A 57,671-nucleotide genomic window follows, 5' to 3' on the forward strand; every position below is an offset into this window, starting at 1 on the left:
GTATAAGAATAGCAATTCTAGTATTAATAGGATAATAAAATTCAAATTCTATAACCTTTCCACTCTCATCTTTATCATTAAACTTTAAGTTCATTAGTGGTTGATCAGAAGTTATAAAATTAAGATCTGTTTTGTTTTCATAAAAAACATATCTCACATCTTTATTGTCTGCAAGAGAAACCGCGAGTGAATTTGCAAAAACTAAAGAAATTATGTTTATAAATTTGGGGATTATTAATTCATTTTTTTCACACATTAACTCCAATTTTTTCTTCATTTTTTTTGTTCTTAAAAATTGAGAACATAAAAAAATCATTAAAAAAAACAGGTTATCTTCATCATCAAACATCCTAATCTCTTCAAACTTTTTAATTTTAATTATTCTACTACCATAGTTTTCAATTATAGTATGAAATTCTTCAAATAGATTTGACTTAATTAATTTTGTTATTTTATCAAGTTTTTCTTGCTTAGTTTCTGAATCAATTACAAATGCATTCTCTTTTTTAAACCTAAGAATTTTAGAGTAAATAATAAAGGATTCATATAATTCTAAATTAAGTTCAACTACAGTTTCATTGCTACAAGATTTTACTACTTCCTTTAAATTTATTTCTTCTTCAAGAGTAAATTCATCAAGGGCATAAAAATATTTTTCCATTGCAACTCCCATTAAATTAGAAGTAAATATTTTATTTTGATTTTTTGAATATGTAAAAACATATTCACCTGAACTCCAAGAACGTAAATAATCACGCCAAACGTAATGATGTTTTTTTTTCTCCATTATATTGTTTGCATTATATAACATTAAGATGTTTACTTTTATCAAAGATATTTATTATTTCATAAATTTCATTTCTCAAAAACTGTGCTTGCGTGAGGGATAGAGGCGGTATCCTTTTATGCAGCGGAGCGGAATAAAAGATATAGCCGAAAGCCCGACCCGGAGGGGCACGCCCATATTAAGATTCTGAGATTTCTCAATATTGTCATTTCGACGGAGGAGAAATCGCACTCGGGAATCTATAAAGAGAATCGCCAATCTTTGTCGAGTTTCTAGTGCGATTTCTCGTTCCTCGAAATGACAAGACTTTGCGTTTATCAATCTTTGTCGAGTTACTTGTAGAGATTTTTCGTTCCCCGAAATGACAAGACTTTGTGTTTATCAATCTTTGTCGAGCTACTTGCGGAGATCTCTCCTTCGTCGAGATGACAAGATTGTGTAAAACTTTGCGCTAATCCTTCGACTTCGCTCAGGAAGACAAAAAAGTCATAAATTTTGCGCCTTTGCGACTTTCGAGATTATTTCATTACAGTTTGAAGAAAAAACTTTGTGCCTTAGCGCCTTCGTGGCAAACCCAAAAAACAAATAAGAAAACTTTAATAAACCAATTATACGCCACTTATTCAAAAATCACTAATTTTGAAATTCGAAGTTCAAAAACTAAGTTATTATGAAATATCATCAAATAAACAGCGCTCTTTTTGTAAAAAACCGCAAAAAATTCACGGCAGAAATGAAACCTAATTCGGTTGCCGTTTTCAACTCAAATGACATTTACCCAATTAGTGCCGACAGTACTTTGCCGTTTGCGCAGCACAGAGATATTTTTTATCTAAGTGGTGTAGATCAGGAAGAAAGTGTTTTGCTTTTGTTTCCGGATGCACCTTATGAAAACCAAAGAGAAATTCTTTTTTTAAGAGAAACTAATGATCATATAGCAGTTTGGGAAGGTGAAAAACTGACTAAAGAACGTGCTTTTCAGGTTTCGGGAATTAGAACGGTTTATTGGTTACAGGATTTTCATAAAGTTTTGAACGAAATGATGACGTATGCTGATACGATGTACATCAATACAAATGAACATTATCGCGCAACTGTTGAAGTAGAAACTCGCGAAGCGCGTTTTGTAAAATGGTGGAAAGAACGTTACCCTGCACATAATGTGGCGAAAAGTAACCCAATTTTACAGCGTATTCGTTCTGTAAAAGAAAGCGAAGAAATTGATTTGATTCAGCAGGCTTGTGATATTACGGAGAAAGGTTTCCGCAGATTACTTTCGTTTGTGAAACCAAATGTTACAGAATATGAAATCGAAGCTGAACTAGCTCATGAATTTATCCGTAACCGCTCTAAAGGTTTTGCTTATACGCCAATTATTGCTTCTGGAAACAATGCCAATGTTTTACATTATATCGAAAACAATCAGCAATGTAAAGCCGGAGATTTAATTTTATTAGATGTTGCGGCAGAATATGCAAATTATTCTAGCGATATGACAAGAACGATTCCGGTTTCGGGACGTTTTACTGATCGTCAAAAAGCGGTTTACAATGCTGTTTTAAGAGTTAAAAATGAAGCTACAAAAATGCTTACGCCAGGAACGCTTTGGAAACAATATCATGTTGAAGTGGGTAAAATTATGACTTCGGAATTAATTGGTTTAGGTTTAATTTCTAAAGCCGATGTTCAAAACGAAAATCCAGAATGGCCGGCTTACAAAAAATATTTCATGCACGGAACTTCTCATCATTTAGGACTTGACACGCATGATTATGGTTTGCTTCACGAACCAATGAAAGCGAATATGGTTTTTACGGTTGAACCTGGAATTTATATTCCGGATGAGAAATTCGGAATTCGTCTTGAAGATAATGTTGTGGTTCAGGAAAAAGGAGAACCTTTTAACTTAATGCGTAATATTCCTGTTGAAGTTGATGAAATTGAAACGTTGATGAATTCTTAATTCACGATGAAAAAGATTTTTCTAGTTGGATTTTTATTGTTTTTGGGAAACATTTTTGCCCAGACAGAAGGCTATGCAGTTAACGCTGACGGAAGTAAAACCTATTACAAAACTTTTGGAAAAGGCGAACCGCTTTTAATTATAAACGGCGGTCCGGGAATGAACAGCAATGGTTTTGAAGATATGGCGAAAACGCTGGGCGAAAGTCAGCAAACGATTATTTACGATCAAAGAGGAACCGGAAAATCGAAACTTTCAAAATTAGATGCTAAGACCATTTCGATGAAAATAATGGCCGATGATATTGAATCGTTACGAAAACATCTTAAAATTAAAAAATGGAATATTCTGGGGCATTCTTTTGGCGGGATGTTAGGTTCGTATTATGCAACGGTTTACCCAAATAGTATCGATAAATTGATTTTATCATCATCTGGAGGCGTAGATTTGACTTTATTAAAAAGTCCGAATTTGGTTGAAGCTGGTTTAAGCAAAGCTGAAAAAGATTCGTTGGATTACTGGAATGATAAAATCGAAAAAGGCGACACGTCTCACAAAGCAAGACTAGGGCGCGGAAGAGCAATGGCTCCGGCTTATGTTTATGATCGGAAATTTGTTCCAATAATTGCCGAAAGGTTAACGCAGGGAAATTCGACAATAAATGGTTTGTTATGGTCTGATATGCAGAAAATGAATTTTGACTGCAAAGACAAGCTAAAAAACTTCAAAAATCCGGTTTTAATTATTCAGGGAAAAGAAGATATTATCAGTAATGAAATTGGAGAATTGGCACATCAAACTTTTCCAAATTCTAAACTGATTTTATTAGAAAATTCTAAACATTACGGATGGCTTGATGCGAGAGAAAAATACTTCTCGGATATTAATTCATTTTTAAAATCATAAAAATCAAAAAGCCCTTAATGTTATTAAGGGCTTTTTGATTTTATAAACGTTTATTATCCGATTTTTGAAATCTGAAGATCTAATTGAAATTTACCGTCAGCTTCGTTTCCGTTGATTAATTCAAAAAGCTCTAAAGCTCTTCTTGCATTTTTCTCTTCTTCTCTTTGCTCAGCCACATACCACATCATAAAATCTTCTGTAGCATAATCATTTTCGGCTCTACATTTTGCAATTACTCTATTGATTGCCTGAGTAACTGCAATTTCGTTTTGCAAAGCAATTTCAAACACTTCTCTAAAAGAAGCAAATTCTTGCTGTACTTCTGGAACAGATGGCGTAACTGCAATCCCTCCCATGTCTGTAATGAATTTAAAAATTTTTAGAAAATGTTCTCTCTCTTCTTCAGCCTGCTTATACAAATACGATGCTGTATGTGCATAACCGTTTCTATCCAGCCATGCAGCCATAGCTAAATATTTATTAGAAGCGTCGCTTTCAATTTTTGCCTGTAAGTTCAATATATTTTCTATTCCTTCAACTAATGAAGTACTGGTTCTTAGTAAATCTTTCATAACCTTTAATTTTTTATATATGTAAAATTACAAAAATTAAAGAAGACAGCTCTAAACGCCTGAAAATTTGGATTTAATCTAAGTAAGAATCTAAATAAGCTCGACGTTGACCGTATTACAAAGCAAAGAATGTAAGTTGAGGGTAAATTTTGTTCCGTTTAATAAATCTCTTAACTGCACTATTTCACAGATAGTAAGATTTCTGGAAAAATTTCTTTTGGTAGTTTCAATCAGCTGTGCGTCTGACTGATCAGATAAGTCATAAAGCATATTAAGAATGTCAACGCTATTAACCTTTCTTTGAAAAATCAAAAAATCATGAATTTTATAACTTGACACTGTATCAACAAAATTTATGATTACACTATTCGTCAAATCACATTGATAACTGTATCCTTTTTCGGTTTCAAATAATATTTTGGTGGTCAAATCACTAACTAATGCCATTCTGATAAAATATAATAACGGTGCAAAAATATAGAATTTAAAGTAATTAAACACATAATTAAGACTAATTTAAAATAACAAAATTACTTAATGTTCTTAAAAACAGCTCAAATACACTCAAAGACCGTAGTATTCTACAGTATTATTATTATTTAATTTTAAAAATAAAAAATTTAGAAATTATGCAGGCAGATGAAATAGGTTATCAAATTTTAGAGAAGAAATATCGCTCTGTTATAAATAAATCTATAATTATTCTAAAGATTTCCCAATTAAATCAAGACATCACAATATTTTACTTCAGCTTTCTTAACTTTGCGTATCACAACAAAAAATATCGTTTTGAAAAACATTTTATATAAAAACACCAAAATATCTTTTACTGACTCTGGAGAAGGAAACGCAATTGTACTGCTTCATGGCTTTTTGGAAAACAAAAAAATGTGGGCAGAATATGTTGAATTATTTTCAGAAAAATATCGTGTCATTACAATCGATTTATTAGGTCACGGAGAATCTGATTCTTTAGGTTACGTTCATGAAATGGAAGACAATGCAGATGTTGTTTACGAAGTTTTACAATCTTTAAAAATTGAAAAAGCAACTATTTTAGGTCATTCTATGGGCGGCTATGTTGCTTTGGCTTTCGCCGAATTATTCCCGGAAAACATTAAAAAATTAGTTTTACTAAATTCGACTTCTAAAGAAGATAGTGCCGAAAAAAAATTAAACAGAACGCGCGCTATTAAAGCAGTAAAACAAAACTATGTAAACTTTGTAAGTTTAGCAATTGCGAATTTATTCAGCGAAAATAACAGAACTCGTTTAGCAGACGAAATTGAAAAAGTTAGAGAACAAGCTCTTAAAACACCTTTGCAGGGAATTGTGGCTTCGCTTGAAGGCATGAAAATACGAAAAGACCGCGAATGGCTTTTACACGAAAACAGATTTCCGGTTTTATTGATTTTAGGTAAAAAAGATCCTGTTTTAAACTACGAGGAAAGTCTTGCTCAAATTGAAGACACAACTGTAGAATTGGTTTCTTTTGAAGATGGCCATATGAGCCACATCGAAAATAAAGAAGAACTAAAACCAATCTTGTTAGATTTCTTCAACTAAAATAATTGAGATATTAAAAGCAAAAAAGGCCATTCGAAATTCGAAATGGCCTTTTTTTATTAGAAGCAAAACTTATAGTTTTGAAATGATGTCTTTTTTGAATTTCCCCAAAGTCGCTCTTGTTAATCCAAGATTCGCTTTTTTTGCATCAACAGCTAAGTAAATAAAATACTGTCCGTCTTCAGAAACGTCTATAATATGTATTTGATCTGTTAGTGTAATTAAAATATCGTTTATTTTTTGATCTAATCCTAGAGCTTTAATGGCGTTTAATTTTGCTTTTACAACTTCTAGATTATAAGCAGAGGCTAATTCCGGATCGAAATCTGGATTTATAGAAAGTGAGCAATAAGACATTCCTGTCTCAACCTCAGTTACTGAAACTGCAATAAATCCGCTAACATTCTCTCTTAAATCATTTTGAAAATTCTGTAAAAAATCTGACATGTTTTATATATATTGGTTTAAATTAATTATTGAAAACGGTATCCATTTTTCTAAGCAGCAGACCCATTTTACTGATATCTTTAGACAGCAAGGCAACACAATTATCATCCTGATCTTTATTTGCAACCACGATACCGTCATTGTTTTTAATCATAACTTGTTTTAAGTCACCATTGTTAACATCTTCAGACATTTCTAAACACATTTTTAAAATCATTCCAATCATTGCGGCAACATTTCCGTCATATTCAAGGTTAACAGATTCTAATAAAATTCCGTCTATATTAAAGGTAATTCCAGACTCTGCGCCTGTTTCTTCAACCAATGTATTTAAATCAATCATAATGTTAAAATGTTTAAGAATGTCAAAGTTATTTTTAATAAATAAAATTGTTTGATGAACACTTGTTAAAAAAAACAGAACACCCAACTATCTGACTCACTTTTATTTATAGTATAACTTAACTCTATCTTTAAAAGAAAATCTTCAAAAATATTTAACAGAAAAAAGAGATTTACTCAAAATTGAAACATTTTAGTTCAAAAAATTCAAAACATAGGTTTGATAAGTACAGATAATCAGTTTAATAGAAGTTTTTCTTAAATTTGCTAAAAATTATTCCAATGAAAACAGTTGACGAATTACGCTTTGATTTAAATGTAAAACTGATGAAGTTTAGAAGATTTCGCTTTGAAAACGGACCAGTAAATACTCCAAATTCAAAAGAATCTGAAAAGAAAGGTTTCTTCAAAAAAATATTTAGTTAAAAACTACTTACAAAAAGCCGCAATTATTATTAAATAATAATTGCGGCTTTTTCCTTTATGCTGTGAAGCTTACATTTGTTTGCAAAAAACAATCCTTTTTGATCAGGATTACATTTTCAAAATTGTCCTAAACAAGACTTATTCTTTTCTTTTTAATTTTTGGATTCTTAAATTTAATCTTTAAACTTCAAACAATTTACTTGAGAAATCCTTTTAAAAAGTAAATTTAAAATGATCTAAAAACTCATTTTAAATTTGAGATAAAGGTTTTTTATTCTGAAATCTTATTTTCGCTTTTGATTTCAAATTATCCCAACAAACCGGCAAATGTTAAAAACAGGGTAATTTTGTTTAGCGATGGATAATTTGAAATTTTCTGAATGATCAAGTAATTGAGAATAAATTAATTTTGACGCTAAAAACGTTGTAAGTAACTAGTTACACTTTTTCTTCAAAAGGAATATTGCTGTCAAATATTTCATTTAGCAATACAACTATTTCTTCTATATAACTATTCAAAATTACTTTGCTTACTGTAATATCCAGATCTTTTTCTTCTTTAAATCCAAAAGGTAAAAATCCTGACTTTAAATTTTTAAATGAAATAATTCCAACTTCAATTGGAGTATCTCCTGCATTTTCTTCAAACATAAACGCATAAGCTAAAACCTGAATAATTTTATCATTTTTAAGCTCTTGTGTTAATCCGTTCCACGATTTAAGTATAACGTTTGTTTTTTCGACTTTTCCGGTCTTATAATCAATGATTCTTATTTTTCCGTTACGAAGTTCAATTCTATCGACTTCACCGCCAATTAAAACAGGAAATGGTAAACTTGGATGATGCAGATATCTTTCATATCTAGTTTCCAGAGCAATAATTTTAATTGCATCTCCATTTTTAACTGATTCTAATTCCATTTTCAAAAAATTAGAGACATTTCGCTTTGCAACTTCAAAAGCTAAAAGATTTCGCCCTTTTTTAATTTCACCCTCTTTATACACCAATTTAAATTGTTTTAATACTTCATCATCTAACAGTTTAAAACAGTTTAATAAATCAGATTCTGAAATAAATTTTCCAATAAAAGGTTCGTACAGCGCTTTTAATGTTTCGTGAATAATTGTTCCGAGTGTATTTAAGGCGATGTTCTCCTCTACTTCTTCGACTTCCCGAATTCGCAGGATTTTTTGAAAATAAAATTCAATTGGATTACGGATATAACTCGTCAATGCCGAAGGAGAAAAACCAGCAGTTGCAATTTCTCTTAAACGCTCCATAACCGCTTCTGATTTCGGAATAACCATTGGCTGATATGCCGTAGCTGGTAATACCGGATTATAGATATCAAAAGTCAAATTATGCTTTGATTTTTTTTCGACTTCAAGCTGGGTTATAAAACGGCTGCGTTCTCCGGCATCTAATCCGTCGTTTTCGGTATTATAAATTAGATAGATATTTTTTGCGCGCTGTAATAAATGATAAAAATGATAGGTATAAATAGCATCTTTTTCTTTAAAAGTGGGTAGACCTAATTCTTTTTTCACATCATAAGGAATAAATGAATTCTGAGATTTTCCCGCCGGAAATTTACCTTCATTCATCGAAGTGACAATTACGGTTTCAAAATCAAGAACACGGCTTTCCAGAACTCCCATGATCTGCAATCCACGCAAAGGTTCCCCTTCAAAAGAAACTTCAGCTACATCAATAATCTGCTTATAAATAGCATGAAGTGTATCAATATTATCAATGTGTTTATGCTGCGAATAATAATTTATGAGTTTATTAATCACTTTAAAAACAGCATACACAAAAGTTTTAGCAATTTTCTCTTCTTCATTATCATTGCTAAAATTCTGTTTTATCAAAAGTAATATTGCCGAAATATTTTCAAGAACCGCTACAGATCCGTTTTCCCATTTCTGAAACAATAAAGAAAACAATTCAGATGGATTTTGATTAAGCTCTAAAATCTTATTCAGCGTAATAAAAGTATAATTATTCTCTTTGATTATTCTAACAATATGATTTGTCTTGGCATACGGTTCAACTAAAGGATGCGTCAAAACATCCAGAACATCTTTATAATAAAAAACATAACTGCCGCCAGCACGTGAAAGCGCATTGGTATGCATTTTGAAAAATTTAGCTACCAATATCTGCGAAGGGTTATTCTTCCCTGAATATCCCATTGTAATATTTAAAGCCCCAACCGATGAAGGCAGCGAATACAGAACCGGAATTAAAAGATTTTCTTCTCCCAGCACTATTGCAACCTTATCTAGAGAAGCAGCTGGATTTTCATTAATTAAATTCTCAATAATACTTCCGGCCAGTTTAGCCTGTCCAATTGTTTTTGGTGTACCAATAACCTGAATGTTTTTGGTTTGAGAAAAATCGTCTACAATCCATTCAAAAGGATGAAATTTATAATGTTTCCAACTTTCTTTAAAACGACGAACAAAAAGTCCTGCATCATGAAAAGGATCATTTAAAAAAGCCTGATCTACATCCCAGTAAATTTTGGCCTGATCAAGCGCTAAAAGATGCTGCACAATTTTTTCTTCTGCTGCATTTAAGGCATTGAATCCGGCAAAAATAAAATTACGATTGGAAATAGTATTTGAAAAATGATTCAGATTATTTACGGCTTCTCTATAAATCAAACCTTGATAACCAATTGATTTATTTAAAAGATGATTGTATAATGAATCATAATAAAGAGGTAGCAATTTCCAAAAGTCAATATAGTTTTCTAAAAGCTTAGTTTTATTTTCGACTTCTATTCCCCATTTCTTAATGTCTTCAATATCTTTTAAATAAGACAGAACATGATTCGGTTCAAGAAGATAACGATCAATTTCATTAAAGTCCTGCAAAAGTGTTTTTGCCCAATTCGCAAACAACTCAAAAGATTGCTGATGCTGCTTTTCAGTAACTAATAAATAAACTTCATAAAACTCAAATAACAGTTCAATTGAATCTACAGACCGAATTGAAGCAACATCCTGCACAAAATCTTCAATGCTTATAATTTCAGGAGAAAGTATTGTTTTAGAAGTTTCTTTTTTAAGCGCTTCAATTAAAAAAACCTTAGCCCTTTTGTTAGGTAAAACAATAGTAGTTTCTGCAAGTTTATCTGAATAATCCTGAATTACGACAGCTGCAATTTTCTCTAAGAAAGATGTATTTATCATTGTATAAAAATAAAAAAAGCCATTCAATTAAGAATGGCTTTTAGTATTTATTTACAAAAGTAAATTATAGTTTACCTTGGTATTTAGAACCTATGTGTTTAATTTCAGTTCTTCTGTTTTGTGCTTTACCTGCAGCAGTTTTGTTACTTGCAACTGGTTGAGAAGATCCAAATCCTTTAGACTCTAAGTTTTCAGCGTTAACACCTCTTTCGATTAATGCATTTTTCACAGCATCAGCTCTGTCTTGAGATAATTTGTCGTTGATTTTAGCAGAACCTGTACTATCTGTGTGTCCTTCAATAGAGAATTTCGCGTTTGGATAGTTTTTAAGGATTTCTTTAATAGCGTCTAATCTAGCTGGAGTTTCTTTGTCACCAGTTTTGAAAGTAGCTTTTCCTGAGTTAAAGTAGATTGCTCTAGCTTGAACTTTAAGATCTTCTAAAGCTTGAGAAGATACTTCAGGACATCCTCTGTTACTAGCTGGACCAGCAACTGTAGGACAATCGTCATCTTTGTCTAAAACACCATCTTTATCAGCGTCTAAGAAAGGACAACCACCATTTTCTTTAGGACCTGCAACTGTAGGACATTTATCGTCTTTATCAGCGATTCCGTCTCCGTCAGTATCAGGACAACCTTTTAATGCAGCTAAACCAGCAGTATCTGGACAAGCGTCATCTTTGTCAGCAACACCGTCTCCGTCTCTATCAGGACATCCGTTTAATGCAGCTAAACCAAATTCGTTTGGACAAGCATCAGAAGCATCAACGATTCCGTCTCCGTCAGTATCAGGACATCCGTTGAATTGTTTTAAACCAGCAACATCTGGACAAGCATCATCTTTATCGTAGATACCGTCACCGTCTGTGTCTTTACCACCAAATTTGAATACAAGACCAGCAGTGTGTTGGAAGTGAGATGGAGCATCTGGAGTAACACCATCCGCTTCTTCTCTATTTCCGCTTACAGACCATTTGTATTTTGTAGCTAACTCAAGACCAATAGCATCAGTAAACCAGAAAGTAATTCCAGCACCTGGATTTACAGTTCCGTAGCTGCTATCTCCGAAGAAAGTGTAACCACCACCAACAGATAACGAAGGATCAATCACTTTAGATTTGATTAATTCTTGGAAGCTGTATTTAATAGTAGCATCAATTCCGTAGTACATTAAGTCTCCAGGATTGTAAACGATCATACCTCTTGAATCATGTCCAGCAGCAGTTGGAGCATAAAGAACATATTTATCAATTTTGTTTACAGATCCTTGTAAACCAACTGAGAAACCGCTACCTACATATCTAGACACACCAATGTAAGATAAAGAAGGAAGAATATTCCAATTGTCTTTTACTGCGAATGGCTGAGAAAAGTGCGCAGGGAAAAAGTCAACATGATCTGGACTTGCACTAGTCCTTGTATCCACAGCATTAACCCCGAAAGAGATAGCCCATGGATTGTTACTGTCTTGTGCGTGAGAACTTAAACCCATCACCATCATTACAGCAACTAAAAGTTTGTTAAGATGTTTCATACTTAATTTTTTTAATTACAATTTAGTTAATTACAAGCAAAAGTAACACCAAATTTTTTAAATACAAAATCAAATGTTAAAAAAAACCTACAAAAATTACACTAATGTGGTAATTATATAACTTTTAACATTTTACCTGTTAATTTAAATGCTTCTATCGCCTTGTCCAGGTGCTCTTTAGTATGAGCGGCTGAAAGCTGGACTCTTATTCTTGCTTTGTCTTTGGGAACAACAGGAAAGAAAAATCCTATAACATAAATTCCTTGTTTTAAAAGCTCATTAGCCATAGTCTGCGATAATTTCGCATCGTACAACATTACAGGTGCTATTGCAGAATCACCATCTATTATATCAAATCCGGCTTCTTTCATTCCTTTTTTGAAGTAATTAGTATTCCATTCTAATTTATCTCTAAGTGTTGTGTCTTTTTCTAATAATTCGAAAACCTTTATGGAAGCTCCTACAATTGCTGGCGCTAATGAATTAGAAAATAAATAAGGTCTGGAACGCTGACGTAAAATTTCTATTATTTCTTTTTTTGCAGTCGTGTATCCGCCCATTGCTCCGCCTAATGCTTTTCCTAATGTACCTGTTATAATATCAACCCGTCCCATTACTCCTTTTGCTTCGAGTGTACCTTTTCCTGTTGCACCAATAAATCCGGCAGCGTGGCATTCATCAACCATAACTAATGCATCGTATTTATCTGCCAGGTCGCAAATCTTATCTAGCGGAGCAACTAAACCATCCATAGAGAAAACACCATCGGTTACAATTAGTTTAAAACGAGTTCCAGCTTCAGTTGCTTTTATTAATTGCTGTTCCAGATCTTCCATGTTGCTGTTTTCATAGCGATAACGAGCTGCTTTACACAAACGAACTCCATCTATAATTGAAGCATGATTTAAACTGTCTGAAATAATCGCATCGTTTTCCCCTAATAAAGGTTCAAAAACGCCGCCGTTTGCATCAAAAGCCGCCGCATATAATATGGTATCTTCTGTACCATAAAAATCTGCAATCTTTTTTTCTAGTGTTTTATGAATATCCTGAGTTCCGCAAATGAAACGTACAGACGACATTCCGAAGCCATGTGTATCCATTGCGTCTTTTGCAGCCTGAACTACTTCCGGATGTGATGAAAGACCTAAATAATTATTGGCACAAAAATTTAAAACTGTCTCTCCTGTCGAAATTGTAATCTCCGCACCTTGAGCAGAAGTTATAATTCGCTCTTTTTTAAAAATTCCATTTTCTTCGATTGTCTGCAGCTCACTTTGCAGATGTTCTTTAATTTTACCGTACATTTTTATCTATTTAAAACGTTAAATATTAACAACTTAACCCGTAAAAAGAGTAGTTATTTCTTTAACATCTGATTAATATTTTCACAAATTTACCACTTCAATTTCCGATCCTATATATACCAAAACCTTTTTTAACACTTTGTATCCTAAATCTTCAATAGCATCTTGATATTCTTGAATTTGTTGCTGATATTTTGAGTTAATTGCACCAGTTTTATAATCCAGTAAATAAGCTTCCTTATTATTAGTCAATACAACGCGGTCCGGTTTTAAAATCTTTCCCTCTTTTTGAACTATTGTCTGTTCATTTAAAACTTTATAATTACCATCAAAACAAATACTTAATTCGTCATGATTTACAATTTCATTTAGTGTCCTTAAAACCATTTCAGATTGATCAAGGGTAATTAAACCATTTTCAAGCGCTTTTACAACTGCAAGATCCACATCTGATTTATCTTTTATAAAAGCCAAAATTTCGTGTACAATATTTCCGTATGAAATCGCTTCCTGCTGATGCGTCCCCCACATTAAGGCTTCACGCTGTGCTATTTTAATGTTTTTAGAATTTAAAACTTCTTTTACTATTGGAATTATCTTTAGAGTATCAACAGATTCTTCAGATTTAGAAAGTTTTGTTTTATTTCCAAATTCATATTCCAGCTTTTCAGAATCAAAAACTCCTTCGTGCATTAAAAATTTAATGAAATACGATGCCATATTATTTGGAAATTCACCGTCTTTTCTTTTTTTTAAAGATTGGGAAATAATATATAATTGCTCTTCGGCGCGTGTTAAGGCAACGTATAGAACATTAATATTATCTAATAATTCTTCCTGTTTTTTCAAATTAAAAACTACCGAAGCACTTTCACCAAAACCTTCAACTGCACTACTATTATCAATTAAGGCTTTTGGCACGCCTAAATCAGATTCTTCGGTATCGAGCCATAATTTATCTTTTGGTTTTCTGTTATAATCTTCTTCTGCAAAAGGCATAATTACAACCGGAAATTCTAAACCTTTTGATTTATGGATCGTCATAATTCGAACTGCATTATTTCCTTCCGGAGACGGAATGCTAAATTTCTCAGCATTTTTATCCCAGTAATTCAAAAAATCAGCAATTCCGGCTTGATTTCGAATATCTCTTTCTAAAACAATATCCAGAAAAAACTGCACGTAGGCATTTCCTTCTGACGGAGGTACAAATTTTGAAATGATTATTTCTACGGCTTCATAAAGTGATTTTTTTCGAACATTTTCAAAAGAGAGCGAAACATCAAACGTCAAGAGCCATTTTTCAAAATCTTCTTCAAATTTCTGCGACATTCCCTGAGCAATAAAATCATGGATTGGCATTTCGATTTCTTTATTTTCAGCTAAAAAATGAAGAAAATAGGCTTTTGATTCTAAATCGGCATTGTTGTTTAAATATCTCAGAAGATTAATTATCAAACGAACTTCTGTCGCATTTTGAATCATTAATGTTTCTGATGATAAAAGCGGAATATTTTGCTCTGTCAGATAATTTGCAATTGCAATTCCCTGATCTCTTTTTCTAGTTAAAACAACAATGTCCTTATATTTAAAACCTTCCCGAAGTACTTTTTGAATTGTATTTAAAGTCGCTAAAACATATAAATCTGATTTTTCAACGACTTCTTCTTCATCGGCAAAATCATTTTTTTCGATTATTGGGAGAAAAGAAATATTTACATAACCTCCTTTTTTTGAATTTGTATTTTGAAAACTATGATTTTCATATAGATCTTTATAATCTTCATTTATAAATTCAGAAGAAATCAATTTAAAAAAGGCATTATTAAAATTAATAACCTCGCTATAACTTCTGTAGTTAGTATCTAAATGTTTCAACACTTTTTCATGACTAAAAAAAGAAACTTCTTCTTTTCCTAGTTCAATAAACTGCTCGGCTTTTCCTCCTCTCCATCTGTAAATAGATTGTTTAGGATCGCCCACAATCATCAACGTTCCTTTATTTCCATAATCATCTTCACCGGAAAGTGAATTATGGATTAACGGAATTAAATTCTGCCATTGCATTTCTGAAGTATCCTGAAATTCATCAATAAAAAAATGGCGATATCGTTCGCCTAAACGCTCATAGATAAATGGCGCCGGCTGATTTTGAATTTCACGATGAATTATCGCGTTGAATTCTGAAATGGATAAAACATTTTGTTCTGATTGAATTTTTGCCAATTCGTTGCTCACTGTATTTAGCAAAGAAAGCGGCGTAATATTTTTTAAAAAGGCTTTGTAGAAATCTCGTTTTTCAAAATTCTTATAAACCTTGACCAAAATTTGAAGTAATTCCGGAATTACATTTTCAATTAATGATTTGTCTTTTGCTGTTTTATTAATGGCAATATCATCAAATTCATGAAAAGTTTTATTTCGTGGATTAAATTTTCCATCTCGAATGTTTTCTAAGTGATTTGGAAATGTTCCTCTTGAAAATGATTTTAAATCAATTCCGTTTTCATCAATTAATGAAAGTGCTTCTATTGCAAACTGTTCGTTTTCTGACTCCAGATCTTTGCACAAAGCCAGCATTTTCTTTTTAATCTCAATAAACTCTTCGATTGTTTTATCGTTAAAATGAAGAATTTCATTTCGATTATTTTCATTCAAAACCAAGCGCCCGGTTTCAAGAATTTCTCTGGAAATATCCCAACTTTTATCATCGTCGGTTTTTTCCATTGTAAAATCGATCAGCAATTTAGTCAGTGTTTCATCCTGACCTGCCTGGGCTATAATGGCATCAACCGCTTCAACCAATAAATTTTCGGTATCCAGAGTGACTTCAAAAGTCATGGGAAGATTTAAATCGTGTGCAAAAGCCCGAATTACTTTATGCGTAAATTTATCAATGGTAGAAATATCAAAAGCAGCATAATTATGAATTAAATGCTTGATGATACTTTGCGCTTTTACTTTAATCTGAATAAGTGAAAGTCCGATATCTCGGGATAAATCTTCCATTAAATCGACTGCTTTTGCAGAAGGTTCGTCTCTTGCAAATTCAGACAAACTTCCCACAATACGACTTTTCATTTCATGAACTGCCTTATTTGTAAAAGTTATGGCTAATATATTACGGTAAGCATCGGGAGTTTTTGATGAAAGAATAATTTTTAAATATTCTTTAACTAAAGTATACGTCTTTCCTGATCCTGCAGAAGCATCATAAATAGAAAAAGACGGACTTTGCATAGGTTTGTTTTTTTGTATTGTAAAAATAGCACAATAATATCAAACCTCAATAATGTAAAGTTTTCAAATTCCAAAAAATAAAAATTCCAAATTCCAATATCTGCGTGCAATGAACACTTCAAATATTGGAATTTGGAATTTTTATTTTTTGGAATTTTAAATATAATCTATTTAATGTTTTGGAAATGCTCTTTTATTGAAAACTAACAAGATTCCAACACCTGTAGAAATCGCCATATCGGCAACATTAAAAATAGCATTGAAGAACATAAAATGTTTTCCACCAAAGATTGGAAGCCACGATGGAAGATCCCCTTCCCAAATAGGAAAGTAAAACATATCTACCACTAAACCATGAAACCATGTTCCATATGGATGCGGCGAGAAAAGCGTTGCCAGATTATGTGTGCTGTCATCAAAAATAACTCCGTAAAAAACAGAATCGATAATATTACCTGCGGCTCCGGCAAAAATTAAAGCTATTGAAACAATCAAATAAGTGGAGTGACGTTTCTTAACAGCATCAGCAAGCCAGTACCCAATTCCGAATACAGCAAAGATTCTGAAAACAGTCAAAATCAATTTTCCGTATTCTCCCGGAATTTTTGTTCCCCAAGCCATTCCTTCATTTTCAATAAAATGAATTCTAAACCAGTCAAAAAGCACCACTTCTTCACCTAGAACGAAGTTTGTTTTTACATAGATTTTAGAGAGCTGATCGACAATTAGAACTAAAAATATAAGGAAATACGCTTTTCTTAATGACATTTTATGATTTTTTGATGCGCAAAAATAACAATTAAATCAAAAAAAACGCTCCCTTGGGAACGTTAATTGTTTTGTAATAAAACTTAAACAAAATAATTTGCTTCTATTATTAGTTTTTGATCTATCTTTTTGCAACAGCATTTGCCGGACTATCTGAAAAGAATTCTGAGATAGATTTAAAAATTCCTTTACTGGGTTTTCCAGCGGCAGCTCTCTTGGCTTCTGCTTTTTTAACTTCTGCCTTAAATTTAACGCGTAATTTTTCAAATTCCTTCATTCTGTGCTCAACATCGGAATTTACATCTTTGAATTTCAATACTTTAGCCATAGTGTAAGTTTTTTAAGTAAAAAAATAAAATATTTAACGATTTGGTTTTACAATAATACATAATTTAATTTATATTTGTTAAAAAGAATTAACAATTGTTTAGGAAGATTCACAACTACATTTGATAATATATACCAAAAACGAATTAATTTTAACTCTTTCCTCAAATCTTACAAAACTATGAATGAAATAACTACTATTCTAAACAACTTTTTGGTCGAAACAAAAGCCAGTGCAGCTTTAATCTTAAACGGAAAAGGAAAACTAATCACTTCTCTTAATCTGGATTACAGTGACAGTATTGCTGCAATGAGTGCAGGAATTTTATCTATGAGCGAAAAATTTCTAATTGACCTGGAAAAAGGCTCTTTAAAACAACTTTACTTAAAAAGTTCCGATGGGGTTGTCGTCGGAAATAAAATCAGCGGTTCTAACTTCGTCATTGCATTTTCACGAGAAGGAAGCAACCTTGGTATCTTAATGCACTCTACTGATGAATTATCTGTAGAATTAAGCAAAAATTCTCTATTAAAATAAACATACATCTATTAACCACAAACCCCAAGAACTATGAGTAACGACTTTTTAAACGTTTTTTTGAATGAAATGAAAACTAACGTAAACGGCTTTATTGCTGTAGCTGTAACAGAAATTGAGACAGGATTAAGCTTTGGTAACATAACAGTAGATTCAGCTTTTGATCCTGAACTGGCCGCTGCTTATAATCTCGAAGTTGTAAAAGCAAAACTGAATGCGGTAAAAGCCTTAGGTTTAAATCAGGATATTGAAGATATTTTGATTACGCTTTCAAACCAAATTCACATTATTGACATTTCGCCAAACAAAAAATTCATGATTTATCTTGCTGCAGATGCAACAAAAGCAAATCTTGGGATGACCAGAGCGGTTTTAAGAAAACACAAAGCAGATTTAGAAAAAAATCTAGCGTAACAATTTTACTTTTAAAAACCGTCACCGATAAAGACGGTTTTTTTTGTGACTATTGTAAAATTTCTTAGGTAATTATACTTGTCACATTCTTACAAAATAAATTTATTTTTAAATCAATTTATTTTGACTAATTATAAATAATTTCTTTCATTACGTTGTTTTATCAGCAAAATCAAACAAGTCAAAACATTAAACAAAAAAAACGCCCCTAAAAGGAGCGCTTATTTGTATTATGTATTTTTAATTATCTCTGCAAATTCTTAGCTTCGATACTCATTGTTGCATGAGGAACGATTTTAAGCCTTTCTTTGCTGATTAATTTACCTGTTACTTTGCAAATACCGTATGTTTTGTTTTCAACACGGAAAAGCGCATTTTTTAAATCGCGAATAAACTTTTCTTGTCTAATAGCCAACTGAGAGTTCGCTTCTTTTGACATTGTCTCACTTCCTTCTTCAAAAGCTTTAAAAGTTGGAGAAGTATCATCAGTTCCGTTATTCAAATCATTCATATAAGCACTCTTAATTAAATCAAGATCTGCTTGCGCTTTTTGTATTTTGCTTTGGATTATTTCTTTGAACTCTGCCAAATCAGCGTCAGAGTATCTTGTAATTTCATCTATCATGGTATTATACTTATTTTGAAATTAATATCAATGTTTTAATATCATCAAACTCAATTTCTGTGCCGTTTTCTAAAGCGTCAACAAAAACCAAATTATCTGTTAGTGTCTCAGACTTAATATAGTCTTCATTTTTAGAAACTGCTTCCTCTAATGGCCCGTTTCTTTTTATTTGTACTTTGATCTTATCAGTAACTTCAAATCCTGAATCTTTACGGATATTCTGAATTCTGTTTACTAATTCTCTCGCGATACCTTCGTTTTTCAATTCTTCAGATATTGTAATGTCTAGTGCAACTGTAATTCCGTTTGAATTTGCAACCAGCCATCCTTCGATATCCTGCGATGTTATTTCGACGTCTTCTAGTGATAAAGTTACATTATTTCCAGCAATAACAATATCTAACGTTCCCTGCTTGTCCAATTGGTTGATCTGATCTGCAGAAAAAGCTTGTATTTCCTTAGAAATCAACCCCATATCTTTTCCAAAACGTGGTCCAAGAGCCTTAAAATTCGGCTTAATCTGCTTAACTAAAATCCCCGAATCATCGTCTAAAAGTGCAATTTCTTTCACGTTTACTTCGGCTTTTACCAAGTCAGAAATCGCTTCGATTTCAGCTCTCTGATTCTCGTCAAGTACCGGAATCATTACCTTTTGCAAAGGCTGGCGTACTTTAATCATCTCTTTTTTACGCAATGATAAAACCAAAGATGAGATTGTTTGCGCCTTCTGCATTTTGCTTTCCAACGTTTTATTAACAAAGTTTTCGACAAATTTTGGAAATTGAGCCAAGTGAACACTGGCAAAATCCTCAGTTCCTGTCGAAACTGTCAAATCTCTGTACAATTTATCCATAAAAAAAGGAGCTACGGGAGCGCTTAATTTGCTGATTGTTAACAAGCAAGTATAAAGCGTTTGGTAAGCTGCAATTTTATCATGGGTATATTCACCTTTCCAGAAACGACGACGACATAAACGAACGTACCAGTTACTTAAGTTTTCCTGAACAAAGTCAGAAATTGCTCTTGTTGCTTTTGTTGGTTCGTAATCTTCATAACATTCATCTACAAATTTGATTAATGAATGTAATTCAGAAATGATCCATTGATCGATTTCCGGTCTTTCGTTTAACGGAATTTCTGCTTCAGCGTATTTAAAACCATCGATATTAGCATATAACGAGAAGAATGAATACGTGTTGTATAATGTTCCGAAGAATTTACGGCGAACCTCAGCAATTCCTTCAATGTCAAACTTTAAGTTATCCCAAGGATTTGCATTTGAAATCATGTACCAACGTGTGGCATCCGGGCCGTATTCTGCAATTGTTTCAAAAGGATCTGTTGCATTCCCCAGACGTTTAGACATTTTTTGTCCATTTTTGTCAAGAACCAAACCATTTGAAACTACGTTTTTATACGCTACTTTATCAAAAACCAAAGTTCCGATTGCGTGTAAGGTATAAAACCACCCACGAGTTTGATCTACTCCTTCTGCAATGAAATTTGCAGGGAAATCTTTGTTTTCGTCAATTTTATCTTTGTTTTCAAAAGGATAATGCCATTGTGCATAAGGCATTGCTCCAGAATCAAACCAAACGTCAATTAAATCACTTTCGCGTTTCATTGGCTTACCTGAAGCCGAAACTAAAGTAATTTGATCGACTACATTTTTGTGCAAATCAATTAAATCATAATTTGATTCAGACATGTTTCCGATTTCGAAACCTTTAAATGGGTTTTCTTTTTGAAAACCAGCTTTGATCGATTTTTCGATCGCATTGTATAATTCTTCAACAGAATCAATCAGAACTTCTTCTTTTTTGTCTTCCGTTCTCCAGATTGGCAATGGAATTCCCCAATATCTAGAACGAGATAAGTTCCAGTCGTTGGCATTTTTTAACCAATTTCCAAAACGTCCTTCACCAGTAGATTTAGGTTTCCAGTTGATAGTTTCGTTCAGGTCGAACATTCTATCTTTTACATCGGTTACTTTTATGAACCAGGAATCTAGTGGATAATATAACAACGGCTCATCAGTTCTCCAACTGTGTGGATAACTATGTACGTATTTTTCAACCTTAAAGGCTTTATTTTCTTCTTTTAATCGAATTGCAATTTCAACATCTACTGATTTCTCTGGAGCTTGTCCTGCATCGTAATATTCGTTTTTAACATATTTACCTGCTAAATCACCTAAATGAGAAGTGAATTTCCCTTGTAAATCAACTAAAGGAACTGGATTTCCTTCTTCATCCAAAACCAACATTGGCGGAACTTCCGGTTTTGCTTCTTTTGCTACTTTAGCATCATCTGCACCAAAAGTAGGCGCTGTATGCACAACTCCTGTTCCGTCTTCTGTAGTTACGAAGTCTCCGGCAATTACTCTAAATGCATTTTCCGGATTTTCGCATGGCAATACATAAGGCAATAATTGTTCGTAACGAATTTCTACTAAATCAACACCTTTTGCTTCGGTTAGGATTTTATACGGAAGTTTTTTGTCGCCGTTTTTAACATTGTCAAAATCAGCATCGTCTTCACTTAAGAAAAATCCTTTTCCAAATTGTTTTCCAACTAAGTTTTTAGCTAAAACAACGTTGATTCGTTCAAAAGTATATTGATTGAATGTTTTTACTAAAACATAATCGATTTTTGGCCCAACTGTTAAAGCTGTGTTTGATGGCAATGTCCAAGGAGTTGTCGTCCATGCCAAGATGTGAATATCTCCAAAACCTTGTAAAAAACTCGGAAGCGTTTCTGGCAAAGTTTTAAACTGCGCTACGATTGTAGTATCTGTAACATCTCTATAAGCTCCCGGCTGATTTACTTCGTGAGAAGATAATCCTGTTCCTGCTTTTGGAGAGTATGGCTGAATCGTGTATCCTTTGTACAACAAACCTTTATCGTAGATTTGTTTTAAAAGCCACCAAACAGATTCCATGTATTTTGGTTTATACGTTACATATGGATCTTCCATATCTACCCAATAACCCATTTTTTCGGTCAAATCATTCCATACGTCCGTATAACGCATTACGGTTTTTTTACACGCTTCGTTATATTCTTCGATCGAAATTGTTTTACCAATATCTTCTTTTGTAATTCCTAATTCTTTTTCGGTTCCTAATTCTACAGGTAAACCGTGAGTATCCCAGCCTGCTTTTCTTTTAACCTGAAAGCCTTTTTGAGTTTTATATCTGCAAAAAATATCTTTAATCGCACGCGCCATCACGTGGTGAATTCCTGGTAATCCGTTTGCTGAAGGCGGACCTTCAAAAAATACGTAAGGCTCTGCACCTTCGCGAGTAGTTACACTCTTTTCAAATATATTTTCTTTCTTCCAAAAATCAAGAACTTCCGACGCTACAGTTGGCAAGTCAAGTCCTTTGTACTCAGTAAATTTTGTACTCATTTTATCCTTTTCTTAAACGAGGTGCGAAAGTAAGGAATTTTGAATTATTGTCCATCAATTTCTTTAAATTTCACAAACTTTTGTTGAGATAATGGGTACAAAAACAAAAGAATTGGTCAATTTTTGGCAGTAATCTCAAAATTTTGAGTCCACATTCCAAAAACTAACCAATTCTAATTATTTTCTTGAGAAGAATAAAATCTTATTTAAATCCTCCGAAATAGACTTCTTTCATGAAAATTCGATTTCCAAAAACAGGATTTATTTCTACTTTTTCACGTACTTCCTGATAAATGGTTTCTCCGTTAAAATCCTCTATTTCGTAATTAATTTTATACGGGATTTTCCCTGAATTTAATGCTGCTGTTGGGCGGTAATCCCCATAAAGTCTTTTTTCAAAAAAGCTTTTATTTCCGTTGTCAAATTCTGTTTTTTCTGTCGAAACGATATTGTAATTTTCTTTATCAATAAAAACGTGATAATCTGTTTTAGGAATTGTTCTGTTTCCTGAACTTAAGGTTTTTTCAAAATAGTTCAAATGATAACACAATCTTCCTTCGTACATTTCATCTTGCAGAACTTCAAAATTATTCCACAAATCCAGTCTTAAATCTGTAAGGAAATTAATTAAATCAACATTCTTAGATAAATTGTTGTAATCGTAAGTTGTTGATTTTGCCCATTTGGCATTTAAACCGCTTTCGCGATCGTCATGACTCCAGGCTTCGGCACCATTTACAATTTCATAATAGGTTTCGGGCATTTTTTTCTTCAAAAGATAATTTGTGCTTGTTGCCCATTTTTCTTCTGTTTGAGGTATGTTATTTCCTTCTATTGAAAGTTTAGAAAAATAATGTGCTTTTTCTACTTTTTTCAAAGCCTGGCTTCCGCCTAAATTATCTACTACTTTTGCTAGTAAATTTGTATTTGACTGATATGGAATAGAATCCAAAAGATTAAATCTTTGGTTTTTTGCTTTTTCTAAATAAGCTTCACGACGTGCTTTTTCACTTTCCCATTCGGCATCTTGCTGTTGAATTTTTTCAAAAAAGGCTAATCTTTTTTCTTCTTTTTCTTCTGCAATTTTAAGCCCTAATTTTTGAAGATCGGCAAAACGTGTGGTGTGGCTTCTTATTTTTTTATCGACAAAAAAACCTCTATTTACACTTTTTACGATAGCAGTTCCTCTGGAATCCTGTTTGTCATTCTCAATAAGTAAATTGGCGTACAATAATGCTTTCTCTTTATTTTCAAGTAAAAAATACGTTTCGGCTAAATTGTTGGTTACTATAAATCTAATGTTTTCGTTTGCGGGCGAAGGCGGATATTTTACTAATAAACTTTCCAGATATTGCAAATGCGGTAATAACAGTTTTTCGTCTAAACCTTTTTCTAAAGTTACTTTAGCCATTTGAGCTGTGATTTCGTTCTCAAATGCCAGCATCTGGTTGTATTCTGAATGTCCTTTAGATGTTACAAATTCAAACTTGACTTTATCTTCGCCTGTTTTGTACCTTAATGTGTAGTTAAGATATCTTTGTATTGCTTCAACAGAACTGTAAATTACCCGGTCTAATCCTAATTCTGCAACTGTATAATTATCATCTTTCTCTGCTTCTGCAAGTTTTTTATTATTCATGTCGACAGCAGCTCTCAAATTGTCTTTTTTAGAACCAAAGGCAAGTAAATAGGATTCAACAGTATTAAAATCCTGAGTTAATAAAAGTTTATCTGCACACTTCGCTTCAACTTTTATTTTTACACTATAATTAGAAAAGGCCTGAAATACCCAGCCATTTTTTTCTTTATCAAATATACTGTCAATTTTTGTTGCTTTATATTGCGGCAATTCAATGGTTAAATAAATTTTTAGTTTTCCGTTTGCAGGATCTTTTATAAAGCCTTCTATATTAAAGAACTTTTTCTTCAATATTGGCTCTTCTTGTATCAACTGCTTATCCATTTGATAAAAAGTAGTCTGTGTTAACACATTATCCAGAACAGGAAATTCTGAATACTTAATTACGGGTATATAAAATTTCTTCTTTTTTGAGCTTATTTTTTCTTGTGCCTGAATTGAGCCAATTACAAGCAAAGTAAGTAAGAGTATTATTTTTTTCATAGGCAAAAAAAAAGCCACCAGAAATAAATCCTGATGGCTTTGGGTTTTTATTTTTCTTATTTTTTATTAAAGATCTGAATAGATTTATCTGAAACATAAAAAATGTTTTGTGTTGCAGGATCTACTTCATAAATTGGTTTGTTATTGTTGAAAATAATTTTATCAACTTCAAGACCGTCAACTTTACTCACTTTTACAAGGATTTTTTCTCCAGTTTCTGCTTTTGCAAAAATATAAGAGTAGTCTCTGTTTTGTTTCATTGCATTAAAACGAGAGTTAAATTTAGCCGCTACTATACCTAAAGCCGCTGATCCAGCTGCATAAGTTTTTGCCTGATCCTTATTTGTCTGATCTCCTTTTGCAACTACTGTTCTCATGTTACCGTCCGTATCACGATATGTCATGGTCAAATCAGCACCTTTAACTGAACTTACTCCAGAACCAACACCTAAACCAATGCTTCCAACAATAGCAGCACTTTTAATAAGACGTCTTGTTCCTTCTCCAGGCTGTGAATAAGTAAGGTGGTATTTAACTGTACCATCCATATTAACACCCATAACTTCAAGTGGTCCTGAAAGCACAACTCCCCAAGGGAATAATTCGATGCTATTTAATTCTTTTTCTTTTTTGATGTTTACTTTAGCAAATGGCTCTGGTTTGTCGCTAATGCTTGGATCAAATTTGTATAATTTCTCGTCATTATATACTAAGTAAGAATTTGTAGCTTCGTCATAAGTAGGCAAAACCGGACGGTCTTTGTCAAACGAGATATTACGTTTCCAAAGCTTAACGCCTGTTTTATAATCTACCATGTTTCCGTAAGTTCCTGTAAGGTACATTACTTTCTCACCAACTTTTCCTAAGTAATAAATTGGGTCTTCTTTATCATCAGAGATTTCGATGAATTTTTTCCAAAGTTTTTCTCCGTCTTTGTTGATCAACATCATTTCGTTTTCTGCAACGTATAAGAAATCCTGATCGATAGGGATTACTCTTTTCAATCCGTCTCCACGAGCATCTTTTTTCCAGATTTTTTCTCCTGTTTTTAAATCAAAAAAGTTAAATCCGCTGTAATGTGCCACTAATATTTTTGTTCCCCAATCTTCCAGATAAACAACTCTTTTTGTTTTGATAGATTCTTTCCAGATACTTTTTCCTGTTTCTGTATTCAATACATTCAAATATTGTTTATTCGAAAAAGTTCCGGTGTTATTCACTACAACAATATTTTTATCATTTTGAGTTAAAAAGAATTTAGAATAATCTTCTTCTCCTTTCCAGTTTAACTTTCCTGTCGCTCTGTCAAAAGAATATAATTTTCCGTACAGTAAATAGTAAATTACTGATCCGTGTACTGTAGCAACGTTTGTGTTTACAGATTCTTTTAAAGAAAAGCTAAATAATGATTTTGCTTTGTCTACAGTAGTAGTCCATTTTAATTCGCCAGTCGTCATATCCAATAATGCAATTGCCATGTCGCCATCTTTTTTCAAAGTAAGCAAATACTCATTTGTTTCAGGAATAAAATCTGATTGTGTTACCCAAAAAGATTCTTTTGATGAATTGTAAACCACTTTTCCAGTATCAGTATTAATGATAAGGTATTTACTATTGATGTAAGCTTCAACATAAGGACTTCCGGCAACGTTTGTTAAAGTGCTTTTATCATCAAAAAGTTTTGTAAGATCTGTGTCAGCTATCATATCTACTGCTGATTTACCTCCAAAATCCTCTTTGGTCAAAGTCCAAACCACTTTTTTAGTTTCAGGATCTAAACCTTTTACAGTTCCGCCTTCTTTAAAAACAACGATTCCTGTAATTCCGTTTTGTACCAAATCTTGTACGGCATTCTCTGTGTTAACAATTTCGTCGTATTTCCTTTGAGAAATGGCCGAAACGCTGACTAATAAAAGCAAAATAATCGAAAAAGTAATTTTCTTCATAGTGATTGATTCGTTAAAAAATTAATATTTGTTTGAGGCTTATCATTCGCGAATTAACTTATTAAAAGAAAAATTAAGATTTTTTTAATAAAAATTCGCTGCACAAATATATAAAAATAGGAATCAGTTTTAAGAAAATATTTCTTTCAAAACTTCTAGTGATTTTGGCTTCTTGAATCCTTCTAAATGAAAGCTGTAGTAATCAATTAATACCTTCAATAAAATTTGTCTTTCGACTACGTGAAAGATTTTTTCGGTATTATCAAACTTTAAATCGATTAGCTTTTTGAGCAGATTTGTTTCGTGTTCAGAAAGTACATTACCTTTATTGAAAAGTGTAAAAACACCATCATTCATTTCAAAATGTGGCAGATCTATTTCTGAGGTATCCGGATAAAAACCTAAGTATTTTGTGATTTCTAAAAGTAAAATCAAATGAAAATTAGAAATTTCATCATGATTATCAAGCCATGTCAAGGCGGTTTCTAAAAACAAAAAAAGGGATTCATTTTTTTCTTCTTCCTGAATAGAATAATGAAGTATTTCAGACAGAAACATGACCATTGTACTTTTTATAATATCAGTATGAATGGTTTGAAAAGGGATTCCGTTTTTTATCTCTTTGAAGTTTTCAAGCGTTCCTTTGTTTTTATGAACGGCTTCTATTTCTAAAATCGACAATGGCTGGAAATAAGCAATTTTCTGATTGGCTTTTCTATTGGAAAAAGCATCGCGCACAAAATAAGATTTCAGTCCGCTTGAAAGTGTAAAACATTTTACGATCAAGCTTTTTTCCTGAAATTTTAAAGATGAGATTACTATTGCTTTGGTTTTGACTTGCAACGAATTTTAGATTTTAGATTGTTGATTTTAGATTGAAGAAATCTAAATTAAAACTGAAAACTGTGACTGCGACTGAATACTATCGAATAATCATAACTTTCTTGACCTTTGTTTCGCCGCCGTCTTGTGCAGAAATAAAAACCATGTATACGCCAGAGGCTACTTTATATTTTCCAAAGGCTGTTGTGTCCCATTCTATAGTTCCGCCTTCAGAAGTTGTTTCGTAAACTAAGTTTCCTTCGATATCGGTGATTTTGATATTTGCTTTATCAATCAAACCGGCCACTTTCACGGTTCCGGAATAACTTGGTCGAACCGGATTTGGATATACATAAACGTTATTTAAATCTTCGTTTGCTCCGGTTGCAATTCCTTTAAAAGAAATCATTCCTTTATTGGTTGCTATAAAAACTTCTCCGGTTGCGCTGTTAATTTTAATATCGTTTATCGTATTACTTGGCAAAGGTGAATTATTAATTGTAAAATGATATTTGGTTTCCTGACCATTTGGCGAAACCATAAAAATACCAGAATCTGCTGTACCAATCCATTTATTGTTCGCGCCGTCAACAACAATCGAAGTAATAAACTGCTCGTACATTAATTCCTGAGCCAGATTATCTTCCAGAATAATGATTGGATTTGCTTTTAGCTGCGCTTCGGTCTGGAAATTTCCAACATTCGACAAAACTCTTAATCCTTTTGTAGTCCCTATCCAAAGCTGGTTTTTGGTATCGATTGCAACAGATCTTACATCTGCAATTGGTAAATTTCCTGCATCGGTACCAAAAGTCATTTTTTTGAACGTATTTGTACTTTCGTTAAATGCAATTACACCATCATTACTTGTAGAAATCCACTTGACATTATTTTTATCAATAACGATATTCGCATAACTTGTACTTTCGGCATTACTTAAAATTGTACTTGTGGAATAACTCTGCCATTGACCATCGGTTTTTAAAACTTTCAATCCGTTTTTAATTCGGCTGTTTGTTACCCATAAATTTCCTGTTCTGTCAAATGCAGTTCCGTTAATACGAACGTCAATATAATTTGGCCCTTCATAAGTCAAAGTTTCTAATCCGCTATTTTTTTCATTGAATAAAAAATTCGGAACATCATCTTCAATTCGCAATAATCCAGAGAAAAAAGAGCTTGCATAAACTTGTTTTTCGTTACTTGGGTTTACAATAACACGAGTAATTGACTTTGCATCATAAACTTCTGAATATGGGATATTTAACCATTTTGAGTTATTAAATTTACTTATACCATAACTATCTAAGTCATAAGGATTGTAATAAATATCATAATCTCCATATACTGCCCAAAGAACATTTGGTGTAACATCAAGTGAAAAAATATTATTTCGTGAAGGACCCGCCGGAGTATTGTTTTCGAAAGTTCCAATTCCCGAAAGTGCACCTGAAAATAATCCTTTTTCTTTTGTTCCGATGTAAATTATATCGCCAACTGCCGATGCACAAGAAAACGTCAGATTGATATCCGGAAGCTGCGTATTAACTATCGAACGAGTTAAAACCATTTGATTGTTATACACGTAAACCGAAGTTGAAGTTGTAACAAACAAATTGTGATTTACCGCTCGCATATCAACAGAAGGCTGCGGAAGCTGCGAGAAACTAACAAAAGTATTGGAATTATATCGATGAATATTTCCCGTTGAATTAATTGCAATAAGTTCTGAATCCAGTGTTGCAACACTTGTCCAATTTCCTGTGTTTACTACAGTCCACTGGCTAAAATCGATTAAATTTGGATTTGTAATATCTGCTCTTCTAATTCCGCTGGAAGTTGCAGCAAAAATAAATCCATTAAAAAAAGTGGTTTGTTTTACGCTGATTTCTGCACCATTATCTCCAATAAAATAAGTATCTCCAAATTGTGATGTCGTTAAATTAAACTGCACAATCCCGAAATCGCAGGAAACATACAATAATCCGTTATGTTCCATTAAATGGTTAATCTTTTTAAGACTTGCCGATAATTGTTTATTAATGATATCTACTTTTTTTATGATGCTTCCGTCTGTTTCATTAATGATAATCATCAAACCATTTTCGTAACCAACAATTGTTTTTTTGAAACTTTCACTATGATATACTGCAGAAATTGTCTGACCCGAAAGTCCGTCGACAGTTGTTATTGTTTTTATAGCATTTGAAGCTGCATTTTTAGAAAACAAGGCATTTTCTGAAGCAGTAAAAACCGTTGTAGAAGATTCTGAAATATCTTTTATTTCATTAAACGAAAAATAGCCTTCCCATGACAATTGGCCTTGCGCAAAGCCAAATTGAGATAGTACTAAAAATAAAACGTAAAGAAACTTTCTTGTCATTGTTTAAAAATATCGGATAGACAAATATACTACAAACGAAAGTATTTGATTTTTGTTCTTTAACTAAATAAAAAAATGCTCCCTATTTATCCTTAACAAGACAAATGAGAGCATTCTTCAATTGTAATTAATCTTACACTACACCCTGAGCAAGCATAGCATCGGCAACTTTAACAAATCCGGCAATGTTAGCTCCTTTTACGTAGTTTACATAACCATTTTCTTCTGCACCGTATTTTTTACATTGGTTGTGAATTCCAACCATGATATCTTTTAATCTTAAATCTACTTCTTCACTTGTCCAGTTTAAACGAATAGAGTTTTGTGTCATCTCTAATCCAGATGCTGCAACTCCACCAGCGTTTGCTGCTTTTCCTGGAGCAAAAAGTACTTTATTATCTAAGAAAAGTTTTATTGCATCTAAAGTAGAAGGCATATTAGCCGCTTCAGTCACACATAAAACGCCATTGTCAATTAATTTTTTAGCGTCGTCTCCGTTCAGCTCGTTTTGAGTAGCACATGGAATAGCGATATCAACTTTAACTTCCCAAGGGCTTTTCCCTTTATGGAAAATTGCATTTGGATATCTCTCTAAATATCTCTCTGCTCTGTTATCACCAGTTGCTCTCATTTCAACCATATAATCTATTTTTTCTCCAGAAATACCTTCTTCATCCAAAATATAACCATCAGGTCCCGAAATCGTAACTACTTTTCCTCCTAATTCATTCACTTTTAAAGCTACACCCCAGGCAACGTTTCCGAATCCTGAAATAGCAACTCTTTTCCCTTTAATTTCGTGACCAATTGTACGAAGCATTTGATCTGTAAAATAAACTACCCCATATCCAGTAGCTTCAGGTCTGATTAATGAACCACCGTAAGCAAGCCCTTTTCCGGTTAAAACTCCGGTAAATTCATTTCTGATTCTTTTATATTGACCAAATAAATAACCAATTTCTCTGGCACCAACTCCAATATCTCCTGCAGGAACGTCTAAGTCAGGACCAATATGACGGCATAATTCAGTCATAAATGATTGACAGAAACGCATGATTTCTGCATCCGATTTTCCTTCCGGATCAAAATCAGATCCTCCTTTACCTCCACCCATTGGAAGTGTTGTTAAACTATTTTTGAAAACCTGCTCAAAAGCCAAAAATTTTAAAACTGATAGGTTTACAGTGTGATGAAATCTGATTCCGCCTTTATATGGTCCAATCGCTGAGTTCATTTGAATTCTAAAACCTCTGTTTACGATTATTTCTCCTTTGTCGTCAACCCACGGAACTCTGAAAATTATAGATCTTTCTGGTTCAGCAATTCTAAGAAGTAAATTTTTACCGTCGTATTTTTTTCTTTCTGCGATAAATGGAATTACCGTTTCTGCAAATTCCCTAACGGCTTGAAGAAATTCTGGCTCGTTTGGATTTTTTGACTCCACAAGAGCCATAAATTCATTTATTTTTTGTTCCATTTTATAATAAATTATTCAAATAATAGTTTTAAACTTAATCAATTACATAAGAAAATACGTTTTAAGAAAACGTTTTCGTTATAACATACAAAGATATAGCAAAATCAACATGATTTGTTATTTTTTTTTGTTTTTAGAGAAGAATTGTGTATTTTTTAAACAATCTTAAAAATACAATTTTACACCTCCGATTTTACAGCAATTTACCACCTTTAAAGTCAGAAAATTAAGTGTTTTGTTATTAAATTTTTAATAGAAGTATATATTATTTTGATTCGACTATGTTTTTTTTATATTTGCCAATATTTTGAAAGCCCCAAGAGATGTTTAAACACCTATATTTCACAATTTTCGCCCTATTTGGCATTACCACTATTGCCAATGCTCAGTCTAATCTGGCACAAGAAGTAGGAATTATTTTCGGCCCTGTAGCATTTCAGTCCGATTTTGGAGAAAGACATAATTTCGATACCAATGTGGGAAACACCGGTTTTGGTGTAGGAATTGTTCACTTTATTAACTTTTCTGCAAATAACAACAGAGAAAGTTTCTTCACAGAACATTTTAAAGTTAGATCCGAATTATCTTTTAATACCACAACTCTTAACCATTTTGGCGGTTATATTGAAACTGCAAAAAACAAATTGGCTGTTGCGCAATTAAAAGCAATGAGTGGTAAATCTACTTTATTAAATCTTGGAGCTCAGTTAGAATTTTCTCCATTTATGAAAATTCACGATTTCGAAAATACTGCAGGCGGTTTTAGCCCGTATTTTAGTGTCGGATTCCTGGCAACTTATTATACTTCGAAAGTAAGCTCAACAATGGGCGAATTAGGACTTCCGTCAACAACTTTCCCTAAATATTTAACTCCTTCAGATGGTCATCAATATGGTTTTGCAAGTGAAAGCGGAGTAGCTTTAGCGGCAACAGCTGGTGTTGGATTCCACCTTAAATTAACTCAAATGAGCGATGTAATGTTTGAAACTCGTTTTCAGGCATTTAGTTCAGACTGGATTGATGGTTTAAACCCGAACAAAGATCTTTATGAAGAAAACAAGGCTAATGACTGGCAGGTTTGGTTTAATGTTGGATACATTTATTACTTAGAATTCTAAAGAAATTCCAAAATAAAAAAATTCCAAATTCCAAAATAGTTACAATTGGAATTTGGAATTTTTTTATTGATTTTTTTAAGACAATGCTTGCTCTAAATCTGCAATTAAATCTTCTGCATCTTCAATACCAACACTTAATCTTACTAAGTCATCAGTAATACCAACTTCTGCTCTTTTATCAGCAGGAATTGAAGCGTGTGTCATTAAAGCCGGGTGATTTGCAAGCGATTCTACTCCACCTAAAGATTCAGCCAGAGTAAATACTTTCAATTTCTCTAAAAATGCAATAGAATCTTCTTTTTTACCAGATTTGAATGTAAAAGAAACCATTCCGCCAAAAGCTTTCATTTGCTTCTTTGCAATTTCATGAAACGGATGATTTTCTAATCCAGGATAATAAACTGTATTTATTTTTGGATGCTTAGTTAAATACTCTACTACTTTTTCTCCATTTTCACAATGTCTCTGCACTCTTAATGCTAAAGTTTTAATTCCTCTTAAAACTAAAAAACTGTCCATTGGCCCTAAAGTTGCTCCAGTAGCAAATTGCTGAAAATGTAATTGTTCTCCTAAAGCTGCATCTTTTACAATTAAAGCTCCAGCAATAACATCAGAATGTCCGCCTAAATATTTTGTAGCGGAGTGCATAACGATATCAGCGCCTAAATCAAGAGGTTTTTGTAAATATGGCGTTGCAAAAGTATTATCTACAGCAAACCAAATTTTATGTTCTTTTGTGATTTTTGCCACTTCTGCAATATCAGCTAGTTTCATTAACGGATTTGTTGGTGTTTCTACCCAAACCAATTTTGTATTTTCATTGATTAATGATTTCAATTTTGCAATATCCGTCATATCAACAAAATGGAATTTTATTCCTGAATCTTTATAAATTCTTGAAAACATACGGTAAGTTCCTCCGTATAAATCATCCATTGCAATAACTTCGTCACCTGCTTTAAATGATCTTAAAATACAATCTGTAGCGGCTAAACCAGAAGAAAAAGCCAGTCCTCGTGTACCATTTTCAATACTTGCTAAAGCCTCTTCAAGAGCTGTACGAGTTGGGTTTGATGCGCGGCTGTATTCATAATCTGCCAAAGGTTTTCCCGGACTTGTCTGAATAAAAGTTGACGTTTGATACACCGGCGGCATAACCGCTCCTGTACTTGGATCATGATGCTGGCCACCATGTATTACTTTTGTATTGAATTTCATATAGTTATAAATTTTAAATCCATAATTGTCGCACAAATTTACCGCTTAATTTATTTTATCCTGATACAACTTCTTACCTTTGTAGATAATTAACACTTTTTGATATGAAAAATTACATATTTATAATCTTTTTGTGTTTGATTTTTACGAGTTGCAAAAAAGAGCTTTCATTTGAAAATGAAACATTTGAAGAAAAATCTACTATTCCGTGCAAAAATGATTGCCCGAAAATCACAATAGAAGTCCCAATTGCTAAAAATAAAAAGATCATCGCTGACAGTATTAATAAAAAAGTTTTCAATGTAATAAAAGAAATCATCTATTTCGGCGAAGACTCAACAAAGGTCAACGATTATAAATCATTGTCAAAATCTTTTATTGCTTCTTACGAAGAAATGCATAAAAAATTCCCGCACGATACTTTTGGCTGGGAAGGAAAAATAACGGGAAATGTCGAATTTGAATCTGAGCAGATTTTAAACATCAAAATAGATCATTATACTTTTACGGGCGGCGCACATGGCTACCAAGGTTTCAGGTCTTTATTATTTAACCAAAAAACCGGAAAAGTCATTTTTAACGATCAATTGTTTAAGAATGAAAAAGAGTTTAAGGCTTTCGCCGAAAAAGAATTCAGACTTAAATATCAAATTCCCGAAAATGCCAACATAAACGCAACAGGTTTAATGTTCGAAAATGATAAATTTCAATTGCCTCAGAATATTTTCTATACTTCTACAGGTTTACTTCTTTATTACAATTCATACGAAGCCGCATCTTACGCCGACGGCCCAAAAGAAATTGTATTTCCGTATGATAAAGTGAGTAAATATTTGAAATTTCAATAAGAAAAACTTTGGGTTAGACGCACTGCAGTGCGTCTCTACGTGTAAATATCTACAGAAAAAAACCTTAGAATCTTAGCAACTTAGAAACTTTACTGAACATCATATTTCATTTTACGCAAAATTCTCAATGCCTCTTTAAATGAAGAATAAATATGTTTATAAGGTTTTAAAAGCAGTTTGGCATCGATTAATTTTTGTTTGGCATCCTCAAAACCATTCAAATGACAGATCATAAAAGTAGAAGGCAGATTTTCCAAATCTTTCATTTCACGCTCAGATAATGCGATTTCTTTTTGAAGTTTATTTAACAATGCCATATTTGAGTTATAAATATGGTATAACATTTTCCGATTAAATTCAGGTGGCTGAAAAAGCATTTTACGGTCAATTTTATAATAACCATTATCAAAAAAGTGGATGGTTTGTTCTTCAAGCGGGTAATAACTTGTTTTATCATTTAATCCAAGCGGAACATATTCTGTAATTGTAAAAGTATCATCATCAAAGAAAATTGTAACCACATCCTGCGCCGAATAAAAAAGTTTAACCTGCTCATTAATTAACTCAATATCTACGCGGGATAAAAAGGTTTTATCTCTTGATTTTTTTGGAACTCCCGCCCAGCAAATCACAAACAATTCTTTAAAGACATTGTATTTTGGCGACATATCTTTATGTCTGAAATTCATAAAGTCAATTACGCCGTCCAGTGTATATTGAATGCTGTTTCGGGAACTATTTTCGATTCCAATTACTGTTTCTGTATTCTGATTATTTTTTTCGACTTCTTCATGTTCTTCCACAGGAATGGAATTACTGCCGCGTCTTATAAAAACACTATTGGCAAGAATGGTATGAATTCCTTTTTTAAAATAGGAAATTTTGCTTTTAGGCTTTATCGTAACCAAACCAATTACTTTATCTTTTGGAAGATTTGGAAATGGTACGTTTTCGTATTGAATTTTTGGAGGATTTTCTAAAAATGCATTAACGAGATTCTGAATTCGGCTGTCATCGAAGAAATCGTCGCCTACAATTTCGTTATCCTGATCTTCTACTCCAACAACGATATAAGAATTATTCGCCGGATTTGAATTGGAGAGTGCGCAAATGTGTTTTAAAAACTTTCCTTTGCCTTCTCGCGAATGTAGATTCAACTGCCTTTTTTTGTCATAAAAACTGCTCTCGTCATTGTGAGCAAGTAAATTCTTTATCAAAAGGCGTTTATTAATCATAGTCTAAGTTTTTTTGCCACTAATTGCACTAATTTACACTAATTAAAACTTGTAATCACTTTACTTTCAATTCTATTACTTTAAACGTAAAAAAGACGCACTGCCGTGCGTCTTTACAATAAAATTTTATCAAATATTTTTCTTGACAATCGTTGATGATGCCTGCGCGGTACTCATCACGACTAAATCAGCGATATTGACATGATATGGTCTTGAAACTACAAAATGAATAATATCTGCAATATCTTCTGCCTGAAGAGGATCAAATCCTTTATATACATTTGAAGCTCTTTCTGTATCTCCTTTAAAACGTACTTCACTGAATTCTGTTGCTACCATTCCGGGATGAATTGCTCCAACTCTAATTCCGAATGGATTTAAATCGATTCGCATTCCGGCTGTAATAGCATCAACAGCATGTTTTGTTCCGCAATATACATTTCCGTTTGGATATACTTCTTTGGCCGCAGTTGAACCAATATTAATAATATGTCCGGAATTTTTAGCTGTCATTTTCGGAATTACCGCTTTTGAAACATATAAAAGTCCTTTTACATTAATATCAATCATCGCATCCCAATCGTCTAAATCTCCTGTTTGAATTGGATCTAAACCATGCGCATTTCCGGCATTATTGATCAAAACATCAATATCTGAAAATGCATCTGGCAAATCACCAATTTTTTCCAAAACATCATTTTTATCACGAACATCGAAAGAAAGCGAATGAACTTCGGTAAATGCCGAAAGTTCTTTTTCCAATTCTTCTAAACGATCTTTACGTCTTCCACAAAGAATAATTTTATAATTGTTTTTAGCTAGAATCTGAGCCGTAGCTTTTCCTATTCCGCTTGTAGCACCAGTAATTAAAACTGTTTTTTTCATTCTATATTTTTTGTTTTTTTTTGCCCACGGATTTTACTGATTAAACTGATTTACACTGTAATTTTTTTAAATCTGTAAAATCTGTGGGCTAATATTTTTATTTAAGCAACATCGTCACCCATGCTTTCAGTCCAGATCGCAAACCAGTCTTCTTTATCCATTTCTAATTCAACGGCTTTCGCTAAAGATTGAATTCTGGCAACGTTAACTGTTCCTGCAATTGGAATAACTGCTGCCGGGTGTTTTAAAATCCAGGCCAATAAAAGTGTATCTGCTCCAAGATGATATTTTTCAAGCAAAGTCGAGAATAACTTTTTCAAACGACGTGTTTTTTTGGTGTCTTCTCTAAAAACAGTTCCAAGCGGATTCCATGACAATGGGCGAATTCCATGTGTCTGCATATAATCAAGACTTCCGTCAACCATTGGTTCAAAATGAGTTGCAGAAAATTGTACCTGATTATAGCTTACTTCTGTTTTCTGACGAATTAACTCGGTTTGAGAACTTGTAAAATTAGAAAGCCCGAAATCTAAAATTTTTCCTTCTCCTTTTAATTTTTCAACCGCTTCTGCAATTTCATCTGCCTGCATTAACGGACTTGGCCTGTGCAGTAAAAATACATCAACGTAATCTGTTTTCAGTTTCTTTAAAGATTCTTCAACAGACCAAATGATATACTCTTTAGAATAATCGTAATGTTTGATTTTGTTATTACGGCTTTCTGTTACAAGCTGAATTCCGCACTTTGTAATTAATTGTAATTTTTCGCGCGAAATTTTACTAGCTTTGAATGCTTTTCCAAAATCGGCTTCGGTGGTATAATCTCCGTAAATATCGGCGTGATCAAAAGTTGTGATTTTGTTTTCGATACAAATTTGTATCATGTTTTCCATTTCTTTTGGTGAAAGGTTTTTATCCCAAACACCCCAATTCATAGTGCCCGAAATTATAGGCGATAATGCTGTTTTGCTCATGGTTATATTGAGTTATTTTTGCTAATAAATATGCTTTTACAAAACATAATCACCAAAGTTCTTAAAAATATAAAAATAGATTCACAATTCGTCCTTAAAATTAGGTGATTGGTCGAAGTTTTAACCATTCTTTAACATCTTACTTCTTAAAAAATATTCAATTTGCACTCTCAAAAATTAGGCGTAAAAATCAAGGTTTTAAAAATATTTATATGGAAGAAAATACAACGACTTTAGACATTAGAGCGATAAATGAAAAAATTGAGAGAGAAAGTGCTTTTATAGACCTTCTTACAATGGAAATGAACAAAGTTATTGTGGGCCAGAAACATATGGTCGAGCGTCTGTTAATTGGTCTTTTGGGTCAGGGACATATTTTACTTGAAGGAGTTCCTGGTTTAGCAAAAACTTTGGCCATTAATACTTTGTCACAAGCGGTTCAGGGTTCTTTCAGCCGTATCCAGTTTACGCCGGATTTACTTCCTGCCGATGTTATCGGAACCATGATTTACAACATTAAAGCAAACGAATTCTCTATTAAAAAAGGACCAATTTTTGCCAACTTCGTACTTGCCGATGAGATTAACCGTGCCCCGGCAAAGGTTCAGTCTGCACTTTTAGAGGCGATGCAGGAAAAACAAGTTACAATTGGTGATACCACTTTCAAACTAGATCGTCCGTTTTTAGTTTTAGCAACTCAAAACCCGGTTGAACAAGAAGGAACATACCAGCTTCCTGAAGCACAGGTTGACCGTTTCATGTTGAAAACTGTAATTGATTATCCAAAAATTGATGAAGAACGTTTTGTAATTCGTCAAAACTTAAAAGGAAGCTACGAAAAAGTAAATGCTGTAGTTTCTGTAGAACAAATTTTACGTGCGCAAGAAGCGGTTCGTGAAGTTTATATGGATGAAAAAATTGAAAAATATATTCTGGATATCATTTTTGCTACTCGTTACCCAGAGAAATATAAATTAGCCGACTTAAAACCACTTATCAGTTTTGGAGCATCTCCACGTGGAAGTATCAACTTAGCAAACGCTGCTAAATGTTACGCTTTCATCAAACGTCGTGGTTATGTAATTCCAGAAGATGTTCGTGCAGTTGTGCATGATGTATTACGTCACAGAGTTGGAATCACATATGAGGCTGAAGCCGAAAACATTACTTCTGTAGACATTATCAACAAAATCGTAAACGAGATTGAAGTACCTTAAAAAAATTTTAGATTTTAGATTGCAAAATTTAGATTTAAATCTGCAATCTAAAAATAATCTAAAATCTAATATCTAAAATCTGCAATCCGAAAAATGGATACAAAAGAGCTTTTAAAAAAAGTACGGAAAATAGAAATCAAAACCAAAAGACTGAGCAATCATATCTTTTCGGGTGAATACCATTCTTCATTTAAAGGGCGCGGGATGACTTTCAGCGAGGTGCGCCAATACCAATATGGCGATGATATTCGTAACATCGATTGGAATGTAACCGCACGCTACAACGAAGCCCACGTAAAAGTTTTTGAAGAAGAAAGAGAATTAACCATGGTTTTAATGGTTGATATTTCGGGCTCTGAAGGTTTTGGTTCAAAAAGTCAGTTTAAAAAAGACATCGTAACAGAAATTGCTGCAACGATGGCTTTTTCGGCTACACAAAATAATGATAAGATTGGATTGATCTTATTTTCTGATAATGTCGAATTATACATTCCGCCAAAAAAAGGCCGTTCACACGTTTTGAGAATTATTCGTGAATTAATCGAATTTGAACCAAAAAGCCACAAAACAGATATCTCACAAGCCTTGAAATTTTTATCGGGAACACAGAAAAAGAAAGCGATTGTTTTTGTAATTTCTGATTTCATGTCTGAGAATTACGAACAGACTTTAAAAATTGCTTCTAAAAAACACGATATTACTGGTGTTCGCGTGTACGATATCCGTGAAGAAAAAATCCCAAATTTAGGAATGGTAACCATGCTTGACGCCGAAACGGGAAAAATTCAATTGGTAAATACAGGCTCAAAAACGGTGAGAATGAATTACGAAAAACATTATCAGGAACGCGTAAATTATTTCAAAGATATTTTTAGTAAATCCGGCGCCGGTGTTGTAAACACAAGAGTCGACGAAAATTATGTTACTAAGCTGTTAGGCTATTTCAAGTCTCGATAAATATAATTTTAGATTGTAGATTTTAAATTTTAGAATTTTTATCTGCTCTAATTATTCAAATAAAAAATCCGCTTAAATCTGTGTCATCCGTGTTCCAATTTTAAGCATTCATTTTAGACTAAAATCTGAAATCACAAATCAAATGAAATTAAAGTTTTACATATTTTTATTTTTGCTTTCTACGGCTGTTTTTGCTCAAAAACAAGTCGAAACCAGCATTGATACCACCAAAAATAAAATTGGCGCCGAGTTTAAGCTAACGCTGAAAACGGTTGTAAATGCTAATTCGAAAGTCGTTTTCCCTAAACTAAAAAGATTTGGCCCTTTAGAGGTTATTCAATCGTATCCTATCGATACGGTAAAGAAAAACGACACTTACGAATTAATCAAAAAATATGGATTAACTCAATTTGATTCAGGAAGATACGTGATTCCGAGTGTTCAAATTTTAATTGATAAAAAACCTTATTTCTCAGATTCTATTCGTGTTGAAGTCGCTAATGTAAAAGTCGATACATTACAGCAAAAAATGTATGATATCAAAGACATTACCGCTGCTGATGGCGGAATTGGCGATTGGTGGAAATACGTTTTGGCACTGGTTATTATTTTAGCAATTGGAGCCGGAATTTATTGGTACGTTAAAAAACATCAGAAGAAAAAAATCGAAGAAGAAGTTTATAAAACTCCTATTGAAAAAGCGACAAGCTTATTAAACAATTTAGAGTCAAAAGAACTTGTTCAAAAAGGAGAAATTAAAGAATATTATAGTGAACTGACGGATATTGCGCGTAACTATATCGAAGAAGCGATTCATATTCCAGCAATGGAAAGTACGACTTCTGAATTAATTCAGGCGATTAGAACAGCCTCGACTAAAAAGAAAATGACTTTAACGCCAGAAACGGTTGAGAATCTGGAACGTGTTTTACGTCAGGCCGATTTAGTAAAATTTGCGAAATCAAAACCGCTTGAATTTGAAATTACGGATGACAGAAATAAAATTCAGAAAGTAATTTTAACGCTTGACAATGCAATCCCAACAGAAGTTCCGGCTGAAGAAGAAGATCAATTGCTAAACGAAGCGCAAAGACAAAAACAAATTCAGCTTCAGTTAAAAAAACAAAGAAACAAACGAATTGCCATTACAGTAGGTTCTGTTTTGTTTTTATTATTAGCAACTACAACTTTCTTTATTGCAACAAAAGGTTTTACTTATGTAAAAGACAATATTATCGGGCATCCTACTAAAGAATTATTAGAAGGAGAATGGGTGAAAAGTGAATACGGAAATCCGGGCGTTATCATTGAAACTCCAAAAGTTTTAAAACGAATGGATGTACAAAAAGCACTTCCAAAAGAAACAATGGCATTGATTAAGGAAATGCAGCTTTTTGCATACGGAAGTATGATTGACAATTTTTATGTGGCAGTTTCAACTACCAAATTTAAAACTCCTACTGATATTGATTTATCTAAAGCTTTAGAAGGCGCTTTAAAAGTAATCGAGCTGCAAGGAGGTCAAAATATCATCGTTAAGCAAGAAGATTTTCAAACTAATCAAGGTATTCAGGGAATAAAAGGTTACGGAACAATGACTGTTTTAAATCCGGCAAATAAAACAAGTATAAAAGGTTATTATGAAATCCTGCTTTTTAAACAAGATCAGGGATTACAGCAAATAATCATTTTCCATGAAGAAGGCGATACGTATGCAAACGACATTACAACCCGAATTCTAAATTCTGTTGAACTTAAAAAAGCAAGTAACTAATGAATAATCAGATCACTTTTTTAAATCCGGAATTCTTTTGGTTGTTTCTGTTAATTCCAATCGCTATTGGCTGGTTTTTTTGGAAAAGAAATCAGCAGTCGGCTACATTAAAAATGAGTTCGACGGCAGGTTTTAAAAACAGCGAATCGTTATTGACCAAATTAAAGCCTAGTTTATATGTTTTCAGGATTATCGCTTTAAGTTCACTGATTATTGCTTTAGCAAGACCAAGAACAGTCGACATTAGCAATCAGACTAAAACGACAAAAGGAATTGATATTGTAATAGCAATTGACGTTTCTGGAAGTATGCTTGCAAAAGATTTAAAGCCAAACCGTATGGAAGCTTTAAAAAGAGTTGCTGCTGATTTCGTTGAAGAAAGACCAAATGACAGAGTTGGTTTAGTTTTATACGCTTCTGAAGCTTATACAAAAACACCTGTTACAAGTGACAAACCAATTATTCTTGAAGCTATAAAAGGAATTAAATATGATACCGTTTTACAAGATGGTACCGGAATTGGAATGGGTTTAGCAACGGCAGTAAATCGTCTTAAAGACAGTAAAGCAAAAAGCAGGGTTGTTATTTTAATGACAGATGGTGTTAATAATGCCGGGTTTATTGAGCCGGAAACTGCTGCTGATATTGCAAAACAATACGGAATAAAAGTATATACAATTGGTCTTGGTACAAATGGAATGGCGGAATCTCCATATGCTTATGCACCAAACGGCGGCTTTTTATTCAAAATGCAGAAAGTTGAAATTGATGAGCAGTTAATGAAAAATATTGCCCGCAAAACAGACGGAACATACTTTAGAGCAACAAGCAACGATAGATTAGCTGAAATATACAGTTCAATTAACAAATTAGAAACAACTGAAATTCAGGAATTAAAATTTTACGATTACGACGAAAAATACAGAGTTTTTGTTTTAATCGCAGCATTTTTATTATTGTTAGAAGTTGGTTTAAGAAATACAGTTTACAGAAGCTTTATTTAATATTTTAGTCGCAGTCACAGTTTTCAGTTTACAGCTGAAACTGCGACTGAAAACTGCGACTGAGAACTAGAATTAAAAAATGGAATTAGACGAAAAAAAATATTTATATCTTTTACTATTACTCCCAATTGTGGTGTGTATTTTCCTTTTCAATATGTATTGGAAAAGAAAAAAACAACGTGAATTTGGAGATTTAGACATGGTGAAAAAACTGAGTCCTGACCGATCTGTTTTTAAACCTGTTTTAAAATTATCGATTTTGCTTTTGGCATTGGCGTGTTTAATTATCGGTTTAGTAAATCCGAAGATTGGAACAAAAATGGAAACTGTAAAACGTGAAGGAATTGATATCGTTTTTGCTGTCGACGTTTCTAAAAGTATGCTTGCTGAAGATGTGGCACCAAGTCGTTTAGAAAAAAGTAAACAATTGGTTTCGCAGATTATAAACTCTTTGGGAAGCGACCGAATTGGTATCGTGGCTTATGCAGGAAGTGCATTCCCGGTTTTGCCAATTACATCTGATTATAGTGTTGCAAAAATGTTCCTGCAAAGCATGAATCCTGATATGGTTTCATCGCAAGGAACTTCTCTTGATGAAGCAATTAGATTATCAGCTAAATATTTTGACGAAAAAAGCAAAACAAGTAAACTTATAATTTTGATTTCTGATGGTGAAGATCATTCTGAAGGTGCTTCGGCGGCGGCAGAGGAAGCCAGTAAACTAGGAATCAAAATCATTACGATTGGTGTTGGAACAGAAAGAGGAGGAACAATTCCGTTAAGAGAAAATGGTATCGTTAAAAATTACCAAAAAGATCAAAACGGGCAAACTGTTATTACAAAACTAAATCAGGAAGGATTAAAAACCCTTGCAACTAAAGGAAAGTATGTTTACGGCGGAAATACGAAAGAGGTTTTGGAATTCATCAAAAACGAATTAAACAAGATTCAGAAAACAGAATTTGAATCGACACAAATGGCCGATTTTCAATCGCAGTTTCAATGGTTTATTGGTTTTGGACTCTTACTGCTATTTGTAGATATTTTCCTTTTAGAAAGAAAAACAAACTGGATTAAAGAGTTGAATTTATTCAACGAAAAGAAATAATAATGTTTAGCCACTAATTACAGGAATTTACACGAAAAAATAATTAGTGATAATTCGTGCAATTCGTGGCAAAATAAAAAACATAAAAAATTAGAATGAAAAATTTACTTCTTTATATTTTACTAACGCTTCCTTTTGCAGTTTCTGCTCAGGAAAAAGACAAGACATTGCCTGATGCCAATGAAGAATATAAGCAGAATAAATTTACTGACGCTGAAGCTAATTACAGGATTTCGGCTTCAAAATTTTCAAAGCGCGCTGCCGGTTCTTATAATTTAGGAAACTCGATTTACAGACAAAATCAGGCTTCTGAAGCAAAATACGCTTACGCGAATGCCATAAAAATTGCCAAAACAAGACCTGAAAAACACAAAGCTTTTCATAATCTTGGTAACGTTTTTATGAAAGAGAAAGATTATACGCAGGCCGTTGAAGCGTACAAAGAAGCTTTAAGAAACGATCCTACCGATGACGAAACGCGTTACAACTACGCTTACGCGAAACAGAAGCTAAAAGAAAATCCTCCTAAAAATAACGATAAGAACAAAGACAAAAATAAGGATAAGGACAAAGACAAGGATAAAAACAAAGATAAAGACAAGAACAAGGATAAAAACCAGGATAAGGACAAGGATAAAAAAGACGACAAAGGCGATAAGGACAAAGATAAAAATGACGGTAAAAATGATCCGAAGAAAGATGACAAGTCTGACAATAAAGGAGAACCTAAACCGCAGCCCGGAGGAATTTCAAAAGAACGTGTTCAGAATTTATTAGATGCTGTAAACAACGAAGAAAAGAAAATTCAAGACAAAGTAAACGCTCAAAAAATAAAAGGAAATCCTAAAAAACCAGAAAAAGACTGGTAGGATTTTAGGTTAATCGTTTATTTTTTAATCTGTTATTCGGCAAAACTGTAACAATAAAACAGTAAAAAAAACGATTAAACAAATTAACAATTAAACAGTTAAACAAAAACTGACTAACAATTAATGAAAAGATATTTAATTCTATTACTGCTCACTTTTCAAGGGCTTATGGCTCAAGTTCAATTTGAAGCCAGAGTAAGCAAAAACACGCTTGGACTTAACGAAAGACTCCGCATTGATTTCATTATGAATGTCGATGGCGATAATTTTGACCAGCCTGCATTTGAAGGATTTAAACTTGTAGCCGGACCAAGCCAGCAAATAAGCCAGTCTTGGGTAAACGGCCGAAGCTCTTTTCAAAAAATATATTCTTATATTCTTCAGCCTGAGAAAAAAGGAACGGTTATTATTAAACAGGCTGCCATAGAATATAACGGACAGGTTTATAAAACTTCTCCAATAAAAGTTACTGTAACCAATGCTGTTGCGCAGGAAAGAGATCCTAACGATCCAAGACAACAAGGCGGAGGCTCTGGAAACGAATTATTACAATTAGTTGCAGAGGTTTCTAAAACAACTCCTTATGTAAATGAACCAATAACAGTTGTTTACAAACTGTATTTTAATGAAATTGGTGTTACCGGATTTAGAGAAATTGCTAAACCAAAATACAATGATTTCTGGAATCAGAATATTGACATCACACGATTGGTAATGGAAGAAGGAAGTTACCAGGGCCAGAGATGTCATTATGTAATATTAAAGAAAGCTATTTTATATCCGCAAAAATCAGGCAGATTAACAATTGCACCATTTTCATTAGATATTGGAGTGCAATTGCCAACAAATCGCCGCGATATGTTTGGTCAGATGATTATTGCTGAAGATAATAAAGTAGTAACAACAGGAGCCCGAACTATAAGTGTAAGACCACTTCCTGAATCAGGAAAACCAGAAGGATTTACCGGTGCAGTTGGAAACTTTAGTTTTAAAGTTACACCGTCCAGAACAACGCTAAAAAGCGGTGAAGGTTTAGATTTGCTTGTGAGCGCTTCAGGTACAGGAAACATGAAATTGTTTACTTTGCCAAAACCTGTTGTACCAAATGCATTAGAAATGTACGATCCGGTTCACGATGAAAAAGTAACTACTTCATTGTCTGGAATGTCTGGAAAAATATCCGACAAATACACTATTATTCCGCAGTACAAAGGAAAATATGCGATCAAACCAATGACGTTTTCTTATTTTGATTTGAGTACAGGTTCTTATAAAACGATAACTTCTCCAGAAATTATGGTGGATGTTTTAGACGGCCCGACTTTAGCGGAAGCAAATCCTTCGACAGCGACTAAAAACGTAATTACTAAAACAGAACAATTCAAATATATTAAGTCAAAAACAACTTTAGCATCAATTGCTAAAGATGATTTTTACGGTTCAGATTTGTATTATGCTTTATTGTTTTTCCCTTTTGCCATTATTCCAATTATAATTTTGGTTAGAAAGAAAAAAGAAGCAATTGACAGCGACGTAACCGGAAACAGAATTAGAATGAACAATAAACTTGCGAAGAAATATTTATCGCAGGCTAAAAAACAGCTTAATAATAAAGAGGCGTTTTATATTGCTCTGGAAAAAGCGATGCACAATTTCTTAAAAGCTAAACTGCATATTGAAACATCAGAAATGAGTAAAGATAATATTCAGGAACTGCTTTTATCAAGAAATTCAAATCCTGAAACGGTTCAGAATTTCATTAATCTGACCGAAAACTGTGAATTTGCTCGTTACGCTCCGGCATCAAGCGCTTCTATTCAGCAGGATTATGACAAAGCTGTTTTGATTATTTCAGAATTAGAAAAACAGATCGTTTAATTTTTAACTTAAATTCAAACCCGACAGGTTTTTAAAACCTGTCGGGTTTAAAAAATTAATAATGAAAAATATATTATATCTCTTTTTACTAATCTCACAGGTTTTCTTTGCTCAAAGCAGCTTTGAAAAAGGAAATGCTTTGTACCAAAAGGGAGAATATCAGGAAGCTGTTCAGGTTTATGAAGATATTATTAAAGAAAACAAACAGCAATCGGCAGAGTTGTATTTTAATTTGGCAAACAGTTATTATAAACTGAATAAAGTTGCGCCTTCTATTTACAATTACGAAAAAGCTTTGGTATTAAAACCAAACGATCCTGAGACTTTAAACAACTTAAAATTTGCCAAAAAACTAACAATCGATGAAATCAAAGAAGTTCCGAAAGTTGGTTTTGCAAAACTAATCCAGAATTTTACAGGCATTTTCGATTATAATCAATGGGCAAAGATTTCTGTTGCCTTTGGTTTTGTGTTTTTGCTGAGTTTTATTGGGTATTATTTTTCACAGCTTACCATTACAAAAAGAATTTATTTCATTGGAATGTTTATTCTTTTAGTTGCTTTGATTTTAAGTGTTTTTGCTGGAATGTCTGAAAAAGACCATTTTGACAACGATCGTCCGGCAATTATTTTTTCTGAATTAAGCGAAGTTCGAAGCGAACCGCAAAAAGCGGGTTCAGCTATTATCCTGCTTCATGAAGGAGCAAAAGTTTATGTTCTGGAAACGGTTGGAAAATGGAAAAAAATCGAATTAACAGACGGAACTGAAGGCTGGATTGATGCTACTACAATTAAAGAAGTAAAATAAAATTTCAAATAAAAAATCCCAAATTCCAATGTTATGTTGGGATTTGGGATTTTACTTTTTTGGAATTTGATTTATCTATGTCGATCAACTTTGCGTAGACGCACTGCTGTGCGTCTCTACGATTTTGATTGTCGAAATATTCTTGTGCAAAATTTATTTAGAAACCTTTCTGTACAATCTATATCCACCCCAGCATATTGTAGAGACGCACAGCAGTGCGTCTACGTCCAGCATATCGACAACGGTGTGTTAGATACAATTAATTCCAAAAAATCTTTGTCGACAAACTTTGCGTAGACGCACTGCTGTGCGTCTCTACGGAATAAATTGTGCAAAAAAATCAAATAAAAAAATCCCAAATTCCAAGACAATAATTGGAATTTGGGATTTTTACTTTTCTTGGAATTTAAAATTAATTCACTGCATCCACTAATCGTACAAATTCTGCTCTGTATCCTTCATCATCATTTGCTAAACCAGATTTTGCTAGTTTTCTAATGTCTGAAGTTGACGAATTACTAATAAATTTAGAATCTCGCAATTTCAAACCAAACCAGGCAACTGCCGTTGTAAATTTAAAATCAGAAGAACTATTATCTAATGAAATTTTCCTGTTCGGAATTGTGTTTACGATTTCGATACTTTTATCACCATCAGGCTTTTTGTAACGGAATTTAATCGTTGCCAATTCATCGCTGTAATTTGATTCATCGGTTTTAACTTTAGTATACTTTAAATCAGATGGAACATAATCGCTTTCAACTCCGGTTGGAATAATTTCATAAAGGGCCGTTACCGTGTGTCCGCTTCCTAATTCTCCGGCATCGACAGCATCATTTTTAAAATCTTCGTCTTTTAATCTTCGGTTTTCATAGCCAATTAATCGGTATGCCTGAACATGTTTTGGATTAAACTCAATCTGTATTTTTACATCTTTTGCAATTGCAAACATCGAACCTTTAAATTCTTTTCCTAAAAAACGATTCGCTTCCTGAATATTATCGATATAAGCATAATTTCCGTTTCCTTTATCGGCAAGAATTTCCATTTTACTGTCTTTATAATTCCCCATTCCGAAACCTAAAACCGTTAGAAACACACCCGATTTTCTTTTCTCTTCAATCAGTTTTTCCATATCATCATCAGTCGATGCGCCAACATTAAAATCACCATCGGTTGCAATTACAGCTCTGTTGTTTCCTTCTTTAATGAAATTTTCCTGAGCTAATTTGTAGGCCAATTCAATTCCTTCGCCGCCGGCTGTGCTTCCACCCGCGCTTAGTTTATCAAAAGCATCCATAATTTCATCTTTTTCATCACCAGAAGTCGGTGATAAAACAACTCAGGCAGAACCTGCATAAACCACAATCGAAACTTTATCCTGCGGGCGCAGTTCTTTTACCAAAATTTTCATTGATTCTTTTAAAAGAGGAAGTTTATTGGCTTCATCCATAGAACCCGAAACATCAATTAAAAAAACAAGGTTTGAAGCAGGCAGATTTGTCATTGGAATATTTTTTCCCTGTAAACCTATTTTCAACAATAAAGAATTTTTATTCCACGGACTTTCGCTTACTTCGGTATTGATAGAAAACGGATTTTGTCCTTCTGGCTGCGGATATTTGTATTTAAAGAAGTTCATCATTTCTTCGATACGAACGGCATCTTTAGGAACAGGCTGGCCTTCGTTTATAAAACGGCGAATATTAGTGTAAGATGCATTATCAACATCTATGGAAAAAGTAGAAAGAGGAGCTTTTTGTGGAGACTCAAAAGGATTTTCTTCGAGTCCGGCGTAACTTTCAGTATTAGGATCTGAAATATTTTCTTCGGGAATTTCATCAGTCGTTGCGACAACAGTCGTGTCCATGTCCATTGTCTCTTCAGCTGCAGCGTCGTATTTTTTACAACTTAGTACAGTAAGTAAAAGGAATGCCAATAAATAAAATGGTTTATTTTTCATTTAAAATAAATTTTAGGAATTAATAATTTGATTTTTTCTTTCAAATAATAACTAGCATTCCGGATGTACTAAGAAAATTATCTGCAATTTCCGGCAATCCAAATTTGATGCCAAGATTCCTAAAAATTTATTGTGAAGAATTTCACCATATAAGTGATATAAGAAAATTTAAGTTTGTTTGTAATTAATTGGTGTTTTTATTTATAACAAATATATAGACACCGTATATCGTAGAGACGCACAGCAGTGCGTCTACGTCCAGTATATCGGCAAACGTTGCGCAAACTTATAAAAATTCTGTGTAGACAAACTTTGCGTAGACGCACTGCTGTGCGCCTCTACAATTTTGATTGTGAAAATATATGTTGGAAAGTTTATTGGAAATTGTAAACCTTCTCAGGCGTAACGCAATAATCTAATTTTATATCAGATTCAAAAACGTCATCGATTTGATTTACGGATTCGAAGAAAGAAAGACCAATTTTTATGGTTTCGGGTTTACAATTGGCTAAAAATTTATCGTAGAATCCTTTTCCGTAACCAATTCTATTTCCAAAAACATCAAAAGCTAAAAGCGGTACAAAAACAACCTCAATATTTTGCGTGGGAACAGGAAGTCCGTTTATGGGTTCCGGAATATTGTATTCATTTTTTTTGATTTTGGTATTATCTGTCAATAAAAAATGAGTCATTTCCCTGGTTTCAAAATCGCTTTTTGAGATCACGATTTCTTTATCTTTTCCGGAAAGTAAGTGCAGAATAAATTCTGTATCAACTTCTTTTTGCTCTGTAATGGGCAAAAAAACATGATAATACGTTTTTTCCCAAATAGGCAATTGAATTAAATTATTGGCAATAGCCAGACTTTTTTCTTCGATATCACTTTCAGAAAGTTGTTTTCGGAGATTTTTATATTCAAGCCTTAATTCTTTTTTACTCGTCGTCATTTACAGGAGAATTTTTAGAAATGTGATAAATTGCATCGCCTTCATAAACAATTGGCGAGTGATTGGCATTAATAACATATCCGTCGTGCGGCGCTTTTACTTTTTGCTCAAACTTTCCAAACGGATCTGTAATAATAGCCAGGATAGTTCCTTTGGTTACAAATTTACCAACCATATTATAATCATGAAGCAAACCGGAACATTTTGCACGAAGCCAGACTGAATATTTTATATAAATAGAAGATTCTAAAGCAGGCTCAACAATGTGCTTCGGATCGAGCATACCTAAATAATTCAGTAAACGCATTACTCCTTTTATTCCTTCATTGGCAACAGCATCATTTATATCAAGTGATTTTCCTCCTTCAAAAAGCAGCATTTTTATATTTGCTTTTTCGCAGGTATTTCTAAAAGAACCGCCAATATTTTTGGAATATAAAGTAAAAGGCGCATTAAAAATATCAGCCAGTAATTTCAATTCCATATTATTTTCGGTAATTCGAATCTGCGGAACATTAAAACGACTTGCTCCTCCGGCATGAAAATCGACAGCATAATCAATAATTGGTAAAATCTGCTCAACGATATGATACGCAAATCGGCTGGCCAGAGAACCTTTTTTACTTCCCGGAAAAACCCTGTTTAAATCTCTTCCGTCAGGAAACTCGCGGGATTTATTCACAAAACCGTACATATTGATAATGGGAATACAAATTATTGTTCCTCTTTGCGGACGGTTTATTTTTTTACTGATGATCTGCCGAACGACTTCTACTCCATTAATTTCGTCGCCGTGAATTCCTGCCGAAAATAAAACAACCGGTCCTTCAAGCTTGGAACGACGGACAATTACAGGAATATTGAGTTTTGTTGTAGTATGTAATCGCGCTATTTCGACGTTTATGGTTTTATGTTCTCCCGGCAAAATCGATTCGCCAAAAATAACAAGGGGCTTACTATTTTTCATGTAGAATTATAAAATCTAAATATAGAAATTATTCTTTTGATTTCGTAAATTTGAAACTAAATCACTGTTAAGCTTTTTTCAGGAACTAGAATGGTTTTTGAAAACGCTTTTCAACTATCTTCAGAAATAAAACAGAATGTCAAAACCGTCCTTAGATCTACAAATTCTCACCTTGCCGGATAATCCCGGTGTGTATCAATATTACGATAAAGACGGGAAAATTTTATATGTAGGCAAAGCCAAAAATTTAAAAAAAAGGGTTTCCTCCTATTTCAATAAAATTCACGATACGGCTAAAACAAATGTTTTGGTTCGAAAAATCGTAACCATAAAACATATTGTGGTTCCCACAGAAACCGACGCACTTTTATTAGAAAACAATTTAATCAAAACATTACAGCCAAGATATAATGTTTTGCTGCGCGATGATAAAAGTTATCCCTGGATTTGTATAAAAAAAGAACCTTTTTCGAGAATATTTTTAACCCGAAGAATGGTCAAAGACGGATCTGAATATTTTGGCCCGTACACTAATTTCAAAATGGTTTATACGATTCTGGATTTGATAAAAGAACTGTATCCATTAAGAACCTGCAATTACGATTTAAGCAAATCCAATATTGAATCAGGCAAATTCAAAGTTTGTCTGGAATATCATATTGGCAATTGCAAAGGTCCGTGCGAAGGCATAGAATCTCTGGAAGATTATCAAAGACAAGTCGACGCAATCCGAGAGATTTTAAAAGGAAATTTCAAGGAAAGTATGAAAGATTTCAAACGTTTAATGGCACAATATGCACAGGATTTACGTTTTGAAGAAGCTCAGAAAATCAAAGAAAAAATAGAAATCCTCGAAAATTATCAATCAAGATCAACGATTGTAAATCCGAAAATCACAAACATCGATGTCTTTTCGATTGTTTCAGATGAAAGCGCGGCTTATGTCAACTTTTTACAAATTTCTCACGGTTCGATTATTCGTTCGCATACTTTAGAAATCAAGAAAAAACTGGACGAAAGCGACGAAGAATTATTAGAACTGGCCATTATCGAGCTTCGGGAGCGTTTTCAATTATTATCAAAAGAAATTATTGTTCCGTTTGAAATTGATTTGGGCGAAAAAATAAAAGTAACCGTTCCGCAGCTTGGAGATAAAAAACAGATTTTAGATTTATCGATTCGAAATGCCAAATTCTACCGAATTGAACAATTGAAACAATTGCAAATTGTTGATCCTGATCGTCACGTTAATAGAATTATGGCGCAGATGCAGAAAGATTTACGTCTTCCGGTTGAGCCTCGACATATAGAATGTTTTGATAACTCGAATATTCAGGGAACAAATCCTGTTGCGGCCTGCGTCGTTTTTAAAGATGGAAAAGCCAGTAAAAAAGATTACCGCCATTTTAATGTAAAAACCGTTGAAGGCCCTGACGATTTTGCTTCGATGACCGAAATTGTATATCGTCGTTACAAAAGATTATTAGATGAAAATGAACCTTTGCCGCAATTAATAATTATTGACGGTGGGAAAGGACAATTGTCTGCCGCTTTAAAAAGTATTGATGAATTAGGTTTGCGAGGAAAAATTGCGATTATAGGAATTGCGAAACGTCTCGAAGAACTTTTTTATCCCGGCGATTCGATTCCGTTATATCTCGATAAAAAATCAGAAACTTTAAAAGTAATTCAGCAGTTACGAAATGAAGCGCACCGATTTGGGATTACATTTCACCGTGATAAACGAAGCAAAGCAGCACTTAATTCTTCTGTAGAAAGTATTCCGGGAATTGGCGAAAAAACAATGCTCACGTTAATACAACATTTTAAAAGTGTTAAGAGATTGAAATTAGCTTCTGAAAAAGACATATCAGCAGTTGTTGGTGTATCAAAAGCCAAAAAAATTGTCGAATTTTATCATCCAAAAGAAAATTAACTCATTTTGAAAAAGCTCTTTTTACCTATTTGTTTCTTGTTCGTTTTTTCTATTTCCTATAGTCAAAATGAAGTTTCGGTTGTACAAAAAGACAAAAGTGAATTTAAAGTTAGTTTTGAAGATGATTTTGAAACATTAAAAATAAAAAATGCTAAAACGGGGCAAATTCAAGTCATAAAAAATGTTGAAGCTTCGATAACAGGAAAACAATCCAGGTTAGAAGTTAACGATTTTAATTTTGACGGGTTTTTGGATTTTGCTTCTTTTCATACCGATGACGGTATGGGAGTTTATACCATTTATCAAATTTTTATTTTTAACCCGAAAACAAAACAATTTGACAGTTTAAATTTTCCGTCAAACTTTAGCCCTAAATGCGATATGTTTTGTGATGTGAAAATTGATAAAACTAAAAAGATACTTACATCAAGCTGCAGGGGCGGTGCAAGAAATCATACCGATGTTTGGAAATACGATAAAAACAAAAAATTAATACTTTCAAAAACACAATCATATTAAGATAAATCTAGTATAAAGCCGAAAAAATTACCGACTTTTACAAAACCAATTACTTATTTTTTATGCGCCTCAACAAGCTGTTAATTTTAAAAACTCAGTCAACAGGATTTTCTCCCGTTCCGAAAAGCATCGGAACCATTTGGGGTGCGGCATTGTTGTTTTTTGTGTTTTTATTGCTGCCCGAAAATTCATTTTCGCAGGAAATAAAACAAGACAGTGTAAAAAAAAGACCTAAAATTGGTTTGGTTTTAAGCGGCGGCGGTGCCAAAGGTTTTGCGCATATTGGTGTTTTAAAAGTTTTGGAAGAAGCCGGAATCAAAATTGATTATATTGGCGGAACCAGCATGGGTTCTGTAATTGGCGGATTGTATGCTTCTGGCTACAACGCTTCGCAAATTGATTCGATTTTCAAAAGAACCAATTTTGATGAATTAATAAACGATTATATTCCGCGTTCCTCAAAAAACTTTTACGGTAAAAAAAATGACGAATTATATGCGATCGTTTTACCGTTTAGTAATTTCAGAGTCGGCATTCCCGAAGCGCTTTCAAAAGGAATGTACAATTATAATTTATTGAGCAGTTTAACGAGAAACGTTCGCCATGTTCGTGATTTCAATAAATTGCCAACTCCGTTTTTATGTATTGGAACCAATATTGAAACGGGTGAAGAAGTACTTTTAAATAAAGGAAATCTGGTTCAGGCCATGATGGCGAGTGCTGCTTTTCCTTCCCTATTTACTCCGGTTGAAATCGACGGCAATTTATTGGTCGACGGCGGTGTTGTAAACAATTATCCTATTAAAGAAGTTCGTAATCTTGGTGCCGATATTATTATTGGTGTTGATGTTCAGGACGATTTAATGAAGCGTAAAAACCTAAAAAACGCTACCAGAATCTTGGTTCAGATTACCAATTTGCAATCTATTGATAAAATGAAAAGCAAAATAAAGGATACCGATGTTTACATAAAACCGGACATTCGAGACTTTGGTGTAATTTCATTTGACAGAGGGGAAGAAATTATCAGGAAAGGTGAAGAAGCTGCTTTTGCCGTTTACGAAAAAATTAAATCATTGGTAAACGAAGACAATTTTTATAAAAAACCGAAATTGAAAATCGCTTCAGATACTCTTGAAATTCAAAAAATAAATACGGAACAATTAGATAATTATACGAAAGAATACATTCGCGGAAAACTTCGTTTTAAACCGGGAAGCACAATTACATATGATGATCTGAAAAGGGGAATAAATAATTTGAATGCGACTCAAAACTTTAGTACGATTTCGTATTGTTTGCAGCCAGACGGCAATCAGGATGATTTAGATTTGGTATTGAAAGAAAATCCAACGCAGACTTTTTTAAAACTCGGACTTCATTATGACGGACTTTACAAAAGTGCTGTTTTATTGAACCTTACTCATAAAAAGACATTTTTAAAAAATGATGTTACTTCGATGGACATTATTTTGGGAGATAATTTTAGATATGATTTCAACTATTATGTCGAAAATGGTTTTAATATCAGCTTTGGTTTCCGTTCCAGATTGAATCAGTTTAACCGAAATGTAACCACGAGTTTGAGCGGACTGGTTTCAGAAAATCCAAATTTAAAACTGATTAATGTTGACTTTTTAGATTTGACTAATCAGGCTTATTTTCAAACCATTTTTGTACAAAAGTTTTTAATGGGCGGCGGTTTAGAATATAAATACCTAAAAATAAACTCGCCTACACTTAGTAATGAAGAAAACATAATAGACAAAAGCAGTTATATCAGCGCGTTTGCTTATTTAAAATACGATTCGTTTGATGATAAACATTTTCCAAATTCGGGATTGTTTTTTTCTACAGATTTGCAGACTTATCTGGCTTCGTCTGATTATACCAATAAATTTAAACCATTTTCGATTGCAAAAGCAGAAGTTTCTTTTGTTAAAACTGTATTTAGAAAAGCGACCATCAAAATTGGAGCCGATGCCGGATTTAACATTGGCAGCGACAGCGTTCCTTTTTTCGATTTTATACTTGGAGGTTTTGGATACAACAAGATCAACAACTTCAATTATTTTTACGGATATGATTTTTTAAGTATTGCCGGAAATAGTTTTATAAAATCAGATATTACTTTGGATTATGAGATCCTTAAAAAGAATCACATCAATATTTCGGCAAATTTCGCCAACATTGGAGATGATATTTTTACGACAGTCAATTGGATTTCAATGCCTAAATATTCCGGTTATTCTGTAGGTTACGGATTAGAAACTATAATTGGCCCAATCGAAGTTAAACAATCCTGGTCGCCGGAAACTTCAAAAAGCTTTACATGGTTTAGTATCGGGTTTGCCTTTTAAGCTGATTTTTTATAAATATTTTATGTTATAAATAATATAATATGTAATTTTGATCAATAAAAATTACGACATTTGTCATAATGAAAACAAATTGGACAGGTTTATTAGAGTATCTTCAATTTCTTATCAAGAGAAATCCAGAGTAATGCCTCTATCGAATTGAGATAATTAGTCAATTGAAAAAATTGGACTGGTTATCTATTCTTCAATTCAAATTTTCGAATTATCTAATTTACAAATTATCTAATTGAAAAAGCCATGCCACTATACCATAAACTTGGGGATTTCCCTCAAAAAAGACACACCCAATTCGAAAAACCAAACGGCGGATTTTATTATGAACAGTTATTTGGAACAGAAGGTTTTCACGGACATTCTTCCCTTTCTTATCATGTTCACAGACCAACGCAGGTTAAAGAAATTTTAAATTCTTATTCGGTTGAACCAAAAATTGCAATCGGAAAAAATATAAAATCACTTCTTTTTAAAGGTTTTGAATTAAAACCGGAAAATGATTTTCTGGACAGCCGAAAAGCCATGTTAGTCAACAAAGACTGTATTATTGGTTTGGCTGCGCCGAAAGAATCACTTCGAAATTATTTCTACAAAAATGCCGATGCCGATGAAATGCTTTTCATCCATAAAGGAAAAGGAAAATTAAGAACCATGTTAGGAAATATTCCGTTTGAATATGGTGATTATTTAATTATTCCGCGTGGCATTATTTACCAGATCGAATTCGAAACAGAAGAAAACCGACTATTTTATGTAGAATCGTATTCTCCATTTTATACTCCAAAACGATATAAAAACCAATCTGGTCAGCATTTAGAACATTCTCCGTTTTGTGAGCGTGATTTTATTTTGCCTAACGAATTGGAAACACACGACGAAAAAGGTGATTTTTTAATTAAAATTAAAAAAGAAGGCATGATTCACGAAGTGGTTTATGCAACGCATCCTTTTGATGTTGTGGGTTGGGACGGATATAATTTCCCATACGGATTCTCGATTCACAATTTTGAACCTATAACAGGACGTGTTCACCAACCGCCTCCGGTACACCAAACTTTTGAAACGGCCACTTTTGTCGTTTGTTCATTCTGCCCAAGACTTTACGATTATCATCCGAAAGCAATTCCGGCGCCGTACAACCACAGCAATATAGATTCTGACGAAGTTCTGTATTATGTTGATGGTGATTTTATGAGTCGTAATAATATTGAGCAAGGTCATATCACTTTACATCCAAAAGGAATTCCGCATGGTCCAGCACCGGGCGCAATGGAGCGCAGTATTGGTCATAAAGAAACTCAGGAATTAGCCGTTATGGTTGATACTTTCAGACCGCTTATGGTTACGGAAGAAGCTATGGGTCTTGATGATGGACAGTATTATAAATCCTGGACTGAATAATTTCAGTTTATAACGCAAAGTTCACAAAGGATTTTCGCAAAGTTTGCAAAGTTTTTAATGACGTTTTACTTAGATGAGTTCGCAAAGCTTTGCGTTCTTTACAATTTTATAAAATCTCAGCAATAAAAATCTTTGCGCTCTTTGCGGCAAAAAAAAAACAAAACTTAAAAAATAAATTTCGGTTCTAATCAAATAAACGATTAACCGATTAAACAAATAAACATCATGAGTAAAGAAGTAAAATCAGTAGAATACGGATTAGAAAAAATCTTTGAAGGAGCACAAGATTTCCTTCCGCTATTAGGAACAGATTATGTAGAGTTTTATGTAGGGAATGCAAAACAATCTGCACATTATTATAAAACTGCTTTCGGATATCAGTCATTGGCTTACGCCGGATTAGAAACCGGAGTAAAAGACAGAGCATCGTATGTTTTGAAACAAGACAAAATCAGAATTGTTTTGACTACACCTTTAACAGCTGATTCTCCAATTAACGAGCACTTGAAAAAACATGGTGACGGAGTTAAAGTTGCAGCACTTTG

General features: G+C 33.2%; 45 protein-coding genes and 1 pseudogene (1 of these 46 running past the window's edge). 21 read left to right on the forward strand and 25 right to left on the reverse strand.

Going from position 1 to position 57,671, the window contains the following annotated elements:
* Window positions 1-787: DUF4238 domain-containing protein (locus FLAPXU55_RS00135; protein ID WP_180855879.1), on the reverse strand; the 787-nt coding region annotated here is incomplete at its 3' end.
* Between the two features lie 670 nt (window positions 788-1,457).
* On the opposite strand from FLAPXU55_RS00135, the gene FLAPXU55_RS00140 reads away from it, so the two are divergent.
* Complete coding sequence (locus tag FLAPXU55_RS00140; RefSeq protein ID WP_180855881.1) at window positions 1,458-2,750, forward strand: aminopeptidase P family protein; 1,293 nt, start codon at window positions 1,458-1,460, stop codon at window positions 2,748-2,750.
* 6 nt (window positions 2,751-2,756) lie between these two features.
* Window positions 2,757-3,656, forward strand: a complete 900-nt coding sequence (locus FLAPXU55_RS00145; RefSeq protein ID WP_180855883.1) for an alpha/beta fold hydrolase — start codon at window positions 2,757-2,759, stop codon at window positions 3,654-3,656.
* 53 nt (window positions 3,657-3,709) lie between these two features.
* On the opposite strand, the gene FLAPXU55_RS00150 is transcribed toward FLAPXU55_RS00145, so the two are convergent.
* Both FLAPXU55_RS00150 and FLAPXU55_RS00155 read right to left on the reverse strand, forming a co-directional pair.
* Window positions 3,710-4,228: a ferritin gene (locus tag FLAPXU55_RS00150; protein WP_180855885.1), complete on the reverse strand. Its 519-nt coding sequence runs from the start codon at window positions 4,226-4,228 to the stop codon at window positions 3,710-3,712.
* Window positions 4,229-4,318: 90 nt separating this feature from the next.
* On the reverse strand, window positions 4,319-4,675 hold the full coding sequence (locus FLAPXU55_RS00155) for a hypothetical protein (protein WP_180855887.1): 357 nt from the start codon (window positions 4,673-4,675) through the stop codon (window positions 4,319-4,321).
* Window positions 4,676-5,017: 342 nt separating this feature from the next.
* Between FLAPXU55_RS00155 and FLAPXU55_RS00160 the strand changes: the two genes are divergently transcribed.
* Complete coding sequence (locus tag FLAPXU55_RS00160) at window positions 5,018-5,794, forward strand: alpha/beta fold hydrolase (protein WP_180855889.1); 777 nt, start codon at window positions 5,018-5,020, stop codon at window positions 5,792-5,794.
* A gap of 72 nt (window positions 5,795-5,866) precedes the next feature.
* On the opposite strand, the gene FLAPXU55_RS00165 is transcribed toward FLAPXU55_RS00160, so the two are convergent.
* Window positions 5,867-6,241, reverse strand: coding sequence for a hypothetical protein (locus FLAPXU55_RS00165; RefSeq protein ID WP_053473345.1), 375 nt, complete (start codon window positions 6,239-6,241; stop codon window positions 5,867-5,869).
* Between the two features lie 22 nt (window positions 6,242-6,263).
* Window positions 6,264-6,584 carry a roadblock/LC7 domain-containing protein gene (locus tag FLAPXU55_RS00170; RefSeq protein ID WP_053473346.1) on the reverse strand — a complete coding sequence of 107 codons (321 nt, stop codon included), beginning with the start codon at window positions 6,582-6,584 and terminating at the stop codon, window positions 6,264-6,266.
* 281 nt (window positions 6,585-6,865) lie between these two features.
* Here FLAPXU55_RS00170 and FLAPXU55_RS00175 point away from each other — a divergent pair, with 281 nt between their 5' ends.
* On the forward strand, window positions 6,866-7,009 hold the full coding sequence (locus FLAPXU55_RS00175) for a hypothetical protein (protein ID WP_165590703.1): 144 nt from the start codon (window positions 6,866-6,868) through the stop codon (window positions 7,007-7,009).
* Between the two features lie 438 nt (window positions 7,010-7,447).
* On the opposite strand, the gene FLAPXU55_RS00180 is transcribed toward FLAPXU55_RS00175, so the two are convergent.
* The 6 genes from FLAPXU55_RS00180 to FLAPXU55_RS00205 form a co-directional block, all read right to left on the reverse strand.
* The gene (locus FLAPXU55_RS00180) at window positions 7,448-10,210 is read right to left on the reverse strand and encodes a PD-(D/E)XK nuclease family protein (protein ID WP_180855891.1); all 2,763 of its coding nucleotides are present in this window, start codon (window positions 10,208-10,210) and stop codon (window positions 7,448-7,450) included.
* A gap of 64 nt (window positions 10,211-10,274) precedes the next feature.
* The gene (locus FLAPXU55_RS00185; protein WP_180855893.1) at window positions 10,275-11,744 is read right to left on the reverse strand and encodes an OmpA family protein; all 1,470 of its coding nucleotides are present in this window, start codon (window positions 11,742-11,744) and stop codon (window positions 10,275-10,277) included.
* A gap of 113 nt (window positions 11,745-11,857) precedes the next feature.
* A complete protein-coding gene (gene kbl / locus FLAPXU55_RS00190; RefSeq protein WP_180855895.1) occupies window positions 11,858-13,051 on the reverse strand; it encodes a glycine C-acetyltransferase in 1,194 nt (397 codons plus the stop codon).
* An 81-nt stretch (window positions 13,052-13,132) separates the two neighbouring features.
* Complete coding sequence (locus tag FLAPXU55_RS00195) at window positions 13,133-16,291, reverse strand: UvrD-helicase domain-containing protein (RefSeq protein WP_180855897.1); 3,159 nt, start codon at window positions 16,289-16,291, stop codon at window positions 13,133-13,135.
* A gap of 171 nt (window positions 16,292-16,462) precedes the next feature.
* Entirely contained in the window at window positions 16,463-17,059 is a 597-nt protein-coding gene (locus tag FLAPXU55_RS00200) for a lipoprotein signal peptidase (RefSeq protein WP_073485592.1), read from the reverse strand.
* A 121-nt stretch (window positions 17,060-17,180) separates the two neighbouring features.
* A complete protein-coding gene (locus FLAPXU55_RS00205; RefSeq protein ID WP_053473351.1) occupies window positions 17,181-17,387 on the reverse strand; it encodes a hypothetical protein in 207 nt (68 codons plus the stop codon).
* Between the two features lie 180 nt (window positions 17,388-17,567).
* On the opposite strand from FLAPXU55_RS00205, the gene FLAPXU55_RS00210 reads away from it, so the two are divergent.
* Entirely contained in the window at window positions 17,568-17,924 is a 357-nt protein-coding gene (locus FLAPXU55_RS00210; protein WP_053473352.1) for a roadblock/LC7 domain-containing protein, read from the forward strand.
* 33 nt (window positions 17,925-17,957) lie between these two features.
* Entirely contained in the window at window positions 17,958-18,338 is a 381-nt protein-coding gene (locus tag FLAPXU55_RS00215; RefSeq protein WP_053473353.1) for a hypothetical protein, read from the forward strand.
* Window positions 18,339-18,582: 244 nt separating this feature from the next.
* Here the strand turns inward: FLAPXU55_RS00215 and FLAPXU55_RS00220 are convergent, their stop codons facing one another.
* From FLAPXU55_RS00220 to gdhA, 7 genes are all read right to left on the reverse strand, one after another.
* Window positions 18,583-18,963 carry a TraR/DksA family transcriptional regulator gene (locus FLAPXU55_RS00220; protein ID WP_017497677.1) on the reverse strand — a complete coding sequence of 127 codons (381 nt, stop codon included), beginning with the start codon at window positions 18,961-18,963 and terminating at the stop codon, window positions 18,583-18,585.
* Window positions 18,964-18,973: 10 nt separating this feature from the next.
* A complete protein-coding gene (gene ileS, locus FLAPXU55_RS00225; RefSeq protein ID WP_180855899.1) occupies window positions 18,974-22,375 on the reverse strand; it encodes an isoleucine--tRNA ligase in 3,402 nt (1,133 codons plus the stop codon).
* 202 nt (window positions 22,376-22,577) lie between these two features.
* Window positions 22,578-24,497, reverse strand: a complete 1,920-nt coding sequence (locus tag FLAPXU55_RS00230; RefSeq protein WP_180855901.1) for a hypothetical protein — start codon at window positions 24,495-24,497, stop codon at window positions 22,578-22,580.
* Between the two features lie 56 nt (window positions 24,498-24,553).
* On the reverse strand, window positions 24,554-26,443 hold the full coding sequence (locus FLAPXU55_RS00235) for an outer membrane protein assembly factor BamB family protein (RefSeq protein ID WP_180855903.1): 1,890 nt from the start codon (window positions 26,441-26,443) through the stop codon (window positions 24,554-24,556).
* A gap of 129 nt (window positions 26,444-26,572) precedes the next feature.
* A complete protein-coding gene (recO, locus tag FLAPXU55_RS00240) occupies window positions 26,573-27,286 on the reverse strand; it encodes a DNA repair protein RecO (protein WP_180855905.1) in 714 nt (237 codons plus the stop codon).
* A 79-nt stretch (window positions 27,287-27,365) separates the two neighbouring features.
* Window positions 27,366-29,648: a type IX secretion system anionic LPS delivery protein PorZ gene (gene porZ, locus FLAPXU55_RS00245; RefSeq protein WP_180855907.1), complete on the reverse strand. Its 2,283-nt coding sequence runs from the start codon at window positions 29,646-29,648 to the stop codon at window positions 27,366-27,368.
* A gap of 133 nt (window positions 29,649-29,781) precedes the next feature.
* On the reverse strand, window positions 29,782-31,125 hold the full coding sequence (gene gdhA, locus FLAPXU55_RS00250) for an NADP-specific glutamate dehydrogenase (protein ID WP_053473359.1): 1,344 nt from the start codon (window positions 31,123-31,125) through the stop codon (window positions 29,782-29,784).
* Between the two features lie 323 nt (window positions 31,126-31,448).
* On the opposite strand from gdhA, the gene FLAPXU55_RS00255 reads away from it, so the two are divergent.
* Window positions 31,449-32,243: a THC0290_0291 family protein gene (locus tag FLAPXU55_RS00255; protein WP_053473360.1), complete on the forward strand. Its 795-nt coding sequence runs from the start codon at window positions 31,449-31,451 to the stop codon at window positions 32,241-32,243.
* Window positions 32,244-32,318: 75 nt separating this feature from the next.
* Here FLAPXU55_RS00255 and FLAPXU55_RS00260 read toward each other — a convergent pair whose 3' ends face one another.
* On the reverse strand, window positions 32,319-33,461 hold the full coding sequence (locus FLAPXU55_RS00260) for a cystathionine gamma-synthase (protein ID WP_073485612.1): 1,143 nt from the start codon (window positions 33,459-33,461) through the stop codon (window positions 32,319-32,321).
* Between the two features lie 104 nt (window positions 33,462-33,565).
* On the opposite strand from FLAPXU55_RS00260, the gene FLAPXU55_RS00265 reads away from it, so the two are divergent.
* Complete coding sequence (locus FLAPXU55_RS00265) at window positions 33,566-34,309, forward strand: DUF3298 and DUF4163 domain-containing protein (protein WP_180855909.1); 744 nt, start codon at window positions 33,566-33,568, stop codon at window positions 34,307-34,309.
* A gap of 89 nt (window positions 34,310-34,398) precedes the next feature.
* Here the strand turns inward: FLAPXU55_RS00265 and FLAPXU55_RS00270 are convergent, their stop codons facing one another.
* From FLAPXU55_RS00270 to FLAPXU55_RS00280, 3 genes are all read right to left on the reverse strand, one after another.
* Complete coding sequence (locus FLAPXU55_RS00270; RefSeq protein ID WP_180855911.1) at window positions 34,399-35,544, reverse strand: ATP-binding protein; 1,146 nt, start codon at window positions 35,542-35,544, stop codon at window positions 34,399-34,401.
* A gap of 129 nt (window positions 35,545-35,673) precedes the next feature.
* Window positions 35,674-36,429 carry an SDR family NAD(P)-dependent oxidoreductase gene (locus tag FLAPXU55_RS00275; protein ID WP_180855913.1) on the reverse strand — a complete coding sequence of 252 codons (756 nt, stop codon included), beginning with the start codon at window positions 36,427-36,429 and terminating at the stop codon, window positions 35,674-35,676.
* A gap of 101 nt (window positions 36,430-36,530) precedes the next feature.
* Window positions 36,531-37,403, reverse strand: a complete 873-nt coding sequence (locus FLAPXU55_RS00280; RefSeq protein WP_180855915.1) for an aldo/keto reductase — start codon at window positions 37,401-37,403, stop codon at window positions 36,531-36,533.
* Between the two features lie 212 nt (window positions 37,404-37,615).
* Here FLAPXU55_RS00280 and FLAPXU55_RS00285 point away from each other — a divergent pair, with 212 nt between their 5' ends.
* The 8 genes from FLAPXU55_RS00285 (at window position 37,616) to FLAPXU55_RS00320 (ending at window position 47,018) form a co-directional block, all read left to right on the forward strand.
* A complete protein-coding gene (locus tag FLAPXU55_RS00285) occupies window positions 37,616-38,620 on the forward strand; it encodes an AAA family ATPase (protein WP_053473368.1) in 1,005 nt (334 codons plus the stop codon).
* 93 nt (window positions 38,621-38,713) lie between these two features.
* Window positions 38,714-39,577: a DUF58 domain-containing protein gene (locus tag FLAPXU55_RS00290; RefSeq protein ID WP_180855917.1), complete on the forward strand. Its 864-nt coding sequence runs from the start codon at window positions 38,714-38,716 to the stop codon at window positions 39,575-39,577.
* Window positions 39,578-39,719: 142 nt separating this feature from the next.
* Complete coding sequence (locus FLAPXU55_RS00295) at window positions 39,720-41,351, forward strand: hypothetical protein (RefSeq protein ID WP_180855919.1); 1,632 nt, start codon at window positions 39,720-39,722, stop codon at window positions 41,349-41,351.
* A complete protein-coding gene (locus FLAPXU55_RS00300; RefSeq protein ID WP_180855921.1) occupies window positions 41,351-42,355 on the forward strand; it encodes a vWA domain-containing protein in 1,005 nt (334 codons plus the stop codon). Before FLAPXU55_RS00295 ends, FLAPXU55_RS00300 begins: the two co-directional genes overlap by 1 nt.
* Before the next feature lie 79 nt (window positions 42,356-42,434).
* Window positions 42,435-43,463, forward strand: coding sequence for a VWA domain-containing protein (locus FLAPXU55_RS00305; protein ID WP_053473372.1), 1,029 nt, complete (start codon window positions 42,435-42,437; stop codon window positions 43,461-43,463).
* Between the two features lie 95 nt (window positions 43,464-43,558).
* Entirely contained in the window at window positions 43,559-44,332 is a 774-nt protein-coding gene (locus FLAPXU55_RS00310) for a tetratricopeptide repeat protein (protein ID WP_180855922.1), read from the forward strand.
* A 123-nt stretch (window positions 44,333-44,455) separates the two neighbouring features.
* Window positions 44,456-46,210: a BatD family protein gene (locus FLAPXU55_RS00315; protein WP_180855923.1), complete on the forward strand. Its 1,755-nt coding sequence runs from the start codon at window positions 44,456-44,458 to the stop codon at window positions 46,208-46,210.
* A gap of 61 nt (window positions 46,211-46,271) precedes the next feature.
* On the forward strand, window positions 46,272-47,018 hold the full coding sequence (locus FLAPXU55_RS00320) for a tetratricopeptide repeat protein (protein ID WP_180855924.1): 747 nt from the start codon (window positions 46,272-46,274) through the stop codon (window positions 47,016-47,018).
* Window positions 47,019-47,430: 412 nt separating this feature from the next.
* Here FLAPXU55_RS00320 and FLAPXU55_RS00325 read toward each other — a convergent pair.
* From FLAPXU55_RS00325 to FLAPXU55_RS00335, 3 genes and pseudogenes are all read right to left on the reverse strand, one after another.
* Window positions 47,431-48,831: pseudogene (locus tag FLAPXU55_RS00325) on the reverse strand (vWA domain-containing protein); the annotation flags it as partial.
* A gap of 524 nt (window positions 48,832-49,355) precedes the next feature.
* The gene (locus FLAPXU55_RS00330) at window positions 49,356-49,928 is read right to left on the reverse strand and encodes a 5-formyltetrahydrofolate cyclo-ligase (RefSeq protein WP_180855925.1); all 573 of its coding nucleotides are present in this window, start codon (window positions 49,926-49,928) and stop codon (window positions 49,356-49,358) included.
* Window positions 49,915-50,895 (reverse strand): succinylglutamate desuccinylase/aspartoacylase family protein, encoded by a 981-nt coding sequence (locus FLAPXU55_RS00335; protein ID WP_053473378.1) that lies wholly within the window; start codon window positions 50,893-50,895, stop codon window positions 49,915-49,917. Before FLAPXU55_RS00335 ends, FLAPXU55_RS00330 begins: the two co-directional genes overlap by 14 nt.
* Before the next feature lie 136 nt (window positions 50,896-51,031).
* Here FLAPXU55_RS00335 and uvrC point away from each other — a divergent pair, with 136 nt between their 5' ends.
* The 5 genes from uvrC to hppD form a co-directional block, all read left to right on the forward strand.
* The gene (gene uvrC / locus FLAPXU55_RS00340) at window positions 51,032-52,831 is read left to right on the forward strand and encodes an excinuclease ABC subunit UvrC (protein ID WP_180855926.1); all 1,800 of its coding nucleotides are present in this window, start codon (window positions 51,032-51,034) and stop codon (window positions 52,829-52,831) included.
* Window positions 52,832-52,837: 6 nt separating this feature from the next.
* Window positions 52,838-53,350, forward strand: a complete 513-nt coding sequence (locus tag FLAPXU55_RS00345; protein WP_180855927.1) for an XAC2610-related protein — start codon at window positions 52,838-52,840, stop codon at window positions 53,348-53,350.
* 62 nt (window positions 53,351-53,412) lie between these two features.
* Entirely contained in the window at window positions 53,413-55,710 is a 2,298-nt protein-coding gene (locus tag FLAPXU55_RS00350) for a patatin-like phospholipase family protein (RefSeq protein WP_180855928.1), read from the forward strand.
* A 258-nt stretch (window positions 55,711-55,968) separates the two neighbouring features.
* Window positions 55,969-57,126 carry a homogentisate 1,2-dioxygenase gene (locus FLAPXU55_RS00355; RefSeq protein ID WP_110837013.1) on the forward strand — a complete coding sequence of 386 codons (1,158 nt, stop codon included), beginning with the start codon at window positions 55,969-55,971 and terminating at the stop codon, window positions 57,124-57,126.
* A gap of 225 nt (window positions 57,127-57,351) precedes the next feature.
* Window positions 57,352-57,671 carry the beginning of a 4-hydroxyphenylpyruvate dioxygenase gene (gene hppD / locus FLAPXU55_RS00360; protein WP_142451496.1) on the forward strand. Its footprint extends 841 nt past the window's final position, so the window shows 320 of its 1,161 coding nt (coding positions 1-320); it begins with the start codon at window positions 57,352-57,354; its stop codon lies off the right edge, out of view.

The sequence above is a fragment of the Flavobacterium panici genome (genome assembly GCF_903819335.1).
Taxonomy (GTDB): Bacteria; Bacteroidota; Bacteroidia; order Flavobacteriales; family Flavobacteriaceae; genus Flavobacterium; species Flavobacterium panici.

Coding starts and splice junctions, on each gene's coding strand:
- FLAPXU55_RS00140 (WP_180855881.1), top strand. CDS start 1,458: ATGAAATATCATCAAATAAACAGCGCTCTTTTTGTAAAAAACCGCAAA.
- FLAPXU55_RS00145 (WP_180855883.1), top strand. CDS start 2,757: ATGAAAAAGATTTTTCTAGTTGGATTTTTATTGTTTTTGGGAAACATT.
- FLAPXU55_RS00150 (WP_180855885.1), bottom strand. CDS start 4,228: ATGAAAGATTTACTAAGAACCAGTACTTCATTAGTTGAAGGAATAGAA.
- FLAPXU55_RS00155 (WP_180855887.1), bottom strand. CDS start 4,675: ATGGCATTAGTTAGTGATTTGACCACCAAAATATTATTTGAAACCGAA.
- FLAPXU55_RS00165 (WP_053473345.1), bottom strand. CDS start 6,241: ATGTCAGATTTTTTACAGAATTTTCAAAATGATTTAAGAGAGAATGTT.
- FLAPXU55_RS00170 (WP_053473346.1), bottom strand. CDS start 6,584: ATGATTGATTTAAATACATTGGTTGAAGAAACAGGCGCAGAGTCTGGA.
- FLAPXU55_RS00175 (WP_165590703.1), top strand. CDS start 6,866: ATGAAAACAGTTGACGAATTACGCTTTGATTTAAATGTAAAACTGATG.
- FLAPXU55_RS00180 (WP_180855891.1), bottom strand. CDS start 10,210: ATGATAAATACATCTTTCTTAGAGAAAATTGCAGCTGTCGTAATTCAG.
- FLAPXU55_RS00185 (WP_180855893.1), bottom strand. CDS start 11,744: ATGAAACATCTTAACAAACTTTTAGTTGCTGTAATGATGGTGATGGGT.
- kbl (WP_180855895.1), bottom strand. CDS start 13,051: ATGTACGGTAAAATTAAAGAACATCTGCAAAGTGAGCTGCAGACAATC.
- FLAPXU55_RS00195 (WP_180855897.1), bottom strand. CDS start 16,291: ATGCAAAGTCCGTCTTTTTCTATTTATGATGCTTCTGCAGGATCAGGA.
- FLAPXU55_RS00200 (WP_073485592.1), bottom strand. CDS start 17,059: ATGTCATTAAGAAAAGCGTATTTCCTTATATTTTTAGTTCTAATTGTC.
- FLAPXU55_RS00205 (WP_053473351.1), bottom strand. CDS start 17,387: ATGGCTAAAGTATTGAAATTCAAAGATGTAAATTCCGATGTTGAGCAC.
- FLAPXU55_RS00210 (WP_053473352.1), top strand. CDS start 17,568: ATGAATGAAATAACTACTATTCTAAACAACTTTTTGGTCGAAACAAAA.
- FLAPXU55_RS00215 (WP_053473353.1), top strand. CDS start 17,958: ATGAGTAACGACTTTTTAAACGTTTTTTTGAATGAAATGAAAACTAAC.
- FLAPXU55_RS00220 (WP_017497677.1), bottom strand. CDS start 18,963: ATGATAGATGAAATTACAAGATACTCTGACGCTGATTTGGCAGAGTTC.
- ileS (WP_180855899.1), bottom strand. CDS start 22,375: ATGAGTACAAAATTTACTGAGTACAAAGGACTTGACTTGCCAACTGTA.
- FLAPXU55_RS00230 (WP_180855901.1), bottom strand. CDS start 24,497: ATGAAAAAAATAATACTCTTACTTACTTTGCTTGTAATTGGCTCAATT.
- FLAPXU55_RS00235 (WP_180855903.1), bottom strand. CDS start 26,443: ATGAAGAAAATTACTTTTTCGATTATTTTGCTTTTATTAGTCAGCGTT.
- porZ (WP_180855907.1), bottom strand. CDS start 29,648: ATGACAAGAAAGTTTCTTTACGTTTTATTTTTAGTACTATCTCAATTT.
- gdhA (WP_053473359.1), bottom strand. CDS start 31,125: ATGGAACAAAAAATAAATGAATTTATGGCTCTTGTGGAGTCAAAAAAT.
- FLAPXU55_RS00255 (WP_053473360.1), top strand. CDS start 31,449: ATGTTTAAACACCTATATTTCACAATTTTCGCCCTATTTGGCATTACC.
- FLAPXU55_RS00260 (WP_073485612.1), bottom strand. CDS start 33,461: ATGAAATTCAATACAAAAGTAATACATGGTGGCCAGCATCATGATCCA.
- FLAPXU55_RS00265 (WP_180855909.1), top strand. CDS start 33,566: ATGAAAAATTACATATTTATAATCTTTTTGTGTTTGATTTTTACGAGT.
- FLAPXU55_RS00270 (WP_180855911.1), bottom strand. CDS start 35,544: ATGATTAATAAACGCCTTTTGATAAAGAATTTACTTGCTCACAATGAC.
- FLAPXU55_RS00275 (WP_180855913.1), bottom strand. CDS start 36,429: ATGAAAAAAACAGTTTTAATTACTGGTGCTACAAGCGGAATAGGAAAA.
- FLAPXU55_RS00280 (WP_180855915.1), bottom strand. CDS start 37,403: ATGAGCAAAACAGCATTATCGCCTATAATTTCGGGCACTATGAATTGG.
- FLAPXU55_RS00285 (WP_053473368.1), top strand. CDS start 37,616: ATGGAAGAAAATACAACGACTTTAGACATTAGAGCGATAAATGAAAAA.
- FLAPXU55_RS00290 (WP_180855917.1), top strand. CDS start 38,714: ATGGATACAAAAGAGCTTTTAAAAAAAGTACGGAAAATAGAAATCAAA.
- FLAPXU55_RS00295 (WP_180855919.1), top strand. CDS start 39,720: ATGAAATTAAAGTTTTACATATTTTTATTTTTGCTTTCTACGGCTGTT.
- FLAPXU55_RS00300 (WP_180855921.1), top strand. CDS start 41,351: ATGAATAATCAGATCACTTTTTTAAATCCGGAATTCTTTTGGTTGTTT.
- FLAPXU55_RS00305 (WP_053473372.1), top strand. CDS start 42,435: ATGGAATTAGACGAAAAAAAATATTTATATCTTTTACTATTACTCCCA.
- FLAPXU55_RS00310 (WP_180855922.1), top strand. CDS start 43,559: ATGAAAAATTTACTTCTTTATATTTTACTAACGCTTCCTTTTGCAGTT.
- FLAPXU55_RS00315 (WP_180855923.1), top strand. CDS start 44,456: ATGAAAAGATATTTAATTCTATTACTGCTCACTTTTCAAGGGCTTATG.
- FLAPXU55_RS00320 (WP_180855924.1), top strand. CDS start 46,272: ATGAAAAATATATTATATCTCTTTTTACTAATCTCACAGGTTTTCTTT.
- FLAPXU55_RS00330 (WP_180855925.1), bottom strand. CDS start 49,928: ATGACGACGAGTAAAAAAGAATTAAGGCTTGAATATAAAAATCTCCGA.
- FLAPXU55_RS00335 (WP_053473378.1), bottom strand. CDS start 50,895: ATGAAAAATAGTAAGCCCCTTGTTATTTTTGGCGAATCGATTTTGCCG.
- uvrC (WP_180855926.1), top strand. CDS start 51,032: ATGTCAAAACCGTCCTTAGATCTACAAATTCTCACCTTGCCGGATAAT.
- FLAPXU55_RS00350 (WP_180855928.1), top strand. CDS start 53,413: ATGCGCCTCAACAAGCTGTTAATTTTAAAAACTCAGTCAACAGGATTT.
- FLAPXU55_RS00355 (WP_110837013.1), top strand. CDS start 55,969: ATGCCACTATACCATAAACTTGGGGATTTCCCTCAAAAAAGACACACC.